The organism is Streptococcus sp. M143 (assembly GCF_000162495.1).
Lineage (GTDB): Bacteria > Bacillota > Bacilli > Lactobacillales > Streptococcaceae > Streptococcus > Streptococcus dentisani.
In genome coordinates this window covers 640511-683880 of the sequence record NZ_GG730097.1, presented here as the reverse complement: position 1 = coordinate 683880, position 43370 = coordinate 640511, and the positions used below count along the sequence as shown (strand labels likewise).

Below are 43370 nucleotides of genomic sequence, written 5' to 3'. Positions count from 1 at the left end.
GTATACCATAAATTCATTTTTAGTAGTTTGATTTGTATAATGATTTTTTAGTCTTGAATTGTCAAATTAAGTGCACATTTTCTCTTGTGAATTTAGATAAGGATATTTAATTTATAAAAGGAAATCTTATAGTATAGTTGTGATTTTTGTATTTTTCAGTTTAAGCAAAATAGTAGTGGTATGCTATATGTTTTAGTATTTTTTATTTCTTTGACCAAACCATGACCAAAATTCAATGAATATAGAGTAAAGTAGATCAGGAATCTGGTCTATTTTATTTTGTAGTTATTGAACAAAAGAGGTCTATTTTAGCTTGAAAAATATACGCATAATGTGTATAATAGTAAATGTAAGGAGGTAACAACGATATATGCCACTTACAGGTAAAGAAATGGTGAAACTAGCTCTTGAGAATGGATGGGTTGAAGTTCGTCAAAGGGGAAGTCATCATCATTTTAAGAAAGAGGGTTTTTCTTATCTTGTCACGATTCCAGTTCATGGAAATGAAGATTTAGCAAAGGGATTGGAAAGAAAGATTCTCAAAGATTTAGGATTGTAAGTTTTACTTTCCTAAGTCTTTTTCACATCGGAGGTAGTAGAATGTTAAAAACGTATCCAGCTATTTTTCATGAAGAAGGAACAGGATATTGGGTAGAATTTCCAGAATTTGGTGGTGGTACAGAAGGAAAAAATATCGAAGAAGCGATGAAAAATGCTCGTGAAATGCTTGAAAATATTTTAGCTTCTTATATCGATGAAGGGATGGTGCTGCCTACACCAAGTGATATTCTAAAGATTGAGGTTTCAGACGGTTTTGTATCAATGATTCAAGTCGATCCTGCGCCTTTTGTGAGAAGTAACAAGGCGATTAGGAAGAATGTGACCGTTCCTGAATGGCTAGTTCGTCTTGCTGATCGAGAAAAAATTAACTATTCAGAAGTGCTGACGCAAGCGTTAGAGAAGAAGTTGCAAGTTTGATTTTAAAGAATAGTCATCTGAGACAAAATAGTTTTCAGTCACAAAAAAGCTAGAGATTTCCAATTGCGGAACTCTAGCTTTTTAATTTTGCCTCCTTCTCTTATTGTATTTTAGGAGGTTATTGGCCATAAGTACCACTCCCATATCAATTTTCACTTGAAGCTTACCTCTCAGGTTATATCTCTTCTAACCCAAACAAGCTTTTATCTGCCCAAAGACAGCTTCCACATTAATCTTACGTTGAGCGAAAATCCCTTGTAAATAGGCAAATAAAAGAGTAGCTAAGAGCATTTTAGGGTGATAAGACGGGCGGTCAAAGGCATGCTAGGAGGCGTGGAAGTGACGATCCTCCAAGGCATTGACCACTTTTTCAATAGTAAAATGAGATGGTCTTGTGGTAAGAAAGAAGGGACTTCTAGTGGTAAAGTTGTTTGATTTATGTTCTAGTGAATATGCATGAGAATAGCCTTTCTAAATGCTTTATTGAGCAATTCTATTTTACCAAGACTATCGCAACCATGCAAAAAAGCAACGGTAAATCCGTTGCCTTTTTTGAAGCCACGGGATTATTGTCCCAGGTTCTTCGTCTATTCTTACCTTTTTACAATACCCATGTATGAATAGCATGGGCTACGCCAGATTCGTCATTTGTTTTAGTGATGTATTTGGCGATTTTTTTGAGTTCTGGATTTCCATTTCCCATAACAACGGGATTACCCACAACTTCCAGCATGGCGCGGTCATTTTCTTCGTCCCCGATCGCCATGGTTTCATCTTTGGTCAATCCTAGTTTTTCTGCCAGGTGTGTAATGGCTGAGCCCTTGTCAACATTCTTTTTAAGGAGTTCGAGGTAGAAAGGAGCAGATTTGTTGATAGAGTAGCGTTCGTAAAATTCTGCTGGGATTTTTTCAATTGCAGCATCGAGAATTGCTGGTTCGTCGATAAACATACACTTGACGATTTCTTTGTCAGACATTTCTTCAGGAGTACGGTAGAAGATGGGCATGCTGACGAGGGTTGATTCGTGCACCGTGTATTTTCCGATATCGCGATTGGCAGTGTAGATACCATCCTTTGTAATAGCGTGCATGTGGACACCGAGCTTGCGACTGAGGAATTCCATATCCAGATAATCCTCATAGGTCAAGGATTCGCTGATAATTTCATGACCGGTAGCAGTTTCTTGGACAAGGCCACCGTTGAAGGTTACTACATAGTCACCCTCGTCTCTCAACTGCAAGTCGTCCAGAAGTTTGGCAACACCTGCAATGGGACGACCCGTTGCAATGACGACCTTGACGCCAGCTTGTTTGGCATCTTGGATGGCGGAAAAGACTTCAGGAGTGATTTCCTTTTGACTGTTGACTAGGGTACCATCGATATCGACGGCAATTAGTTTAATACTCATAAATTTCCTCTATTCGTTCTTATTTGGGGTAAAATGATCGTTCTCAATCAAGTGTAAAAATTGCTGAGTAATGCTTGCGAAGATACTGTTTTGGTCCAACATTTCTTTAGGAAAATAGAAACGATTGTCCCCATGGCGGCTGCCAGCAAGGGATTGGACGATAGGGGACAGGCTAGAGAGTTCTGCCAGTTCACCATTTTTTTGTAGAATCTCAATCTGAGTCCGTGGATTTTCAGATTCGGGACGATAGATATCATAAGGGAGGTCAAAGTTCTTATGAATGGCTGTATAGTAGTCGGGATCAAAACCGATTTCTTCAACCAGTTGTCTCATGGTTGCGAGTTGGTCTTGATCTTCTTGAGAAAAAGTAATGGATTTAAAGACCTTGCGGTTGACAAAACGTTGCGACAAGTCGGCTAGTATTTTGTCAGGACTGCTCATCCAGAGTTGGAAGTAGGTATTCATCACGCCATCATCTAGAGCCAGATAGTCAGATAGAGTAACTTTCTTTTCAAAAAAAGGCAGGAGATGTGGAGAAGTGCGTGCAAAGAAGTCTTTGTCCTCAGGGTAGAGTTCCTTTGCACGCTTGAGAAGATTCTGTAGGAGAACTTCCATGGCCCGTGTTGCTGGGTGGAAATAAACCTGCATATACATCTGGTAACGACTGAGGACATAATCTTCGATGGCATGCATGCCATTGCGCTGAAAGGCGATGCCATTTTCGACAGGACGAATGACTCGAAGGATTCGTGTCAGGTCAAATTCCCCATAAGATGCTCCTGTAAAATAAGAGTCGCGCAAGAGATAGTCCATGCGGTCTGCATCAATCTGACTAGAAATGAGCTGTACGACCTGCTTGTTAGGGTAGGTATGATCGATGACACTGGCTACCTTCTCCGGGAAATCGGGTGCTACTTGTAGCAGAACTTGGTGAATCTCTGTCTCAGGACTTTGAATGATTTCCTGAGTAATGGCCTCATGATCTGTATCAAAGAGATGTTCAAAAGTATGCGAATAGGCACCATGCCCGAGGTCATGAAGGAGTGCAGCGGTCATGGTCAAGAGAGATTCAGCAGGATCCCATTCTTCAGGATATTTTTCTTCAAAAATCTCTGTGATACGACGAGCAATCTCATAGACTCCCAAACAGTGGGAAAAGCGACTGTGCTCCCCACCATGGAAAGTATAGCTGGAAGTTCCTAGCTGTTTGATACGACGCAAGCGTTGAAATTCTTTTGTATTGATCAAGTCATAGATGACCTGATTGTTTACATGGATATAATTGTGAACTGGGTCACGGAATACTTTTTCGTTCATATGACCATTATAGCAAAATCCTGTTCTTTTTGGTAAAATAGTAGGATAAGAGACAAGAAAGAGGATTTGATGTGAAGATTCGGATGCGCAATACGATTCAGTTTGATGAGCAGTTGGAAGTGATTGACCAACTTTATGACGTGGAAGTGCATGAAAAAGGGGATTTTAGCTATCTGCTTTTTTATAATGAGGAAAAAGAAAAAGTAGTTATTAAATTCCATGGTCAAGAACTGGTGATGACCCGTTTTTCCAATCCGAAAACCATTATGCGTTTTCTCAGGGATAGTGATAGTTTAGCCTATATTCCGACTCCAATGGGAATGCAAGAGTTTATCATTCAAACGAATCACTACAAACTGGATGGGCAAAAGATTGAGCTCGCCTATCAACTGCAAAACCAAGAGGGACAACCCTTTGCCAGCTATCAATTAGAAATTACTTGGGGATAAGGAAAAGGTTGGCGAATGCCAACCTTATTTGATATAGAGTTCTTGATTTTTTAGGACAATTTCACGCACACTTGCGAATTTCTTGAGTTTTTTAAGTTCTTCAGGACGGGTTACGAGAGTGATAACATAGCCCTCTTTACCCATGCGACCTGTACGGCCAGCGCGGTGAGTGTAGGTTTCCATATCTCTAGGGACGTCGAAATTGACAACACATTCCAAGCTATCGATATCAATTCCACGAGCCAGAAGGTCAGTTGCAAGGAGAAGAGTTAGTTGCTTGTTCTTAAACTTTTCCAAGATAACTTTTCTAAACTTGACATTGACATCACTAGCGAGGGAAACAGCCAAGATATCCCGATACTGTAGTTTTTCCTCTGCGTTTCCAAGGTCTGAGAGGCTGTTAAAGAAGACCAGACCACGAAAATCCTCTACATGAGCTAACTTTCGTAGCATATCCACTCGGTGACGTTGGTCTACCTGCATGTAGAAATGTTGAATGTTGTCCAACTTTTGGTCAGAAAGATCGATGGTGCGCGTGTTTGGTGCAATATTTTCTTGGTCAAACTTGGTCGTCGCACTCATGTAGATGAGTTGATGGTCACGAGGTGCGTAGTGAGTGATTTTCTCAACAAAGTGAATCTGAGAATCATCGAGCAACTGGTCAAATTCATCTAGGATGATGGTTTCCACATTCATCATCTTGATTTTTTTCAATTTAATCAACTCAAAGATACGGCCAGGTGTTCCAATCAGAATTTCTGGTCCTTTTTTAAGACGTTCAATCTGGCGTTTTTGACTGGAACCTGATAAGAAGAGCTGAGCAGTCAAGCCGATAGCTTCTGCCCACGTTTTACACACGTCAAAAATCTGTCCAGCCAGTTCGGTATTTGGTGCTAGAATCAAGAGCTGCTGGGATTTTTTCTTTTTCAGTCTGAGTAGACTTGGGAGTAAGTAAGCGAGGGTCTTACCAGTTCCTGTTGGGCTCACTCCTAGGAGATTTTCTCCAGCAAGAATAGGCTCAAATAGTTGAGTTTGAATGGGGGTAAATTCTTGGAAACCGAGCTGGTCGCTCAGTTCTTGCCATTCAGTCGGTAGTTTGGTTTTCATTTTTCTGCCTCAAATCTAATGCCAGCAGTCTGGCGCATAGTATATAGTAGCTCATGAATAGAGCTTGCATCATCCAGCCAAGTCTGGTAGATCGTCTGGTCTGGTTGCTGGATCATCTGAGCAAACGCAGCAACTTCCTCAGTCATCGTATGAGGAGCCTGTTGGATAGGGAGTTGAACTTGATTTCCTTGGTGGTCGCTAAAAATAGCTGAGCAGACATGTTCAATCGTGTTGAGGGTCAAGGTTCCATCTGCTGTGTAAATCTCACAAGGAAGATTGGAAGTGATGTTTTTCCCAGCTTTGATATGAACTTGAAAGTCTGGGTAGAAGAGGATACCGTCTCCATTCAGGTCAATGCTATTGTCAAGCTGTTGTGCCTGATAAGTCGCGGCTTGAGCCTTTCCAAAGAGGCGAATAGTAGCATAGAGAGGATAAATCCCCAAATCCATAAGGGCTCCACCAGCAAAACGATCTGAAAAGACATTTGGCGTCTGCCCAGCTAACAAGTCCGGCATTTTGGATGAATACTTAGCATAATTGAAATCAGCTCCCAACACTTGCTTGTCTGCCAAAAAATTTTTGATAGTGGTAAAAGCTTCCTCGTGGTAATTACGAGCTGCCTCAAAGATAAAACAATTATTTTTCTCAGCTGTCTGTCTCAAATCCAGCCATTCTTGTGGCTGCGTGACAGCTGGCTTTTCAAGAATGACGTGCTTACCAAAAGACAAGGCAGTCTTGGTTTGCACAAAATGCAAGGAGTTTGGACTGGCGATATAGACTACATCAAAGGAAGATTTAAAGAAGTCTTCTAATTGATTAAAGAGTTGGATATTCTGATAGCGAGAAGCAAAGGTTGCGGCAGTTTCTCGTTTTCTAGAATAGACTGCGACTAGCTGGTATTCTCCGCTAGCATGGGCTGCTTCTATGAAATGATGGCTGATAGCCCCTGTTCCGATGACACCTAATTTAAGCATAAATACTCCTTTTCCGACTTCAATTCCTTCCTTCATTATAACATACAAAAGAAGGACTATCCAACAGATGGTAAAAATTTTCAAATGGACTACGCTTTTCTCAAAGAAAGTGGTACAATATTTAGATAAATAGATGAAATGAGAAGGGGGAGAAAATGAGATTATTACCAATAAGAAAAATATCACGTCAGTCTAAAAGACTAGCGCTTTTTTTGACTTTTTGTGCAGGATATGTCGATGCCTATACCTTTATCGTGCGAGGGAATACCCTAGTAGCAGGCCAAACTGGGAATGTCGTCTTTCTCTCTGTAAGACTCATTCAACACAATGTGTCAGATGCCAGTGCCAAAGTAATGACCTTACTTTCCTTTATGATGGGGGTCTTTTTACTGACATTGTATAAAGAAAAACTACGAATAGTTAAAAAGCCGATTTTGTCCTTGATACCACTCGCGGTCTTATCCATAATCATTGGGTTTGTTCCCTTGTCAGTAGACAATATCTACTTAGTCCCACCTTTAGCCTTTTGTATGGGATTGGTGACAACAGCCTTTGGAGAAGTTTCGGGGATTGCCTATAATAATGCCTTTATGACAGGGAATATTAAACGAACCATGTTGGCTTTTGGGGATTATTTTCGAACCAAGCATACGCCCTTCCTACGTGAAGCCTTGATTTTCGTTAGCCTACTTACCAGCTTTGTTCTGGGAGTTGTCTTTTCAGCCTATTTGACGGTTTTCTATCATGAAAAGACGATTCTAGGTGTTCCAGTGATGATGAGCATCTTTTACCTCAGTATGCTTTTTGCTTCTTGGAAGAAAAAAGGGAAAGAAAAAGCTTAAATTTGATTGATTTTACTTGTAAGAAAAAAGAAGATATGCTATACTTGAAGAGTTGACTATGCACAGTCCTGTGCAACCGCACGAACATCGTTGCTCGTCGTATAACAAATTTAAACTTTGTCATACTTAGAGCTCATATACTAAGTGGTTCGTCCCACGATGCTAGGCGAGTCTTCACAAAATACGGGGAAACCCAAAAAATCATAGGAGGTGCATAATGAGCACATACGCAATTATCAAAACTGGCGGAAAACAAGTTAAAGTTGAAGTTGGTCAAGCAGTTTACGTTGAAAAATTGAACGTTGAAGCTGGTCAAGAAGTTACTTTTAACGAAGTTGTTCTTGTTGGTGGTGAAAACACTGTTGTCGGAACTCCACTTGTTGCTGGAGCTACTGTAGTTGGAACTGTTGAAAAACAAGGAAAACAAAAGAAAGTTGTTACTTACAAGTACAAACCTAAAAAAGGTAGCCACCGTAAACAAGGTCACCGTCAACCATATACAAAAGTTGTCATCAACGCAATCAACGCTTAATTTTAAGGAGAACACATGATACAGGCAGTCTTTGAGAGAGCCGAAGATGGCGAGCTGAGGAGTGCGGAAATTACTGGACACGCCGAGAGTGGCGAATACGGCTTAGATGTTGTGTGTGCATCGGTTTCTACGCTTGCCATTAACTTTATCAATTCCATTGAGAAATTTGCAGGCTATGAACCAATCTTAGAATTAAACGAAGATGAAGGTGGCTATCTGATGGTGGAAATACCAAAAGATCTTCCTTCACACCAGAGAGAAATGACCCAGTTATTCTTCGAATCATTTTTCTTGGGTATGGCAAACTTATCGGAGGACTCATCTGAGTTCGTCCAAACCAGAGTTATCACAGAAAACTAACACGGAGGAAAACATTATGTTAAAAATGACTCTTAACAACTTGCAACTTTTCGCCCACAAAAAGGGTGGAGGTTCTACATCAAACGGACGTGATTCACAAGCGAAACGTCTTGGAGCTAAAGCAGCTGACGGACAAACTGTAACAGGTGGATCAATCCTTTACCGTCAACGTGGTACACACATCTATCCAGGTGTAAACGTTGGACGTGGTGGAGACGATACTTTGTTCGCTAAAGTTGAAGGCGTAGTACGCTTTGAACGTAAAGGTCGCGATAAGAAACAAGTTTCTGTTTACCCAATCGCTAAATAAAAAGGTCCAGTGAACCTTTTTATACCGAGCCTTAAAATGAAAAGGCGAGGAAGCTCTAAGTAGCATTAAATAAGGCTTTCCGAGTTTTCGGAGAGCCTGTTTTTTATTTTGGTACCCATCTTTTTTTAAAGTCTAGTGTAGTTGAATTTTATGATGGCTATTCTTTTTCCTTTGTGGAAAACTTCTGAATTATGGTATAATGAACAGATAGAGAAGTTGGGGGTAGAAGATGAATATTCAACAATTACGCTATGTTGTGGCCATTGCCAATAGCGGTACTTTCCGAGAAGCTGCTGAAAAGATGTATGTCAGTCAGCCCAGTCTGTCTATTTCTGTACGCGATTTGGAAAAAGAGCTTGGTTTTAAGATTTTCCGTAGGACGAGTTCGGGAACGTTTTTGACCCGTCGTGGAATGGAATTTTATGAGAAAGCGCAAGAATTGGTCAAAGGCTTTGATGTTTTTCAAAATCAGTATGCCAATCCTGAGGAAGAAAAGGATGAATTTTCCATTGCCAGCCAGCACTATGACTTCTTGCCACCAACGATTACGGCCTTTTCAGAACGTTATCCTGATTATAAGAACTTTCGTATTTTTGAGTCTACTACAGTTCAAATCTTAGACGAAGTAGCTCAAGGACACAGTGAGATTGGGATTATCTACCTCAACAACCAAAATAAAAAGGGCATCATGCAACGGGTTGAAAAGCTTGGTTTAGAAGTTAATGAACTAATTCCTTTCCAGACTCACATTTATCTTCGTGAAGGGCATCCTTTAGCACAGAAAGAGGAATTGGTCATGGAGGACCTAGCGGATTTACCAACAGTTCGTTTCACTCAGGAAAAAGATGAGTATCTTTACTATTCAGAGAACTTTGTCGACACCAGCGCGAGCTCACAGATGTTCAATGTGACGGACCGTGCTACTTTGAATGGTATTTTGGAGCGGACGGATGCCTATGCGACAGGATCTGGATTTTTAGATAGTGACAGTGTCAATGGGATTACAGTCATTCGTCTCAAGGATGATCTAGATAACCGCATGGTATATGTCAAACGGGAAGAAGTGGAGCTTAGTCAAGCTGGGACTCTTTTTGTTGAGGTTATGCAGGAATATTTTGATCAAAAGAGGAAATCATGAAAAAAAGAGGAATAGTAGCAGTCATTGTACTGCTTTTGATTGGGCTGGATCAGTGGGTTAAAGCCTATGTTGTCCAGCAGATTCCACTGGGTGAAGTTCGTTTGTGGATACCCAATCTCGTTAGCTTGACCTATCTGCAAAATAGAGGGGCAGCCTTCTCCATGTTGCAAGATCAGCAGTGGTTATTTGCTGTCATTACACTGGTCGTCATGGTAGGAGCCATTTGGTATCTACATAAACACATGGAGGATTCTCTCTGGTTGGTTTTTGGACTGACTTTGATAATCGCGGGAGGTCTGGGCAACTTTATTGACAGAATGAGTCAAGGTTTTGTGGTGGATATGTTTCACCTAGACTTTATCAACTTTGCGATTTTCAATGTTGCTGACAGCTATTTGACAGTTGGTGTCATTGTTTTATTGATTGCAATGCTTAAAGAGGAAGTAAATGGAAATTAAAATTGAAACGGGTGGGCAACGTCTAGACAAGGCTCTGTCGGACCTGACAGAATTATCACGCAGTCTCGCGAATGAACAAATCAAGGCTGGACAAGTTTTGGTGAATGGGCAAGTAAAGAAAGCCAAATACACTGTCCAAGAGGGAGATATCGTCACCTACCATGTGCCAGAGCCAGAGGTTTTAGAGTATGTAGCTGAAGATATTCCGCTAGACATCATCTACCAAGATGAGGATGTAGCCGTTGTTAACAAACCTCAAGGCATGGTGGTTCATCCCAGCGCCGGTCATACTAGCGGAACATTGGTCAATGCCCTCATGTACCATATCAAGGATTTGTCAGGTATCAATGGTGTTCTCCGGCCGGGTATCGTTCACCGCATTGACAAGGACACGTCTGGTCTCCTTATGATTGCTAAGAATGATGAGGCCCACTTGGCACTTGCCCAAGAACTAAAGGATAAGAAGTCTCTCCGCAAATACTGGGCGATTGTTCATGGCAATCTTCCCAATGATCGTGGTGTGATTGAAGCACCGATTGGTCGTAGTGAAAAAGACCGTAAGAAACAGGCTGTGACTGCTAAAGGAAAGCCTGCAGTAACCCGTTTTCACGTCTTGGAACGCTTTGGAGATTATAGCTTAGTGGAGTTGCAACTGGAAACAGGACGTACCCACCAAATCCGTGTTCATATGGCTTATATTGGCCATCCAGTCGCTGGTGATGAGGTCTATGGTCCTCGTAAAACTCTGAAAGGACATGGACAGTTTCTTCATGCTAAAACTCTAGGCTTTACCCATCCGAGAACGGGCGAAACCATGGAGTTCACAGCAGATATTCCAGAGATTTTTAAAGAAACGCTGGAAAGATTGCGTAAAAATGAGGACAGATAAAAAGAGTTGAGATTGTTGTCTCAACCTTTTTCATTTTAAGTCTTTTCTATTTTAAAGCATTCATGTTATAATGGATAAATATGAAGAATCGGAGTGAGAATATGAAGTACAAACGAATTGTCTTTAAGGTAGGGACTTCCTCCTTGACAAATGAAGACGGGAGTTTATCAAGAAGTAAAGTAAAGGCAATTACCCAGCAATTGGCTGTGCTGCATGAGGCTGGACATGAATTGATTTTAGTGTCATCTGGGGCAGTTGCCGCTGGATTTGGAGCTTTGGGTTTTAAAAAACGTCCGACTAAGATTGCAGATAAACAAGCTTCGGCTGCAGTAGGTCAGGGACTTTTGTTGGAGGAATACACAACCAACCTCCTCATGCGCCAGATCGTTTCTGCGCAAATTTTGCTGACACAGGATGATTTTGTAGATAAACGTCGCTATAAGAATGCCCATCAGGCTTTGTCAGTTCTACTTAGCCGTGGGGCAATTCCCATCATCAATGAAAATGACAGTGTTGTCATTGATGAACTAAAGGTGGGTGACAATGACACTCTGAGTGCCCAGGTAGCGGCTATGGTCCAAGCAGACCTTTTAGTTCTCTTGACAGATGTGGACGGTCTCTATACTGGCAATCCTAATTCAGACCCAACAGCCAAGCGCTTGGAGAAAATCGAGACTATCAATCGTGAGATTATAGATATGGCTGGTGGAGCAGGTTCGTCTAATGGTACAGGTGGCATGCTGACCAAGATCAAGGCAGCTACGATCGCGACAGAGTCGGGTGTGCCAGTCTATATTTGCTCCTCCTTGAAATCAGATGCCTTGATCGAGGCAGTGAAGGAGACCAAGGATGGTTCCTACTTTGTTGCGCAAGAGAAGGGACTTCGTACTCAGAAACAATGGCTGGCCTTCTATGCTCAAAGTCAGGGAACGATTTGGGTAGATGGTGGAGCTGCAGAGGCACTTTCAAAAAACGGGAAAAGTCTCCTTTTATCAGGCGTGGTAGAAGTGGAAGGAAACTTCTCTTACCACGATATTGTAACAGTGGCTGATAAAGAAACAGGTCAATCTCTTGGAAAGGGACGTGTCCAATTTGGCGTCTCAGCTCTAGAAGATATGCTTCGTTCTCAAAAAGCTAAGGGAGTCTTGATTCACCGTGATGACTGGATTTCCATCACTCCTGAAATCCAGCTGCTCTTTACAGAATTTTAGAGGTGAACGATGGTAAGTGCACAAGAACAATTTGAACAGGTACAGGCTGTTAAGAAATCAATCAATACTGCCAGCGAAGCAGTGAAAAACCAAGCCTTGCTAGCTATGGCTGATCATTTATTGGCAGCTACTGAGGAGATTTTAGCGGCCAATGCCCTCGATATGGCAGCGGCCAAGGGAAAAATCTCAGATGTTATGCTAGACCGTCTTTATTTGGATGCGGGACGTATAGAAGCGATGGCAACTGGGATTCGTGAAGTTGTTGCTTTACCAGATCCTATCGGTGAAGTCCTAGAAACAAGTCAGCTTGAAAATGGCTTGATTATCACCAAGAAACGTGTGGCCATGGGGGTTATTGGTATTATCTACGAAAGCCGTCCGAATGTAACGTCTGATGCGGCTGCCTTGGCTCTCAAGAGTGGAAATGCGGTCGTTCTTCGTAGCGGTAAGGATGCCTATCAAACTGCCCATGCTATTGTCACAGCCTTGAAAAAGGGCTTGGAGACAACGGCCATTCACCCAGATGTTATTCAACTGGTGGAAGATACCAGCCGTGAAAGTAGCTATGCCATGATGAAGGCCAAGGGCTATCTAGATCTTCTCATTCCTCGTGGAGGTGCTGGTTTGATCAATGCCGTGGTTGAGAATGCCATTGTGCCAGTTATCGAGACAGGAACTGGAATTGTTCATGTTTATGTCGATAAGGATGCAGATGAAGACAAGGCTCTCTCTATCATCAACAATGCTAAAACTAGCCGTCCTTCTGTCTGCAATGCCATGGAGGTCTTGCTGGTTCATGAAGACAAGGCAGCAAGCTTCCTTCCTCGCTTGGAACAAGTGCTGGTTGCAGAGCGTAAGGATGCTGGACTGGAACCAATTCAATTTCGTTTGGATAGCAAAGCAAGTCAGTTTGTTTCAGGTCGAGCAGCTGAGGTCCAGGACTTTGACACCGAGTTTTTAGATTATATCCTAGCAGTTAAGGTTGTGAGCAGTTTAGAAGAAGCAGTTGCCCATATTGAAGCCCACAGTACCCATCATTCGGATGCCATTGTGACGGAAAATGCTGAAGCTGCAACTTACTTTACAGATCAAGTGGACTCAGCAGCGGTTTATGTCAATGCCTCAACGCGTTTCACTGATGGTGGGCAATTTGGTCTTGGATGTGAGATGGGGATTTCTACTCAGAAACTGCATGCGCGTGGACCTATGGGCTTGAAAGAGTTGACCAGCTACAAGTATGTGGTTACTGGTAACGGACAGATAAGGGAGTAAGAGATGAAGATTGGATTTATCGGTTTGGGGAATATGGGAGCTAGTTTGGCCAAGGCTGTTTTGCAGGCCAAGACGGGTGCTCAGATTCTCCTTGCCAATCGTAGTCAAGCAAAAGTAGATACTTTCATCACTAATTTCGGCGGTCAGGCTTCTAGCAATGAAGAAATTTTTGCAGAAGCAGATGTGATTTTTCTAGGAGTTAAGCCTGCGCAGTTTTCAGACTTACTTTCTCAATATCAGACCATTCTTGAAAAACGAGAGAGCCTTCTTTTGATTTCCATGGCGGCTGGATTGACTTTGGAAAAACTAGCGAGTCTTCTGCCAAGTCAACACCGGATTATTCGCATCATGCCCAATACTCCAGTGGCTATCGGCCAAGGAGTGATTAGTTATTCCATGTCAGCAAATTGTCGTGCTGAAGACAATAGTCTTTTTGGTCAGTTATTAGCCAAGGCTGGCTTCTTGGTTGAGCTGGGGGATGACTTAATTGATGCTGCGACAGGTCTTGCAGGTTGTGGACCAGCCTTTGTCTACCTCTTTATCGAGGCTTTGGCAGATGCAGGTGTTCAATCAGGATTGCCCCGAGAAAGGGCCTTGAAAATGGCAGCCCAAACAGTAGTCGGCGCTGGACAAATGGTCCTCGAAAGTCAGCAACATCCTGGAGTTTTGAAAGACCAAGTTTGCAGCCCAGGTGGTTCGACTATCGCTGGTGTAGCGAGTCTGGAAGAACATGCCTTTAGAGGCACAGTCATGGACGCAGTTCATCAAGCCTACAAACGAACACAAGAACTAGGTAAATAAGAGGTTGGATGACTCCCAGCCTCTTTTATGGTCGATTGAATGGAGAAGACGCAAAAAGATTGTCACAAAAACCTATTTTTTTGATAGAATAGAAGGTAGAAAAAAAGAAATGAGTTAGACATGTCAAAAGGATTTTTAGTCTCTCTTGAGGGACCAGAGGGAGCAGGAAAGACCAGTGTTTTAGAGGCTCTACTCCCAATTTTAGAGGAAAAAGGAGTAGAGGTACTGACGACCCGTGAGCCAGGTGGAGTCTTGATTGGGGAGAAGATTCGCCAAGTGATTCTAGACCCAAGTCATACTCAGATGGATCCTAAAACAGAACTCCTTCTCTATATCGCCAGTCGTAGACAGCACTTGGTGGAAAAAGTTCTTCCAGCACTTGAAGCTGGCAAGTTGGTCATTATGGACCGCTTTATCGATAGTTCTGTTGCTTATCAGGGATTTGGCCGTGGCTTGGATATTGATGCCATTGATTGGCTCAATCACTTTGCGACAGATGGCCTCAAACCTGATTTGACACTTTATTTTGACATTGAGGTGGAAGAGGGGCTGGCTCGCATTGCTGCTAATAGTGACCGCGAGGTCAATCGTTTGGACTTGGAAGGCTTGGACTTGCACAAGAAAGTCCGTCAAGGCTACCTTTCTCTTCTGGACAAAGAAGGAAATCGCATTGTCAAGATTGATGCCAGTCTTCCTTTGGAGCAAGTTGTGGATGCTACCAAGGCTGTCTTGTTTGATAGAATGGGATTGACAAGATGAAACAAGCAGAGCTTAAGGCTTGGCAGCCAGACCAGTTTGACCGTTTTGTCCGTATCCTAGAACAAGACCAGCTCAATCATGCCTATCTCTTTTCGGGTTTCTTTGGAAGCTTGGAAATGGCGCAGTTTTTGGCTAAGAGCCTCTTTTGTACGAATAAGGTAGGCGTTTTACCATGCGAGAATTGCCGAAACTGCAAGCTGATTGAACAGGAAGAATTTCCCGATGTTACCTTGATTAAGCCGGTCAATCAGGTCATCAAGACAGAACGCATTCGGGAATTGGTTGGACAGTTTTCCCAAGCAGGGATTGAAAGTCAGCAACAGGTTTTTATTATCGAGCAAGCTGAGAAAATGCATCCCAACGCAGCCAACTCTCTGCTAAAGGTCATCGAAGAACCCCAGAGTGAAGTTTACATTTTCTTCTTAACCAGCGATGAGGAAAAGATGTTGCCGACTATCCGAAGTCGGACACAGATTTTCCACTTTAAAAAGCAAGAAGAAAAGCTCATCTTGCTTTTAGAACAAATGGGGCTTGTCAAGAAAAAAGCGACTCTCTTAGCCCAGTTTTGTCAATCACGAGCTGAAGCTGAAAAATTGGCAAATCAGGCAAGTTTTTGGACCTTGGTCGATGAAAGTGAACGCCTACTGACCTGGTTATTAGCCAAGAAAAAAGAAAGTTATCTCCAAGTAACTAAATTAGCTAGCTTGGCAGATGACAAGGAAAAACAAGATCAGGTCTTGCGAATCCTCGAAGTCCTCTGTGGACAGGATCTCTTGCGAGCAAGGATTCGACAGATTTTACAAGATTTATTAGAAGCTAGAAAAATGTGGCAGGCTAATGTCAGCTTTCAAAATGCCATGGAATATCTGGTCTTGAAAGAAATGTAAACTCAATTAAGAATAAAGAAAGGAAAGGGCTGGTTTATGGACAAAAAAGAATTATTTGATGCGCTGGACGATTTTTCCCAACAGTTATTGGTGACCTTAGCCGATGTGGAAGCTATCAAGAAAAATCTCAAGAGCCTGGTAGAGGAAAATACAGCTCTTCGCTTGGAAAATAGTAAGTTGCGAGAACGCTTAGGCGAGGTGGAAGCCGATACTCCCGTTAAGGCCAAGCATGTTCGTGAAAGCGTCCGTCGAATCTATAAAGACGGTTTTCACGTATGTAATGATTTTTATGGACAACGCCGAGAGCAGGACGAGGAATGTATGTTCTGTGATGAGTTGTTATACAGGGAGTAAGCATGCAGATTCAAAAAAGTTTTAAGGGGCAAACTCCCTATGGCAAGCTGTACCTAGTAGCAACGCCGATTGGCAATCTAGATGATATGACTTTTCGTGCCATCCAGACCTTGAAAGAGGTGGACTGGATTGCGGCTGAGGATACGCGCAATACTGGTCTCTTGCTCAAGCATTTTGACATTTCCACTAAGCAGATCAGTTTTCACGAGCACAATGCCAAGGAAAAGATTCCTGACTTGATTAGTTTTCTGAAAGCAGGACAAAGTATTGCTCAGGTTTCTGACGCGGGTCTGCCTAGCATCTCGGACCCTGGTCATGATTTAGTCAAGGCAGCCATTGAGGAAGAGATTGCAGTTGTCACAGTTCCGGGTGCCTCTGCAGGGATTTCTGCCTTGATTGCCAGTGGTTTAGCGCCACAGCCACATATCTTTTACGGTTTCTTACCGAGAAAATCAGGCCATCAAAAGCAATTTTTCGACTTGAAAAAAGATTATCTAGAAACTCAGATTTTTTATGAATCGCCCCATCGTGTAGCGGATACGCTGGAAAATATGCTAGAAGTCTACGGTGACCGTTCGGTGGTCTTGGTCAGGGAATTGACCAAGATTTATGAAGAATACCAACGTGGAAAGATTTCTGAATTGCTGGAAAGCATCGCTGAAACGCCACTCAAAGGCGAATGCCTTCTCATCGTTGAAGGCGCCGGTCAGGATGTGGAAGAAAAGGACGAGGAGGACTTGTTTTCAGAAATCCAATCTCGTATCCAAGAAGGCATGAAGAAAAATCAGGCTATCAAGGAAGTTGCGAAACTCTACCAGTGGAATAAAAGCCAGCTTTACGCTGCCTACCACGACTGGGAAGAGAAACAATAAAGGGAGGCAGAGTGTAGTAATTCTGTCTATTTCTGTTTAACTTGATTAGTGGTGATAATCTTCGGAGTCTAAACCATATAATTGATTGAATAGTGAATAAATAAAAGCGATATTCATTCAGTTTACATTAAGTATTATATGATGTAATCTATGTAGAAGTATTTTTAAGTAAGCAGTATGGTATAATTATATATGAGAAAATAGTGTGGAGTTTATCAGTTGAAAAAATATAACATTGTAGATTTATTTTCAGGAGCAGGCGGTCTATCTTATGGATTCGAGATGGCTAGATTTAATGTTCTATTAGGAATTGATAATGACGAAAAAGCCTTAGAAACCTTTCAAAAAAATCATCAGAATTCAGAAATATTATGTGGAGATATTACGAATATATCTTATGAGAAAGATATAAAACCAATAATTGGAGAACAAAAAGTTGATATAATTGCTAAGCAACAGAAACTCGAAGAAAGTTTTGGTCAACTGGATTTGTTTGAAGCGAGTTGATGTTTTAAGTGTAGGGAATATGAAATTGAATTTTCAAGATAAGAGTTTTATAAAAGTATTTTTTAATAGTGGAGGCTATGTATTAGATTTTTCTAATTCTACTTTTGCCGATTTCACTTTTTATTCAGTTGGGATAGATATTCAAGAAAAATACGGTTTATCTAAAGGAAAGTCTTTAGAGGCTTTTGTAAATAATGAATCAGATGAACTTGTTTTAAAATTGGCTTTAGATTTACTAAGATATTACGAAGATCTCCCTAACTCATATTATGAGAAAACTGAAGAGAAGAACTCTCAGGCGTTAAAATTGAAAGAGAGACTTTCGAAATATGAAGTCTCACAAATATCTTACTTAAATAATACTGTTGAATATCTATCTGACTATTTTGATAGTAGCTATATTGATAAGCAAATGGCGATTATGAATGAAATGATTTCTCGCTCTCCAGCGGATGCTATCGGTAAGGCTAAAGAGTTGCTGGAATCGTGTTTTAAACATATTTTAGACCACGAGAAAATTGAGTATTCTAATGCGAATGATATTGCAACCTTGCAAAAGAAAGTCTTTAAATTTTTGAATTTGGATACTACTGAAAATATTTCAGCTAAAAATAATCAAGATGTAAAGCTGGTTCTGAGTGGTTTGAATCAAATTATCAAGGGAATTAACAATCTTCGAAATGATAAAGGCGACGGTCACGGGAAAAGTGCTAACTTTACAGAATTACCACAAAGATATGCTTCAGTTGTTGTAGGCTCTGCATTAACGGTAGTGTCATTTGTTTGGGAAACATATCAAGATAGGCAAAAATAGTAAGGAGGGAGGTTTGATGTCGAAAAATCAAGAAAAATTACACTTTGAACTTTTAAATTTTATAGTAAATGTAGGTTGGACTCATAAAATTCATGCGGTTAGAATTGACGAGTTAGAAAGCTATATTCGATGGTTTAGAATAGCAACAATAATCATTTCTGGAGTTGTCTCTTCTGGCTTAGTTGGAATACTTTGCTTTGATGAATATTGGATAAAGCTTGTTACAGCATTTTTATCATTAGTCACTACAATAATTTTTAGCATCACCAAGGAGTTTAACTTTGAGGAACGACTAGCTTTGGAGAGGAAATCTGTTGATGAACTTTGGAATCTTAGGGTCTCGGCTGAAAATCTTTTATCCGAGGTGGTTTACAATGGAAAATCTTCTAGTGAAATACAAAAATCCTTCGAAGAATTAAAATTTCGAAGAGATGTTGCTTACGGTAAACTTTCCAATCCTTCTCCTAAAAATATATCCAAGGCTTCAGAACTGATAAAATCACGAAAAGATAATGATTATGAGGATGACTATAAATACTTTATTTCAAAAGAATTGATGAAAGTTAGGGAGGAAGAATAATGTCCTTATCTAATGATTTTAAAGAGTTTTGCGAAGACGAACTGCCCATGACGGATGAGGAATGGGAAAAATGGGAGAATAGATTAAAAGAGATTACGAAACGACTTAATCGAAAATACTATTCCTTAGATGAGCTTGAAGATGAAGAAACTGACAATGGTTTGATTGTCGGTAGTGTGGGGAGAACGACGGCCGTTCGAAATGTTAGTGATTTTGATTATATTTTTTCACTACCATCAGAAGTGTATAGACGATTTGATTCTTATGAGGGCAATGGTCAATCAGCACTTCTACAGGAAATAAAAAACGAATTACTAAAAAGATACCCGAATACAAAAATAAAAGGAGACGGACAGGTCGTTGTTATTGATTTTTCGGATGGTGGAAAAATTGAGTTAGTTCCAGCTTTCGAACAATCTGATGGAAATTTTAAATATCCTGATTCTCGTAACGGAGGCTCTTGGAAAACTACTAAACCAAAGCCTGAAATTGAAAAATGCAAATCTTTAAATTCGAATTTTAATAATCATTTTTCTAACTTAACAAGACTCATACGACGATGGAAAAATCATATGGGCTTTTCATTTAAGGGGCTGTTGATAGATACTTTGATATCTGATTTTATTGATGATAAAGGTATTTCTGAAATATATTACTCTGATTATAATATTCTCTTGAAAGATATTTTTGAATACTTTTCAAATCAAGATAAAAATAGAGAGTATTGGTATGCTTTAGGTAGTAATCAAAAGATTTATAATAATGATGGAGCAAAATTTATCAATAAAGCTAAGCAGGCTCTAAAGAAAATAGAAGACGCTTCAGAAGAGAAACTTACTGAAGTTTATAGACAGCTATTTGGTAGAAAATTCGCTCAATCAACTTCTACCACAAATCGAGCTTCGAATGAAGAATTTATTGATGAATTGTTTAGTGTTGATATCCGCTATAATATTGTTTTGGAGTGTGAAATTACTCAAGATGGTTTTCGAAAAGCACTTCTTTCAGACTTTTTAAAGAGTAGATTTAAGATTAAAAACAGAAAATCTCTTGATTTTGAAATTATAAAATCAGATATTCCAGATAATCTTTTGTCTGATGTTAAATATTATTGGAAAGTTAGAAATATTGGAGCTGAGGCGATTAGAAGAAATTGTGAGCGTGGTGCTATTTTTTCAGGTAAAATAAAACATCACGAAGATTCTCAGTTTAAAGGAGACCACTATGTTGAATGTTATGCTGTTTTAGATAATACGGTTATAGCAAGAGATAGAATAACAGTCCCTATCGATCCGTTATGTGGAAAAGATTTTATAGAGTAGCATATAATTGATTTTTAACTGGAACACTCACTATCTCTTTACATCAAGAAAATGACTAAACAGGGAAGTTTGCCTTCTTCCCTTTTTTTGTTATACTAGTAGAAGAAAAATTAGAAAGATTTGTGGGTGTCAAATAGTCTAGTAGCTTGTTTTTATTTGGACTTAGTTTTCACCCAAAGAGGTATTAGTGTCGTGTCTCAATCTTACATCAATGTTATCGGAGCAGGTTTGGCAGGGTCTGAAGCAGCTTACCAAATTGCAGAACGTGGTATTCCGGTTAAACTCTATGAAATGCGTGGTGTCAAGTCAACACCTCAGCACAAAACAGACAATTTTGCGGAGTTAGTTTGTTCCAATTCCTTGCGTGGGGATGCTTTGACCAATGCTGTCGGTCTTCTCAAGGAAGAAATGCGTCGCTTGGGTTCTGTCATTTTGGAATCTGCTGAAGCTACACGTGTTCCTGCTGGTGGTGCCCTTGCGGTGGACCGCGATGGTTTCTCTCAAATGGTGACCGAAAAAGTGGCCAATCATCCCTTGATTGAAGTGGTTCGTGATGAAATTACAGAATTGCCGACCGATGTTATTACAGTTGTCGCTACTGGTCCTTTGACTAGTGATGCCCTTGCTGAAAAGATTCATGCTCTTAATGGCGGTGACGGTTTTTATTTCTACGATGCTGCAGCGCCGATTATCGATGTCAATACTATTGATATGAGCAAGGTCTATCTCAAATCTCGTTATGATAAGGGAGAGGCGGCCTACCTCAACGCTCCTATGACCAAACAAGAATTTATGGATTTCCATGAAGCCTTGGTCAATGCGGAAGAAGCACCGCTGAATTCTTTTGAAAAAGAAAAGTACTTTGAAGGTTGTATGCCTATCGAAGTCATGGCCAAACGTGGCATTAAAACCATGCTTTATGGTCCTATGAAGCCAGTCGGTTTGGAATATCCAGACGATTACACAGGACCTCGTGATGGAGAGTTCAAAACACCGTACGCTGTTGTCCAGCTTCGTCAGGACAATGCGGCTGGTAGCCTCTACAATATCGTCGGTTTCCAAACCCACCTCAAATGGGGAGAACAAAAGCGTGTCTTCCAAATGATTCCGGGTCTTGAAAATGCTGAGTTTGTTCGTTATGGGGTCATGCACCGCAATTCTTACATGGATTCACCAAATCTTCTGGAGCAGACTTACCGTTCTAAGAAACAGCCAAACCTCTTCTTTGCTGGTCAAATGACGGGTGTAGAAGGCTATGTTGAGTCAGCAGCGTCAGGCTTAGTTGCGGGAATTAACGCGGCTCGACTCTTCAAGGGTGAAAGTGAAGCTATCTTCCCAGAGACCACAGCGATTGGAAGTCTGGCTCATTACATCACTCATGCAGATAGCAAACATTTCCAACCAATGAACGTCAATTTCGGGATTATCAAGGAGTTGGAAGGCGAGCGTATCCGTGATAAAAAAGCTCGTTATGAAAAAATTGCAGAGCGTGCCCTTGAGGACTTAGAGGAGTTTTTAACGGTCTAATTTTTTTGAAAGAATTGCTCATGATACTATAAAAATCTTAGAAATTGTGATAAAATAGGTAGGATAAAAAAAGGAGAGTAAAAATGGCTAACCCCAAGTATAAACGTATTTTAATCAAGTTATCAGGTGAAGCCCTTGCCGGTGAACGTGGCGTAGGGATTGATATCCAGACAGTTCAAAAAATGGCAAAAGAGATTCAAGAAGTTCATAGTTTAGGTATCGAAATTGCCCTTGTTATTGGTGGAGGAAATCTGTGGCGTGGAGAACCTGCAGCAGAAGCAGGAATGGACCGCGTTCAGGCAGATTACACTGGAATGCTTGGGACCGTGATGAATGCTCTTGTAATGGCAGATTCATTGCAACAAGTTGGTGTCGATACGCGTGTGCAAACAGCTATCTCTATGCAACAAGTGGCAGAACCTTACGTACGTGGACGTGCCCTTCGTCATCTAGAAAAAGGCCGCATCGTTATCTTTGGCGCCGGAATTGGTTCACCTTACTTCTCAACAGATACAACAGCGGCCCTTCGTGCAGCTGAAATTGAAGCGGATGCCATCCTTATGGCTAAAAATGGTGTCGATGGTGTTTACAATGCTGATCCTAAGAAAGACAAGACAGCCGTTAAGTTTGAAGAATTGACTCACCGTGATGTTATCAATAAAGGTCTTCGTATCATGGACTCAACAGCTTCAACCCTCTCAATGGACAACGACATTGACTTGGTTGTCTTTAACATGAACCAACCAGGCAACATCAAACGTGTCGTATTTGGTGAAAATATCGGAACAACAGTTTCAAACAATATCGAAGAAAAGGAATAAGAAAATTATGGCTAACGCAATTGTAGAAAAAGCTAAAGAGAGAATGACCCAGTCTCACCAATCACTTGCTCGTGAATTTGGTGGTATCCGTGCTGGTCGTGCCAACGCAAGCTTGCTAGACCGTATCCACGTAGAATACTATGGAGTCGAAACTCCTCTTAACCAAATCGCTTCAATTACCATTCCAGAAGCACGTGTCTTGTTGGTAACACCATTTGACAAGTCTTCATTGAAAGACATCGAACGTGCCTTGAACGCTTCTGATCTGGGTATTACACCAGCTAATGACGGCTCCGTGATCCGCTTGGTTATCCCAGCTCTTACAGAAGAAACTCGTCGTGACCTTGCTAAAGAAGTGAAGAAGGTCGGCGAGAATGCTAAAGTAGCTGTCCGCAATATCCGTCGTGATGCTATGGACGAAGCCAAGAAACAAGAAAAAGCAAAAGAAATCACTGAAGACGAATTGAAGACTCTTGAAAAAGATATTCAAAAAGTAACAGACGATGCTGTGAAACACATCGACGACATGACTGCCAATAAAGAAAAAGAACTCTTGGAAGTCTAAAAATAAACAGAAAAACTCAGTTGGCATTGCTGGCTGAGTTTTATTCGAAAGAAGGAAATATGAATACAAATCTTGCAAGTTTTATCGTTGGACTTATCATCGATGAAAATGACCGTTTTTACTTTGTGCAAAAGGATGGTCAAACTTATGCCCTTGCTAAGGAAGAAGGTCAGCATACAGTAGGGGATACGGTCAAAGGTTTTGCCTACACGGATATGAAGCAAAAACTCCGCTTGACCACTCTAGAAGTGACTGCCACTCAGGACCAATTTGGTTGGGGAACCGTAACAGAAGTTCGTAAGGACTTGGGTGTCTTTGTCGATACCGGTCTACCTGACAAGGAAATCGTTGTGTCACTCGATATCCTCCCTGAGCTCAAGGAACTCTGGCCTAAGAAGGGTGATAAACTTTACATCCGCCTTGAAGTGGACAAGAAAGATCGCATCTGGGGACTCTTGGCGTATCAGGAAGACTTCCAACGTTTGGCTCGTCCTGCCTACAACAACATGCAGAACCAAAACTGGCCAGCCATTGTTTACCGTCTCAAGCTGTCAGGAACCTTTGTTTACCTACCAGAAAATAACATGCTTGGTTTCATTCACCCAAGTGAACGCTACGCAGAGCCACGTTTGGGGCAAGTTCTAGATGCGCGTGTCATCGGTTTCCGTGAAGTGGATCGTACCTTGAACCTATCCCTCAAACCACGTTCCTTTGAAATGTTGGAAAATGATGCTCAGATGATTTTGACCTACTTGGAAAGCAATGGCGGTTTCATGACCTTAAACGATAAGTCATCTCCTGAGGACATCAAGGCAACCTTTGGCATCTCAAAAGGCCAGTTCAAGAAAGCGCTCGGTGGCTTGATGAAGGCTGGTAAAATCAAGCAAGATCAGTTTGGGACAGAGTTGATTTAGGTCTTATAGACATGATAAAGAAACTTGAAGAAATGGGTTTAGAGGAACTCTGGCAACTTTTTCCTATTTTTCTAGTAGAGCACAAATCAGAGTGGAAAGACTGGTATGAATCGGAAAAAGCAAATCTGAAAAAAATATTGGGTGCAAATGTTATTAAAAGAATAGAACATATCGGTAGCACTGCTATCCCTAATATTTGGGCTAAGAATATCGTTGATATTTTATTAGAAGTAGGTAGAATAGAGGATTTAGCAAGAGTTAGGGATTTATTGGTGAAGAATGGTTGGCTAGTGATGTCGGAAAGTCCTAACAGGATTTCGCTAAATAAAGGATATACAGAGCAGGGATTTGCTGAGAAAGTTTTTCATTTACATTTGCGAATGGCGGGAGATCATGACGAGATTTATTTTAGAGATTATCTCTGCCAGCATCCAGATATTGCCCAAGCGTATCAGGAATTAAAACTAAGTTTGTGGAAAAAATTTGAACACAATCGAGACGCCTATACAGATGCGAAAACAGATTTTATAAACCACTACGTTTCAGAGGCTAAGTCCAGTAATTTTCAAGAATCAGAAAAGTGTCATTAAAAAACTCTTGATAGGAGAAAGAATTGAGAAAATCATTTTACACTTGGCTCATGACTGAGCGCAATCCTAAAAGTAACAGTCCCAAAGCTATCTTGGCAGACCTCGCTTTTGAAGAGTCAGCCTTCCCAAAACACACGGATGATTTTGATGAGGTAAGTCGCTTTTTGGAGGAGCATGCCAGTTTCTCTTTTAACCTAGGAGACTTTGATGCCATCTGGCAAGAATACTTAGAACACTAGAGACAATGAGATGAGGCTAGTATTTTATTGTTCTCTTTGCTATAATAAAAAGAAATAAACGGATTAGAGAGGTTCTTTATTTGAAGGAACATTCAATAGACATTCAACTAAGTCATCCAGATGACCTGTTTCATCTTTTTGGTTCCAATGAACGCCATCTTCGTTTGATGGAAGAAGAACTCGATGTGGTGATTCATGCTCGTACAGAGATTGTCCAGGTTTTGGGAGAAGAGGCTACCTGTGAGGAAGCCCGTCAGGTTATCCAAGCCTTGATGGTTTTGGTGAATCGTGGGATGACGATTGGTACACCAGATGTGGTGACGGCTATTAGCATGGTCAAAAACGATGAAATCGACAAGTTTGTCGCCCTTTATGAAGAAGAAATCATCAAGGATAATACTGGGAAACCTATCCGTGTCAAAACCTTGGGCCAAAAGCTTTATGTGGACAGTGTCAAACAGCATGATGTGACCTTTGGAATCGGACCTGCAGGGACTGGGAAGACCTTTCTTGCAGTGACCTTGGCAGTGACAGCCCTCAAACGTGGTCAGGTCAAGCGAATTATCCTAACTCGTCCAGCAGTGGAAGCTGGTGAGAGTCTTGGATTTCTTCCGGGTGATCTCAAGGAAAAGGTGGATCCTTACCTTCGACCAGTTTATGATGCCTTGTATCAGATTCTTGGAAAAGACCAGACCATCCGTCTCATGGAGCGTGAAATCATTGAGATTGCGCCCCTCGCCTACATGCGTGGACGGACCTTGGATGATGCCTTTGTCATTCTTGATGAGGCGCAAAATACGACTATCATGCAGATGAAGATGTTCTTGACGCGTTTAGGTTTTAATTCTAAGATGATTGTCAATGGAGATATCAGTCAGATTGACCTTCCACGTAACGTCAAGTCAGGTTTGATTGATGCCCAAGAAAAGCTTAAGAACATTCACCAAATTGACTTTGTTCATTTTTCAGCCAAGGATGTGGTTCGCCATCCAGTTGTCGCTCAAATTATCCGAGCCTATGAACCAGCTCCAGTTAAAAATGAAGAGAAGAACGAAGAAACAGAATAGCAAAAAGAGCAGTTCAGATGAAGCTGCTCTTTATCGTATCTGTGTTAATTAGTTAATGTCTTTAGACAAGTTCATCAATCGAAGTGTAATCCTTATCTAGCCCTTGGGCAACTGGAAGACTAGTCAAGTAACCTTGGTAAGTTGTCACTCCTTCACGTAAGCCTTGATCTTCAGTGACTGCTTTTTGGAATCCCTTGTCAGCTAAAGCTTCGATATAAGGAAGGGTGACATTAGTTAGGGCGATGGTTGAAGTACGAGCTACCGCGCCAGGGATGTTGGCAACAGCATAGTGGAGCACCCCATGTTTTTCATAGACGGGCTCATCGTGCGTTGTCACACGATCAGCTGTTGCGATAACACCACCTTGGTCAACGGCAACGTCAACGATGACAGATCCCGGACGCATTTGTTTGACCATCTCGTCTGTCACCAGTTTTGGAGCCTTAGCACCAGGGATGAGAACTGCACCAATCACCACATCAGCATCTCTCACACTTGCTTCGATGTTGAAAGAATTTGACATAAGAGTTTGGATTTGGTTTCCAAAGACTTCTTCTAGTACAGAGAGACGTTTAGCACTGATATCTAAAATAGTCACTTGAGCACCGAGTCCCAAGGCGATGCGGGCAGCATGTGTACCAACGACACCGCCACCGATGATGGTTACTTTTCCTTTTGGAACACCCGGTACACCACCAAGTAGGACACCAGAGCCGCCAGCTTGTTTGGTAAGGAAGTGAGCACCGATTTGAACTGCCATACGACCGGCAACCTCACTCATTGGAACGAGGAGTGGTAGGTGACCTAGGGAGTCACGGACAGTCTCATAGGCAATTCCTGTTGTTTTTGCTGCTAGCATGGTATCTGCTAATTCTGGAGCAGCGGCCATGTGCAAGTAGGTAAAGAGGAGAAGATCATCGCGCAAGTAAGCATATTCAGAAGCTAATGGCTCTTTTACTTTCACGACTAACTCTGCTGCCCAGGCTTCGCCAGCAGTAGCGACAATCTCAGCTCCTTGCTTTTGATAGTCAGCATCAGTAAAGCCTGAACCAAGACCAGCATTTGTTTCGATGAGGACGCGGTGACCACGGCTAACTAAGCTATAAACACCAGCAGGTGTGAGGGCAACACGGTTTTCATTGTTCTTAATTTCTTTTGGAATTCCGATTAACATAGAGATAACCTACCTTTCAATTGACGGTATTGTTTTAGTTGTCACATTCCAGTTCATAAATGAAAAATGTGATGGTTTTATTGTATATGAAACCGCTTCAAAAATCAAGAAAAACTTGTCATCCAAATTTATTTATGCTAGACTAGTGAGAATCAAGCTCTAATGGAGGGAAAAGTATGGAATCAATATTTGTGAAATTTGCCCAGTATCCAATAGTGGAGACAGAGCGTTTATTGCTCCGACCTGTAACCTTGGATGATGCGGAAGCTATGTTTGAGTATGCCTCAGACAGAGAAAATACACGCTACACTTTTCCAACAAATCAATGCTTAGAAGAAACCAAGAATAACATCGCCCAGTTCTACTTGGCTAGTCCCTTGGGACGTTGGGGAATAGAACTAAAAAGCAATGGCAAGTTTATCGGTACCATTGACTTGCACAAGATTGACCCCATTCTCAAAAAAGCAGCTATTGGTTACATTATCAACCAAAAGTATTGGAATCAAGGATTGACGACAGAAGCCAATCGTGCCGTGATTGAGCTGGCTTTTGAGAAGATTGGAATGAATAAGTTGACCGCTCTTCACGACAAGGACAATCCCGCATCTGGAAGAGTCATGGAGAAATCAGGTATGCGTTTTTCACATGAAGAACCCTATGCTAGAATGGATAATAAAGAACCAGGGAGAATTGTTACAAGAGTTCATTATGCTTTGACCAAGGAAGAGTATTTTGCCAATAAATAAGCAGTTGAAAAGAAATTTTTGACTGTTTTTTCTTTCTCTTACGAATAAGTTAAGAGAGGAGAAAAAATGGAAGTCATTATCGAGAAAATCAAAGAATATAAAATCATTGTCATCTGTGCTGGCTTGGGTTTGGCCCTCGGCGGATTTTTCCTACTAAAACCAACTTCACAAACACCCGTCACAGAAACGAATTTGCAGACTGAAGTTGCAGCTGTTTCAAAGGATTCATCGTCTGAAAAAGAAATGAAGAAGGAAGAAAAGGAAGAATCTCCTGAACAAGACCTGATCACAGTAGATGTCAAAGGCGCTGTCAAATCACCAGGGATTTATGATTTGCCAGTTGGCAGTAGGGTTCATGATGCTGTTCAGAAAGCTGGTGGCTTGACAGAGGAGGCAGATAGCAAATCGCTCAATCTTGCTCAGAAAGTCAGTGACGAGGCTCTGGTCTATGTTCCAACTAAGGGAGAAGAAGCAGTTAGTCAGCAGGCTGCCTCTGGAACGACTCCTTCGACAAGTAAAGAAAAGAAGGTCAACCTCAATAAAGCTAGTCTGGAAGAACTTAAACAGGTCAAAGGCTTGGGAGGAAAACGAGCCCAGGATATTATCGATCATCGTGAGGCAAATGGCAAATTCAAGTCGGTAGATGAATTAAAGAAAGTCTCTGGCATTGGCGCAAAGACCATAGAAAAGTTAAAAGACTATGTTACAGTGGACTAAGAATTTCCCTATCCCCCTAATCTATCTGAGCTTTCTGTTACTCTGGCTTTACTATGCCATTTTTGGAGCGTCCTATCTCGCACTGCTAGGTTTTGTTTTTTTGCTCGTCTGCCTCTTTTTCCAATTTCCATGGAAATCGGCTGGTAGAGTTCTAGCGATTTGTGGAGTTTTTGGATTTTGGTTTCTGTTTCAAACTTGGCAACAGACACAAGCTAGTCAGAACCTAGTGGATTCTGTTGAAAGGGTACGGATTTTACCAGATACCATCAAAGTCAATGGAGACAGTCTGTCCTTTCGGGGAAAGGCTGAAGGTCGCACTTTCCAAGTTTATTATAAACTCCAGTCCGAGGAGGAGAAAGAGCAATTTCAAGCCTTGACAGACCTTCATGACTTGGAATTAGAAGGGAAGCTTTCAGAGCCAGAAGGTCAGAGGAATTTTGGTGGATTTAACTACCAAGCCTATCTAAAGACCCAGGGGATTTACCAGACACTGACTATCAAGAGTATCCAGTCACTTAAAAAAGTTAGCAGTTGGGATATAGGAGAAAATTTGTCCAGTTTACGTCGAAAGGCTGTGGTTTGGATTAAGACGCACTTTCCAGATCCTATGCGTAATTATATGACGGGCCTTCTGTTAGGACATTTGGACACGGACTTTGAGGAGATGAATGAACTTTATTCTAGTCTAGGAATTATCCATCTCTTTGCCTTGTCAGGTATGCAAGTGGGCTTCTTTATGGATGCCTTTAAGAAACTTTTATTGCGTCTGGGTTTAACTCAAGAAAAGTGGAAATGGCTGACCTATCCCTTTTCCCTTATCTATGCAGGTCTGACAGGATTTTCAGCTTCGGTCATTCGCAGTCTCTTGCAAAAGCTACTGGCCCAACATGGTGTTAAGGGCTTGGATAACTTTGCTTTGACGGTGCTTGTTCTCTTTATCATCATGCCTAACTTTTTCCTAACGGCAGGAGGTGTCTTGTCCTGTGCTTATGCCTTTATCTTGACCATGACTAGCAAAGAAGGCGAGAGGCTCAAGGCTGTTGCCAGAGAAAGTCTGGTCATTTCCTTGGGAATATTGCCCATTCTATCCTTCTATTTTGCAGAATTTCAACCTTGGTCTATCCTTTTGACCTTTGTCTTTTCCTTTCTGTTTGATGTGGTCTTCTTGCCGCTTTTGTCCATCTTATTCTTTCTATCCTTTGTTTACCCAGTCACTCAGTTTAACTTTGTCTTTGAGTGGTTGGAGGACATCATTCGCTTGGTATCGCAGCTGGCAAGCAGGCCTCTGGTCTTTGGTCAACCCAATGCATGGCTTTTGATTCTTCTCTTAGTTTCATTAGCCTTGGTATATGATATGAGAAAAAACATCAAAAGAGTAGCAGGATTCAGTCTCTTTATTGTGGGGCTCTTTTTCTTGACCAAGTATCCACTGGAAAATGAAATCACCATGCTGGATGTTGGGCAAGGGGAAAGTATTTTCCTACGGGATGTAACAGGTAAAACCATTCTCATAGATGTGGGTGGTAAGGCAGAGTCTACTAAGAAAATCGAGGCTTGGCAAGAAAAGGCGACGACCAGCAATGCCCAGAGAACCTTGATTCCCTATCTTAAAAGTCGCGGAGTAGACAAGATTGACCAGCTGATTTTGACCAACACAGATAAAGAACATGTTGGAGATTTGCTGCAGGTGACCAAGGCTTTCCATGTTGGGGAGATTTTAGTATCAAAAGGAAGTCTGACACAGAAGGAATTTGTAGCAGAACTAGAAGCAAGCCAAACCAAGGTGCGCAGTGTGACAGCAGGGGAGAACTTGCCAATTTTTGGAAGTCAGTTAGAAGTCCTATCTCCAAGGCAGATTGGAGATGGGAAGCGTGATGATTCTCTGGTTCTTTCTGGAAAACTCTTGGATAAGCACTTCCTCTTCACTGGAAATTTGGAGGAAAAAGGAGAGAAGGAATTGCTGAAGAACTATCCAGACTTGAAAGTAAATGTTTTGAAAGTCGGCCAACATGGTTCTAAAACATCATCAAATCCAGCTTTCCTAGAAAAACTCAACCCAGAAATTACTCTCATTTCAGTGGGCAAGAACAATCGTGCCAAACTCCCCCATCAGGAAACCTTGACTCGACTGGAAACTATCAATAGCAAAGTTTATCGAACTGACCAGAACGGAGCTGTTCGCTTTAAAGGATGGAATAGTTGGCGAATTGAAAGCGTTCGTTAGGAAGAGATAATGTTATATATTAGTAAAATAAACCAAAAATCTGTTGCATAATAATGAGAAAAACGATATAATGAAAGTGTTTTCAATAGTAATGATACAAATGCAATGATAACCATGAAAAATCAGCAAAAGTTGTTTTATTAGCTAGTTTGTTCTCTATTGGTCTTTTTCAGTCCAGTATATCTGCTGTGACAGTCACTAAGAGTTATCGGTATGATTGGAATACTGTTTGGGAATATAGTACCAACTATCACGACCATCAATATGCTAGGATCCCGTCACGGTCTCGTTATTATAGCTATTCTGAGTATAAAGTTGGTGGAAGCTGGAACTACGCTCGCTATGAGGTCATTAACTACTAGACAGGAAACTAACAATCGTTAAAGAGTGAGAAAAAGGAGGGCTGGATATGTTAAATCTTACTCATGTTACCTTAAAAACGCGACAAGTCATCTTGCAAGATGCGGATTTCACCTTTAAAAAAGGTAGGATTTATGGCCTTCTTGCTATCAATGGCTCGGGAAAGACGACCCTGTTCCGAGCTGTGAGCAAGCTGCTTCCCCTTAGTAGTGGACATATCGCAGCCTCTCCTTCTTTGTTTTATTATGAGAGCGTTGAATGGCTGGATGGAAACTTAAGTGGGATGGACTACCTTCGTCTCATAAAAAACATCTGGAAGTCCGACCTAAACTTGAGGGATGAAATCACCTACTGGGAAATGTCTGACTATATCAGCCTTCCCATCCGCAAGTATTCCTTAGGGATGAAGCAACGCTTGGTGATTGCCATGTACTTCCTCAGTCAAGCGAAATGCTGGCTCATGGATGAGGTAACCAATGGTTTAGACGAGTATTATCGACAGAAGTTTTTTGATAGATTGGCACAAATCAATAGACAAGAGCAGTTGGTTCTTTTAAGTTCCCACTACAAAGAGGAGTTAGTGGAGATTTGCGATAGTATGGTAACCATTCGTCAGGGGCAGATAGAAGAGGTTCCGTTATGAAAGATATTAGCCTATTTTTGTTAAAGAAAGTTTTCAAAAGTCGTTTAAACTGGATTATCTTACTTTTATTTGCATCTGTACTCGGTGTTACCTTTTATTTAAATAGTCAGACTGCAAACTCATACAGCTTGGAGAGCGAGTTGGAAACCCGTCTTGTAAACCATGAGAGAATCATCAATGGGAATGAAGAGAAGCTCTCCCAAATGTCTGACACCAGCTCGGAGGAATACCAGTTTGCTAAAGAAAATTTAGACTTGCAAAAAAATCTTTTGACGCAAAAGAAAGAAATTCTGACTTTATTAAAAGAAGGACGCTGGAAAGAAGCCTACTATTTGCAGTGGCAAAGTGAAGAAAAAAATTATGAAGTTTTATCTAACCAACCGACTGCTAGTTCTGACTTAAAAATGGCGGTTGACCGCCAACGAAAGATTTACCAAGCCCTGTATCCCTTGAATATAAAAGCACATACTTTGGAGTTTCCTACCCACGGGATTGATCAGATTGTCTGGATTTTAGAGGTTATCATCCCAAGTTTGTTTGTGATTGCTATTATTTTCATGCTAACACAACTGTTTGCAGAAAGATATCAAAATAATCTCGATACAGCTCAGTTGTATCCTTTTCCAAAAGTGACATTTGCCATGTCCTCTCTTGGAGTTGGGATGAGCTATGTAACCGTGCTGTTTATCGGAATCTGTGGCTTTTCTTTTCTAGTAGGAAGTCTGATAAGTGGTTTTGGACAGTTAGATTATCCCTATCCGTTCTATAGCTTAACGAATCAAGAGGTAACTATTGGAAAAATACAAGATGTGTTATTTCCTAGCTTGCTCTTAGCTTTCTTAGCCTTTATCGTCATTGTGGAAGTCGTCTACTTGATTGCTTACTTTTTCAAGCAAAAAATGCCTGTCCTCTTTCTTTCCCTCATTGGGATTGTTGGCTTGTTGTTTGGTATCCAAACGATCCAACCTCTTCAGAGTATTGCCCATCTGATTCCCTTTACTTACTTGCGTTCAGTGGAGATTTTATCTGGAAGATTACCTAAGCAGATTGATAATGTAGATCTAAATTGGAGTATGGGGATGGTCTTACTTCCTTGCCTGATTATCCTTTTGTTAGTGGGTATTCTATTTATCGAAAGATGGGGAAGTTCACGTAAAAAGGAAGATTTTAATAGGTCTTAGCATTCCTATACGGAAAGTGAGGAAAAACTAACAGAGGGAGGGAACCAACTAGGTTCTCTCTTTTTGATGCGGACATCAAGAAGAAAACAGAAAGTTTTTTAAAAAAATAACTTTTTATCTTGACAAGGGATAGAAAACTTGGTATCATATAAAAGTTGAGAAAAGCAGAAGTGAGAGCTTCTCGCCTTGTGACATTAAGTTGCCTGGCCCTACGGATGAAAAGTTTCTAAGAAACGCTATCATAACGTGCGGGCTTGTATCATTACGAGCCCGCTCTTGTTTTTCTCTAATAATAAAAAAGAGGTGAAAACCATAGCAAAGCAAGACTTATTCATCAATGATGAAATTCGTGTACGTGAAGTTCGCTTGATCGGTCTTGAGGGAGAACAGCTAGGTATCAAGCCACTCAGCGAAGCGCAAGCATTGGCTGATAGTGCAAATGTTGACTTGGTATTGATTCAACCCCAAGCAAAACCACCTGTTGCTAAAATTATGGACTACGGTAAGTTCAAATTTGAGTATCAGAAAAAGCAAAAAGAACAACGTAAAAAACAAAGTGTTGTTACTGTGAAAGAAGTTCGTCTGAGTCCAACTATTGACAAGGGAGACTTTGACACAAAACTTCGCAATGCACGTAAATTCCTTGAAAAAGGAAATAAAGTTAAGGTATCTATCCGCTTTAAGGGTCGTATGATTACCCATAAAGAGATTGGTGCAAAAGTTTTAGCCGAGTTTGCTGAAGCAACACAAGATATTGCAATCATCGAACAACGAGCTAAGATGGATGGACGCCAAATGTTCATGCAGTTGGCGCCAGCAACTGACAAAAAATAATTGTCAGAAAGTTAAATAAAGGAGAAAAAATCATGCCAAAACAAAAAACACACCGCGCATCAGCTAAACGTTTCAAACGTACAGGTTCTGGTGGACTTAAACGTTTCCGTGCTTACACTTCTCACCGTTTCCACGGAAAAACTAAGAAACAACGTCGTCATCTTCGTAAAGCATCTATGGTGCATTCAGGAGATTTCAAACGTATCAAAGCAATGCTTACTCGCTTGAAATAATAGCCTAACAGTAAGTAAACAATTCTAGGAAATATTTGGAGGAAATAAAACATGGCACGTGTTAAAGGTGGCGTTGTATCACGCAAACGTCGTAAACGTATTCTTAAACTAGCAAAAGGTTACTATGGAGCTAAACACATCTTGTTCCGTACTGCAAAAGAACAAGTAATGAACTCTTACTACTATGCATACCGTGACCGTCGTCAAAAGAAACGTGACTTCCGTAAATTGTGGATCACTCGTATCAATGCGGCAGCTCGTATGAACGGACTTTCATACTCACAATTGATGCATGGTTTGAAATTGGCTGAAATCGAAGTTAACCGTAAAATGCTTGCTGACTTGGCTGTTAACGATGCAGCAGCTTTCACAGCTCTTGCAGATGCAGCTAAAGCAAAACTTGGTAAATAATAATTGATAAGACTGGAACAGGATTGTCCCAGTCTTTTTAGAAATAAAGGAGAAAGCTATGGCTTCAAAAATGCTACACACTTGCTTGCGAGTAGAAAACCTTGAAAAATCAATCGCCTTTTATCAAGACGCTTTTGGTTTTAAAGAATTGCGTCGCAAGGACTTCCCAGATTATGCTTTCACAATTGTCTATCTAGGACTTGAGGGTGATGACTACGAGTTAGAGTTGACCTATAACTATGATCACGGCCCTTACGTGGTAGGAGATGGTTTTGCCCATATCGCTCTCAGCACACCTGACCTTGAGGCACTTCATCAAGAACATAGCGCTAAAGGCTATGAGGTTACAGAGCCAAAAGGTCTACCAGGAACCCCACCAAACTATTACTTTGTCAAGGATCCTGACGGCTACAAGGTCGAAGTCATTCGTGAAAAATAATCCAGTGAAGTCAAGTAGAATGTTCGTTTTTTACTTGACTTTTTTTCATCTAAAGAGTATACTAATACAAATTTAACCTTTAAGGGGAGTCCAGAGAGACTCACAAGGTGTCAGATAAAAGGAATAGAGGGACTCTCTGTGGGGACTTTTTAAGTGTGCGCATGAGTTCTGTTCTATCCTAACTGAGGCCTTGCAATTGCAAGGTCTTTTCTTTATCTGGTCCCCTTAAATTTAAGGAGGAAAAGTCATGAATCCCACATGTAAGAAGCGTTTGGGTGCCATTCGTTTGGAAACCATGAAGGTGGTCGCACAAGAGGAAATTGCGCCAGCAATCTTTGAGTTAGTCCTAGAAGGGGAGATGGTTGAAGCCATGCGAGCCGGCCAATTTCTTCATCTGCGTGTACCTGATGATGCCCATCTCTTACGCCGCCCTATTTCAATTTCGTCTATTGACAAAGCAAACAAGCAGTGTCACCTCATTTATCGGATTGAGGGAGCTGGGACTGCTATTTTCTCAACCTTAAGTCAGGGAGACACTCTTGATGTGATGGGTCCTCAGGGGAATGGTTTTGACTTGTCTGATCTGGACGACCAGAGCCAAGTTCTCCTCGTTGGTGGGGGAATTGGTGTTCCACCCTTGCTTGAGGTAGCCAAGGAATTGCATGCGCGAGGGGTGAAAGTAGTAACAGTTCTCGGTTTTGCTAACAAGGATGCTGTTATTCTCGAAAAGGAATTGGCCCAATATGGTCGGGTCTTTGTAACGACAGATGATGGTTCTTATGGTATCAAGGGAAATGTCGCAGTCGTCATCAATGAATTAGAAAATCAGTTTGACGCCGTCTACTCATGTGGAGCTCCAGGAATGATGAAGTACATCAATCAAAGATTTTATGAGCACCCAAGAGCCTATCTATCTCTTGAATCTCGTATGGCTTGTGGGATGGGGGCCTGCTATGCCTGTGTTCTAAAAGTGCCAGAAAGTGAGACGGTCAGCCAACGCGTCTGTGAAGATGGCCCTGTTTTCCGTACAGGAACAGTTGTATTATAAGGAGAAAGTCATGACTACAAATCGTTTACAAGTCTCTCTACCGGGCTTGGACTTGAAAAATCCTATCATACCAGCATCAGGCTGTTTTGGTTTTGGACAAGAGTATGCCAAGTACTATGATTTAGACCTTTTAGGTTCTATTATGATCAAGGCAACAACCCTTGAACCCCGTTTTGGTAATCTAACTCCCAGGGTGGCAGAGACGCCTGCTGGTATGCTCAATGCAATCGGTTTGCAAAATCCGGGTTTAGAAGCTGTTTTGGCTGAAAAGTTACCTTGGTTGGAAAGAGAGTATTCTACGCTTCCCATCATTGCCAATGTAGCAGGCTTTTCAAAACAAGAGTATGCAGCCGTTTCTCGAGGAATTTCCAAAGCAGCTAATGTAAAAGCGATCGAGCTCAATATCTCTTGTCCTAATGTGGATCATGGCAATCATGGACTTTTGATTGGGCAAGATCCTGATCTAGCTTACGAAGTGGTAAAAGCGGCTGTGGAAGCCTCTGATGTACCAGTCTATGTCAAGTTAACCCCTAGTGTGACGGATATCGTCACCGTCGCAAAGGCAGCAGAGGATGCGGGAGCAAGTGGCTTGACTATGATTAATACTCTAGTCGGTATGCGTTTTGACCTCAAAACCAGAAAGCCAATCTTAGCCAATGGAACGGGTGGAATGTCTGGTCCAGCAGTCTTTCCAGTCGCTCTCAAACTGATCCGCCAAGTCGCCCAAACAACAGACCTTCCCATCATTGGAATGGGGGGAGTGGATTCGGCTGAAGCAGCGCTTGAAATGTATCTGGCTGGTGCCTCTGCCATCGGAGTTGGAACAGCAAACTTTACTAACCCTTATGCCTGCCCTGATATCATCGAAAATCTGCCAAAAGTCATGGACAAGTATGGCATTAGCAGTTTAGAAGAACTTCGTCGAGAAGTCAAAGCCAGTCTGAGATAAGATAGACCTTCCTTATCGTCAACAAGACATAGAATCTTCATCAATTTGTAATATTTCCGTCTGTTAACTATGTTACAATAGGGTTTATAAAATAGTAATAGTGTAGATTGATTTTTACTGAGGAGAATAAAATGAAGAAGATACTACTTGCAAGTACTGTCGTTCTTTCTATGGCAGGATTTGCAAAGACATCAGTATATGCTGAAGAATCTCAGGTTACGAAAAAAACTCAGACCACGGATGTAGTCGAGAAAAAAGAAGAAGCTACTTCGAAAAAGGAAGTTCCCCAAGTGGAGCCCAAGAAAGAGCCGGTTGTAAAAGAGGAAAATTCTTCTAAAGATGACTCATCCAAAAAGGAAAAAAGAGGACCTTATCAAGGAAGGTTGGAAAAAAGAGCGAGGAAACTGGCGTTTTTATGAAAATAACCAGTCTGTCGTAAACTGGAAAAAAATTGGTGGTGTCTGGTATTACTTTGATAAAGAAGGTGTCATGCTTAGTCGCACCATCTATAATGACTATCTCTTCCAAGGTAGTGGTGCCATGGCAGAAAACGATTGGGTGAAAATATCTGACAAGTGGTACTATGCCACAGCTTCAGGAAAAATTTCTCGCAACAAATGGGAGAAAATCAAAGGGACATGGTACTATTTCAATAGCGATGGTGTGATGGCAAGTAGCCAGTGGAAAAGTGACTACTATCTAAAAGATAGTGGCGCTATGGCAGAAAATGATTGGGTAAAAATATCTGACAAGTGGTACTATGCAACAGCTTCAGGCAAGATTTCTCGCGACAAATGGGAAAAGATTGAAGGTGTCTGGTATTACTTTGATAAAGAAGGTGTCATGCTTAGTCGCACCATCTATAATGACTATCTCTTCCAAGGTAGTGGTGCCATGGCAGAAAACGATTGGGTGAAAATATCCGACAAGTGGTACTATGCTACAGCTTCAGGAAAGATTTCTCGCGACAAATGGGAGAAAATCAAAGGGACATGGTACTATTTCAATAGTGATGGTGTGATGGCAAGTAGCCAGTGGAAAAGTGACTACTATCTGAAAGATAGTGGCGCTATGGCGGAAAAAGAGTGGATTTTTGATAAATCCTACAATAGCTGGTTTTACTTGAAGTCAGATGGGGCCTACGCTTCACGTGAATGGATTGGTTCATACTACCTTAAATCTGGTGGCTATATGGCCAAAAATGAATGGATTTTTGACAAAGATTACGATGCTTGGTACTATCTAAAAGATGATGGTCGATATGTAACAGGTACTTTTAAGATCAAAGGTAAAGAGTATTCCTTCCAGAATAATGGGAAGTGGATCTCAGAGGCAAAATATTACAAAGTGAAGCCAATTACTGCTTATGTTTATAGTGCTTCTGGTGAAAGATTGAGTTATGTATCACAGGGAACCATAGTCTCGCTTGGAGATGCCCAATCTAAAAAAGATAGTCAAATACCAGTCAATATTTCTGGTTTATCCGGTTTCATGAATAAAAGTGATTTAGTAGCTATTGATAAAGATAGTGAATTTGTCCCTCATTATACAAGTGATGGCAAGTATTTTTACCATGAGTTATCACCTTATGTGAGTCTTCGTGTTGCGCCACATAGCTCAGCTATGACCATTGGTAAGAAATATTATTCAACTGATGGAATTCATTTTGATGGCTTTACCATTGAAAATCCCTTCCTCTTTAGAAATTTGACTAAACCAAGTAATTACAGCGCAGCCGAATTGGATAAAGTTTATTCTTTGATGAATATTAGGGATAGTCGTCTCGCTGGTAAGGGTGCTATTTTTAAGGAAGCTGAGGAACGATATGGTGTGAATGCTCTTTACTTAATGGCTCATAGTGCACTTGAGAGTGCTTGGGGACGGAGCCAGATTGCCAAGGATAAGAATAACTTCTTTGGAATTGCGGCTTATGATTCGAGCCCATATACCTCGGCCAAAAAATTTGATGATGTGGATAAGGGGATTCTCGGTGCGGCTAAGTGGATTCGCGAGAACTATATTGACCGCGGAAGAGACCACCTTGGGAACAAAGCTTCTGGTATGAATGTACGCTATGCTTCTGACCCATACTGGGGAGAGAAAATTGCCAGTATCATGATGACTATCAATAGCAAACTTGGTGGGAAAGACTAGGGAAGAACAAAATCGGGAACCATGATAGATTGGTTGTCGATTTTTTGTTATAATAAAAATAAGTAGACAACAAAGGAGACAGTCATGACATTTGAAGAAATCCTGCCTGGATTAAAGGCTAAGAAAAAATATGTACGAACTGGTTGGGGAGGGGCAGAAAACTATGTCCAACTTTTTGACACCATCGAGCAAAATGGTGTAGCTCTTGAGGTGACGCCCTATTTCCTAATCAACGTGTCTGGAGAAGGGGAAGGTTTTTCCATGTGGAGCCCGACACCTTGTGATGTTTTGGCAACGGATTGGGTAGAAGTGCATGACTAGACGTGTATTGATTACGGGAGTGAGTTCAGGTATCGGACTTGCTCAAGCTCGACTCTTTTTAGAGAAGGGTTACCAAGTTTATGGAGTTGACCAAGGTGAAAATCCACTCTTACAGGGTGATTTCTACTTTTTACAGAGAGATTTGACCTTGGACTTGGAGCCTATTTTTGACTGGTGTCCTCATGTTGATATTTTGTGTAATACTGCAGGAGTATTAGATGATTACAAACCACTTTTGGATCAAACAGCGCAGGAAATTCAAGAGATTTTTGAAATCAACTATGTGACTCCTGTTGAGTTGACTCGCTATTATTTGATGCAAATGCTGGAAAATAAAAAAGGAATTATCATTAATATGTGCTCCGTTGCTTCAAGTCTAGCTGGAGGAGGTGGTCATGCCTATACCTCGTCTAAGCACGCCTTGGCTGGCTTTACCAAGCAGTTGGCTCTGGACTATGCTGAAGCTGGGATTCAGGTCTTTGGGATCGCTCCAGGAGCTGTTAAGACAGCTATGACCGCTTCCGACTTTGAACCAGGTGGATTGGCTGACTGGGTGGCTAGTGAAACGCCAATCAAGCGCTGGATTGAGCCAGAGGAAGTAGCAGAGATTAGCTTTTTCTTAGCAAGTGGGAAAGCGAGCGCCATGCAAGGACAAATCCTGACGATTGATGGTGGCTGGTCTTTGAAGTAGGAGAAGTTGGATGGAAATCAAAAAACACTTTGGAGTCTATGGCATTTGCTTTGAAAATGGGAAGTTACTCTGTATTGAAAAAACGAGAGGCCCTTATCAACATCGTTATGATCTACCGGGTGGTAGTCAGGAAGTAGGTGAAGGACTGACAGAAACTTTGATTAGAGAAGTTTTGGAAGAGACAGGATATAAGCTTAAGGGTTATGCTAATCCTAGGATTTATGATGTGCTGGTTCAAGAAGATGGACAAGACTTTGCAGTACACCATATCATGGTCTTTTATGATATAGTACTCGATTTTGAACACTCTCAAAATTCAATTTCTCAGGAGGTTCTTGATGGAAGTAACGATTCAGCAAATGTACTTTGGTTGAATTTGGAAGAAATTACTACAGAAAATGCATCTCCATTAGTTTTGAAGGTTAAGTCTGAATTATTAGGATTTCCAGAATTAGATATGACAAGCTATAGAAATTGGAAGGTGAAGTAGGGGGATAATGGAACTATTTAAAACATGGAAGAAAATATGGTTCTCTATGGTCTTAAATCTCAAATCGGAACTGTCTACCGAAACAGTGATAGGACAACAAGCTTTTATGATGTTGGGAATTTTCTATACCTAGCAGGGGAGTTGGATTCCAGATTTTGGGAAGATTTTGTTAGAAAATATGGTTTAGATTATAAGATTATTATTTCAGAAAATACTAATTGGCAAGATTTTCTGCATCGGAAAGTGGGGCTAAATTCTTTTACTCGCTATTCTTTTAAAGATAAGGCAAATTTTCAAGTTGAATTTCTAAATGTTCTAGTTACTCATTTAGAGGAAGGTTACAATATTGTGCCCATTGATAATCATATTTATAACTGCTTTTCTGAGGAAGAATGGTCACAAGATTTACAGGGGGATTTTGAGTCCTATCAGGATTTTGTTTTAAAAGGTGGATTTGGCTTTGTGATTCTTAAAAATAATGAACTGATTGCTGGGATTTCCTCAGGCTTAGTTTACCGTGGAGCAGTTGAAGTGGAAGTTGCAACTAGACCAAACGAACAAGGAAATGGATTTGCTAAAAAGCTTGGTGCTGCAATGATTCTAGAGAGTTTAAATAGAGATATGTTTCCACTTTGGGATGCTCATAACAAGGCTTCCAAAAAAGTAGCAGAATTTTTAGGATATGAGTTAGTTGAACCTTATGAAGCTTTTGAACTAGAGGAAAGTTTCATATAATGATATCTGATATTGTATCTTTTAAGACGAGGTGAATGGCTATGCAAAACCAACTAGCTCTTAGTGGCGAACAAATTGTTGAAAAAGTTTACCCACAACTATTTCATCATGTTGGCATGATTCGTGGAGAATATTTGTTGAGAGAGCTTAATCAAAACATCCTATTAGCAAGTTGCCAGCAATTTGTAAAAGATTATCTAGATACCATTTGCTCCTTGTACTCAGATGAAGAGGTATGGTATCGTTTTTCAGAATTAACGAATACAGAAGCTAATTGTCTAAAGGGGACTAAAGAGTATTTTGATGAAAATCATCCCTTGTTTGGATATAGAGGGATAAGGCGTTTGCTGGCGTGTCCGAATGAATTTCAGGCTGAGGCACATGTCGTTACAGAAGTTTATCAAACAAATCCCAATCTGTCTGTTATTTTTCCTTTTGTCAATGATGCCGACCAATTAAAACAAGCTATTAGAGTATTGCGTGAGCATGGTTTTACTGGAAAAGTCGGCACAATGATTGAATTGCCGTCAGCTTATTTTGACTTGGACAGGATACTGGAAACTGGTATTTCAAAGATTGTAGTTGGAATGAATGATTTGACTTCTTTTGTTTTTGCGACTGTGAGAAACAGTCAATGGCATGATATGGAAAGTCCAATAATGTTAGATATGCTAAGACAGATGCAGGATAAAGCAATGATAAAAAAGATTGACTTTGCTGTAGCAGGCTATCTGAATGATTCTTTCATACAAAAAATAAATCAGATGGGTATCAAGTGTATTATCCACTACAGTTCTATTCCAGAGATTTTTAATTTAGAGATTGTCCTTCCAGACCACCTCAAACGTGTAAAAGAAGTAAGTAAAAAATTACAAAGGAGTGACCTATGACACCGCAAGAAATGTGGAATGCCTACAAGCAAATCAACCCCTCTATCGGAGATGAGATAGATGCCTGGGCTTTTGGAGTGGAAGCCGATCTCTTGGCAGATTTGGTTTTAAGAGGCGAAAAGACGGCAACTGCCTCAGCCTACGACCTCTACGCTCTAGAGGACGAACCTCTTCCGCAAGAAGGAACCTTCGATGTTATTTTAGACAGTCAAGATCAGGCTGTCTGCATTGTCGAAATTACCAAGGTTTCCGTTCAGCCTTTTCATCAAGTTTCTGCTGACCATGCCTTCAAGGAAGGCGAGGGAGACAAATCCCTAGCCTATTGGCGTCAGGTTCATGAGGACTTTTTCACCGAGTGGATGAGGGAGGCTGGACTGACTTTTACACCTGACAGCAAGGTTGTTTTAGAAGAATTTCGCAAAGTCTACCCACTCTAGACTGTAGAAGGAAGAAAGTTTTGGAAATCACCGTCCAATCCTTTTTTCTTAAGCAAAACATGATATAATAAGTTTGTTTGAAGAAGAGTAAAACTCTTAAACTTAGAATAGGAGAAAACTATGCAAGCAGTTGAACATTTTATTACCCAATTTGTTCCTGAACACTATGATTTATTTTTAGACTTGAGTCGTGAGACCAAGACATTTTCTGGGAAGGTGACCATCACTGGTCAAGCACAGAGTGACCGTATTTCCCTTCACCAAAAAGACTTGGAAATCGCTTCTGTAGAAGCTGGAGGTCAAGCTCGTCCGTTTACAGTTGACCATGACAATGAAGCCCTTCATATCGAATTGGCTGAGGCTGGTCAAGTTGAATTGATTATTGCTTTTTCAGGAAAAATTACAGACAACATGACAGGGATTTACCCTTCTTACTACACAGTGGATGGAGTCAAGAAGGAAGTTTTGTCAACTCAGTTCGAGAGCCATTTTGCGCGTGAAGCCTTCCCATGTGTGGACGAGCCTGAAGCCAAAGCAACTTTTGATCTTTCTCTACGTTTTGACCAAGCAGCAGGTGAGTTGGCCTTGTCAAACATGCCAGAAATTGATGTTGAAAACCGTAAGGAAACAGGCATCTGGAAGTTTGAGACAACACCTCGCATGTCTTCTTACTTGTTGGCCTTTGTAGCAGGTGATTTGCAAGGTGTGACCGCCAAAACTAAAAATGGTACCCTCGTAGGAGTATACTCAACCAAAGCTCACCCACTATCTAACCTTGATTTCTCACTAGACATCGCTGTTCGCTCAATTGAGTTCTACGAAGATTACT

At 41.1% G+C, this 43370-nt stretch carries 52 protein-coding genes, 4 pseudogenes and 2 other annotated features (1 of these 58 cut by a window edge); of the genes and pseudogenes, 49 read left to right on the top strand and 7 right to left on the bottom strand.

All coding sequences use genetic code 11. The features are described 5' to 3' along the window. Positions 1-370 precede the first annotated feature (370 nt). Entirely contained in the window at positions 371-559 is a 189-nt protein-coding gene (locus HMPREF0850_RS09990; protein WP_001131502.1) for a type II toxin-antitoxin system HicA family toxin, read from the top strand. Between the two features lie 41 nt (positions 560-600). Further along, complete coding sequence (locus HMPREF0850_RS09985) at positions 601-978, top strand: type II toxin-antitoxin system HicB family antitoxin (protein ID WP_000921488.1); 378 nt, start codon at positions 601-603, stop codon at positions 976-978. Between the two features lie 81 nt (positions 979-1059). Here HMPREF0850_RS09985 and HMPREF0850_RS13295 read toward each other — a convergent pair. Further along, positions 1060-1418: pseudogene (locus tag HMPREF0850_RS13295) on the bottom strand (transposase). Between HMPREF0850_RS13295 and HMPREF0850_RS13180 the strand changes: the two are divergent. After that, positions 1397-1598, top strand: a pseudogene (locus HMPREF0850_RS13180) (hypothetical protein). The pseudogenes HMPREF0850_RS13295 and HMPREF0850_RS13180 overlap by 22 nt on opposite strands. Here the strand turns inward: HMPREF0850_RS13180 and yidA are convergent. Then, a complete protein-coding gene (yidA, locus tag HMPREF0850_RS09975) occupies positions 1580-2386 on the bottom strand; it encodes a sugar-phosphatase (protein ID WP_000023534.1) in 807 nt (268 codons plus the stop codon). The pseudogene HMPREF0850_RS13180 and the gene yidA overlap by 19 nt on opposite strands. Positions 2387-2395: 9 nt before the next feature. Continuing rightward, positions 2396-3703, bottom strand: coding sequence for an HD domain-containing protein (locus tag HMPREF0850_RS09970; protein ID WP_001003518.1), 1308 nt, complete (start codon positions 3701-3703; stop codon positions 2396-2398). A gap of 71 nt (positions 3704-3774) precedes the next feature. Here HMPREF0850_RS09970 and HMPREF0850_RS09965 point away from each other — a divergent pair, with 71 nt between their 5' ends. Further along, the gene (locus tag HMPREF0850_RS09965) at positions 3775-4152 is read left to right on the top strand and encodes a DUF1934 domain-containing protein (protein ID WP_009014035.1); all 378 of its coding nucleotides are present in this window, start codon (positions 3775-3777) and stop codon (positions 4150-4152) included. Positions 4153-4176: 24 nt separating this feature from the next. Here the strand turns inward: HMPREF0850_RS09965 and HMPREF0850_RS09960 are convergent, their stop codons facing one another. Then, positions 4177-5259 carry a DEAD/DEAH box helicase gene (locus HMPREF0850_RS09960; RefSeq protein ID WP_000850565.1) on the bottom strand — a complete coding sequence of 361 codons (1083 nt, stop codon included), beginning with the start codon at positions 5257-5259 and terminating at the stop codon, positions 4177-4179. Continuing rightward, complete coding sequence (locus HMPREF0850_RS09955) at positions 5256-6233, bottom strand: Gfo/Idh/MocA family protein (RefSeq protein ID WP_000915875.1); 978 nt, start codon at positions 6231-6233, stop codon at positions 5256-5258. Before HMPREF0850_RS09955 ends, HMPREF0850_RS09960 begins: the two co-directional genes overlap by 4 nt. A gap of 155 nt (positions 6234-6388) precedes the next feature. Here HMPREF0850_RS09955 and HMPREF0850_RS09950 point away from each other — a divergent pair, with 155 nt between their 5' ends. From HMPREF0850_RS09950 to rpmA, 4 genes are all read left to right on the top strand, one after another. Further along, the gene (locus HMPREF0850_RS09950) at positions 6389-7075 is read left to right on the top strand and encodes a YoaK family protein (RefSeq protein WP_001238361.1); all 687 of its coding nucleotides are present in this window, start codon (positions 6389-6391) and stop codon (positions 7073-7075) included. Positions 7076-7139: 64 nt separating this feature from the next. Beyond that, positions 7140-7259 (top strand) — a sequence feature (ribosomal protein L21 leader region). Positions 7260-7292: 33 nt separating this feature from the next. Next, positions 7293-7607, top strand: a complete 315-nt coding sequence (rplU, locus tag HMPREF0850_RS09945) for a 50S ribosomal protein L21 (RefSeq protein WP_000109141.1) — start codon at positions 7293-7295, stop codon at positions 7605-7607. 15 nt (positions 7608-7622) lie between these two features. Then, complete coding sequence (locus HMPREF0850_RS09940) at positions 7623-7967, top strand: ribosomal-processing cysteine protease Prp (RefSeq protein ID WP_000613698.1); 345 nt, start codon at positions 7623-7625, stop codon at positions 7965-7967. A gap of 16 nt (positions 7968-7983) precedes the next feature. Next, a complete protein-coding gene (rpmA, locus tag HMPREF0850_RS09935; protein WP_000916509.1) occupies positions 7984-8277 on the top strand; it encodes a 50S ribosomal protein L27 in 294 nt (97 codons plus the stop codon). Between the two features lie 135 nt (positions 8278-8412). On the opposite strand, the pseudogene HMPREF0850_RS13290 reads toward rpmA, so the two are convergent. After that, a pseudogene (locus HMPREF0850_RS13290) lies at positions 8413-8514 on the bottom strand (AraC family transcriptional regulator); the annotation flags it as partial. Between HMPREF0850_RS13290 and HMPREF0850_RS09930 the strand changes: the two are divergent. The 21 genes from HMPREF0850_RS09930 (at position 8507) to HMPREF0850_RS09830 (ending at position 25864) form a co-directional block, all read left to right on the top strand. Next, positions 8507-9415 carry a LysR family transcriptional regulator gene (locus tag HMPREF0850_RS09930; RefSeq protein ID WP_001025719.1) on the top strand — a complete coding sequence of 303 codons (909 nt, stop codon included), beginning with the start codon at positions 8507-8509 and terminating at the stop codon, positions 9413-9415. The pseudogene HMPREF0850_RS13290 and the gene HMPREF0850_RS09930 overlap by 8 nt on opposite strands. Continuing rightward, complete coding sequence (lspA, locus tag HMPREF0850_RS09925) at positions 9412-9873, top strand: signal peptidase II (RefSeq protein WP_000745693.1); 462 nt, start codon at positions 9412-9414, stop codon at positions 9871-9873. Before HMPREF0850_RS09930 ends, lspA begins: the two co-directional genes overlap by 4 nt. Next, the gene (locus HMPREF0850_RS09920) at positions 9863-10762 is read left to right on the top strand and encodes an RluA family pseudouridine synthase (protein WP_000403229.1); all 900 of its coding nucleotides are present in this window, start codon (positions 9863-9865) and stop codon (positions 10760-10762) included. Before lspA ends, HMPREF0850_RS09920 begins: the two co-directional genes overlap by 11 nt. A gap of 101 nt (positions 10763-10863) precedes the next feature. Next, positions 10864-11973 (top strand): glutamate 5-kinase, encoded by a 1110-nt coding sequence (gene proB, locus HMPREF0850_RS09915; RefSeq protein WP_000875734.1) that lies wholly within the window; start codon positions 10864-10866, stop codon positions 11971-11973. A 9-nt stretch (positions 11974-11982) separates the two neighbouring features. After that, positions 11983-13245 (top strand): glutamate-5-semialdehyde dehydrogenase, encoded by a 1263-nt coding sequence (locus HMPREF0850_RS09910; RefSeq protein WP_000252996.1) that lies wholly within the window; start codon positions 11983-11985, stop codon positions 13243-13245. Positions 13246-13248: 3 nt separating this feature from the next. After that, complete coding sequence (proC, locus tag HMPREF0850_RS09905; protein ID WP_000689675.1) at positions 13249-14046, top strand: pyrroline-5-carboxylate reductase; 798 nt, start codon at positions 13249-13251, stop codon at positions 14044-14046. Positions 14047-14166: 120 nt separating this feature from the next. Continuing rightward, complete coding sequence (gene tmk / locus HMPREF0850_RS09900; protein WP_000033376.1) at positions 14167-14805, top strand: dTMP kinase; 639 nt, start codon at positions 14167-14169, stop codon at positions 14803-14805. Further along, positions 14802-15692: a DNA polymerase III subunit delta' gene (locus HMPREF0850_RS09895; RefSeq protein ID WP_000806215.1), complete on the top strand. Its 891-nt coding sequence runs from the start codon at positions 14802-14804 to the stop codon at positions 15690-15692. The genes tmk and HMPREF0850_RS09895 overlap by 4 nt, the downstream gene beginning before the upstream one ends. Before the next feature lie 36 nt (positions 15693-15728). After that, a complete protein-coding gene (gene yabA / locus HMPREF0850_RS09890) occupies positions 15729-16046 on the top strand; it encodes a DNA replication initiation control protein YabA (protein ID WP_000358229.1) in 318 nt (105 codons plus the stop codon). Between the two features lie 2 nt (positions 16047-16048). Then, a complete protein-coding gene (gene rsmI / locus HMPREF0850_RS09885; RefSeq protein WP_001166906.1) occupies positions 16049-16918 on the top strand; it encodes a 16S rRNA (cytidine(1402)-2'-O)-methyltransferase in 870 nt (289 codons plus the stop codon). Between the two features lie 219 nt (positions 16919-17137). Next, a complete protein-coding gene (locus HMPREF0850_RS09880) occupies positions 17138-17425 on the top strand; it encodes a DNA cytosine methyltransferase (RefSeq protein ID WP_009014032.1) in 288 nt (95 codons plus the stop codon). Positions 17426-17444: 19 nt separating this feature from the next. Continuing rightward, the gene (locus tag HMPREF0850_RS09875; protein WP_000772961.1) at positions 17445-18239 is read left to right on the top strand and encodes an abortive infection family protein; all 795 of its coding nucleotides are present in this window, start codon (positions 17445-17447) and stop codon (positions 18237-18239) included. A 16-nt stretch (positions 18240-18255) separates the two neighbouring features. Further along, a complete protein-coding gene (locus HMPREF0850_RS09870; RefSeq protein WP_000042157.1) occupies positions 18256-18819 on the top strand; it encodes an SLATT domain-containing protein in 564 nt (187 codons plus the stop codon). Further along, complete coding sequence (locus tag HMPREF0850_RS09865) at positions 18819-20141, top strand: SMODS domain-containing nucleotidyltransferase (RefSeq protein ID WP_000059138.1); 1323 nt, start codon at positions 18819-18821, stop codon at positions 20139-20141. Before HMPREF0850_RS09870 ends, HMPREF0850_RS09865 begins: the two co-directional genes overlap by 1 nt. A gap of 192 nt (positions 20142-20333) precedes the next feature. Continuing rightward, positions 20334-21668, top strand: a complete 1335-nt coding sequence (gene trmFO / locus HMPREF0850_RS09860; protein ID WP_000083716.1) for a methylenetetrahydrofolate--tRNA-(uracil(54)-C(5))-methyltransferase (FADH(2)-oxidizing) TrmFO — start codon at positions 20334-20336, stop codon at positions 21666-21668. Positions 21669-21751: 83 nt separating this feature from the next. Next, positions 21752-22489 (top strand): UMP kinase, encoded by a 738-nt coding sequence (gene pyrH / locus HMPREF0850_RS09855; protein WP_000002992.1) that lies wholly within the window; start codon positions 21752-21754, stop codon positions 22487-22489. 7 nt (positions 22490-22496) lie between these two features. Further along, complete coding sequence (gene frr / locus HMPREF0850_RS09850) at positions 22497-23054, top strand: ribosome recycling factor (protein WP_001262236.1); 558 nt, start codon at positions 22497-22499, stop codon at positions 23052-23054. 59 nt (positions 23055-23113) lie between these two features. Further along, a complete protein-coding gene (gene cvfB / locus HMPREF0850_RS09845; RefSeq protein WP_001095457.1) occupies positions 23114-23968 on the top strand; it encodes an RNA-binding virulence regulatory protein CvfB in 855 nt (284 codons plus the stop codon). An 11-nt stretch (positions 23969-23979) separates the two neighbouring features. Next, positions 23980-24558: a GrpB family protein gene (locus tag HMPREF0850_RS09840; RefSeq protein ID WP_009014028.1), complete on the top strand. Its 579-nt coding sequence runs from the start codon at positions 23980-23982 to the stop codon at positions 24556-24558. Between the two features lie 23 nt (positions 24559-24581). Continuing rightward, positions 24582-24797, top strand: a complete 216-nt coding sequence (locus HMPREF0850_RS09835; RefSeq protein ID WP_001232084.1) for a YozE family protein — start codon at positions 24582-24584, stop codon at positions 24795-24797. A gap of 80 nt (positions 24798-24877) precedes the next feature. After that, a complete protein-coding gene (locus HMPREF0850_RS09830) occupies positions 24878-25864 on the top strand; it encodes a PhoH family protein (RefSeq protein WP_000658176.1) in 987 nt (328 codons plus the stop codon). Between the two features lie 61 nt (positions 25865-25925). Here HMPREF0850_RS09830 and ald read toward each other — a convergent pair whose 3' ends face one another. Next, positions 25926-27038: an alanine dehydrogenase gene (gene ald, locus HMPREF0850_RS09825; protein ID WP_000904722.1), complete on the bottom strand. Its 1113-nt coding sequence runs from the start codon at positions 27036-27038 to the stop codon at positions 25926-25928. Positions 27039-27214: 176 nt separating this feature from the next. Here ald and HMPREF0850_RS09820 point away from each other — a divergent pair, with 176 nt between their 5' ends. The 20 genes and pseudogenes from HMPREF0850_RS09820 to HMPREF0850_RS09720 form a co-directional block, all read left to right on the top strand. Continuing rightward, entirely contained in the window at positions 27215-27784 is a 570-nt protein-coding gene (locus tag HMPREF0850_RS09820; protein ID WP_000443738.1) for a GNAT family N-acetyltransferase, read from the top strand. 66 nt (positions 27785-27850) lie between these two features. After that, positions 27851-28501 carry a helix-hairpin-helix domain-containing protein gene (locus HMPREF0850_RS09815; RefSeq protein ID WP_000452008.1) on the top strand — a complete coding sequence of 217 codons (651 nt, stop codon included), beginning with the start codon at positions 27851-27853 and terminating at the stop codon, positions 28499-28501. Further along, positions 28485-30725 carry a DNA internalization-related competence protein ComEC/Rec2 gene (locus HMPREF0850_RS09810; protein ID WP_000942452.1) on the top strand — a complete coding sequence of 747 codons (2241 nt, stop codon included), beginning with the start codon at positions 28485-28487 and terminating at the stop codon, positions 30723-30725. The genes HMPREF0850_RS09815 and HMPREF0850_RS09810 overlap by 17 nt, the downstream gene beginning before the upstream one ends. Positions 30726-31134: 409 nt before the next feature. Beyond that, positions 31135-31728, top strand: coding sequence for an ATP-binding cassette domain-containing protein (locus tag HMPREF0850_RS09800; RefSeq protein ID WP_000933546.1), 594 nt, complete (start codon positions 31135-31137; stop codon positions 31726-31728). Next, a complete protein-coding gene (locus HMPREF0850_RS09795) occupies positions 31725-32909 on the top strand; it encodes a hypothetical protein (RefSeq protein ID WP_000652064.1) in 1185 nt (394 codons plus the stop codon). The genes HMPREF0850_RS09800 and HMPREF0850_RS09795 overlap by 4 nt, the downstream gene beginning before the upstream one ends. Before the next feature lie 156 nt (positions 32910-33065). Next, positions 33066-33197, top strand: a sequence feature (ribosomal protein L20 leader region). Positions 33198-33212: 15 nt separating this feature from the next. Continuing rightward, on the top strand, positions 33213-33743 hold the full coding sequence (infC, locus tag HMPREF0850_RS09790) for a translation initiation factor IF-3 (RefSeq protein ID WP_000848184.1): 531 nt from the start codon (positions 33213-33215) through the stop codon (positions 33741-33743). A 32-nt stretch (positions 33744-33775) separates the two neighbouring features. Continuing rightward, complete coding sequence (gene rpmI, locus HMPREF0850_RS09785; RefSeq protein ID WP_001125942.1) at positions 33776-33976, top strand: 50S ribosomal protein L35; 201 nt, start codon at positions 33776-33778, stop codon at positions 33974-33976. Between the two features lie 51 nt (positions 33977-34027). Beyond that, the gene (gene rplT, locus HMPREF0850_RS09780; protein ID WP_000124834.1) at positions 34028-34387 is read left to right on the top strand and encodes a 50S ribosomal protein L20; all 360 of its coding nucleotides are present in this window, start codon (positions 34028-34030) and stop codon (positions 34385-34387) included. Between the two features lie 58 nt (positions 34388-34445). Beyond that, positions 34446-34826 carry a lactoylglutathione lyase gene (gene gloA, locus HMPREF0850_RS09775; protein ID WP_000157143.1) on the top strand — a complete coding sequence of 127 codons (381 nt, stop codon included), beginning with the start codon at positions 34446-34448 and terminating at the stop codon, positions 34824-34826. A gap of 247 nt (positions 34827-35073) precedes the next feature. Then, positions 35074-35874 (top strand): dihydroorotate dehydrogenase electron transfer subunit, encoded by an 801-nt coding sequence (locus tag HMPREF0850_RS09770; RefSeq protein WP_001070073.1) that lies wholly within the window; start codon positions 35074-35076, stop codon positions 35872-35874. Beyond that, positions 35837-36823 (top strand): dihydroorotate dehydrogenase, encoded by a 987-nt coding sequence (locus tag HMPREF0850_RS09765; protein ID WP_198001847.1) that lies wholly within the window; start codon positions 35837-35839, stop codon positions 36821-36823. Before HMPREF0850_RS09770 ends, HMPREF0850_RS09765 begins: the two co-directional genes overlap by 38 nt. A 131-nt stretch (positions 36824-36954) precedes the next feature. Continuing rightward, the gene (locus HMPREF0850_RS13285; protein ID WP_009014024.1) at positions 36955-37242 is read left to right on the top strand and encodes a hypothetical protein; all 288 of its coding nucleotides are present in this window, start codon (positions 36955-36957) and stop codon (positions 37240-37242) included. After that, positions 37163-38977, top strand: coding sequence for a glucosaminidase domain-containing protein (locus HMPREF0850_RS13230; RefSeq protein WP_009014023.1), 1815 nt, complete (start codon positions 37163-37165; stop codon positions 38975-38977). The genes HMPREF0850_RS13285 and HMPREF0850_RS13230 overlap by 80 nt, the downstream gene beginning before the upstream one ends. An 84-nt stretch (positions 38978-39061) precedes the next feature. Then, positions 39062-39298 (top strand): DUF2829 domain-containing protein, encoded by a 237-nt coding sequence (locus HMPREF0850_RS09750; RefSeq protein WP_000141913.1) that lies wholly within the window; start codon positions 39062-39064, stop codon positions 39296-39298. Next, a complete protein-coding gene (locus tag HMPREF0850_RS09745; RefSeq protein WP_000198456.1) occupies positions 39291-39989 on the top strand; it encodes a 3-oxoacyl-ACP reductase in 699 nt (232 codons plus the stop codon). Before HMPREF0850_RS09750 ends, HMPREF0850_RS09745 begins: the two co-directional genes overlap by 8 nt. Positions 39990-39999: 10 nt before the next feature. Continuing rightward, positions 40000-40479 (top strand): NUDIX hydrolase, encoded by a 480-nt coding sequence (locus HMPREF0850_RS09740; RefSeq protein ID WP_000403357.1) that lies wholly within the window; start codon positions 40000-40002, stop codon positions 40477-40479. 7 nt (positions 40480-40486) lie between these two features. Next, positions 40487-41214, top strand: a pseudogene (locus HMPREF0850_RS09735) (GNAT family N-acetyltransferase). Between the two features lie 41 nt (positions 41215-41255). Continuing rightward, on the top strand, positions 41256-42104 hold the full coding sequence (locus tag HMPREF0850_RS09730) for a putative PEP-binding protein (protein ID WP_009014021.1): 849 nt from the start codon (positions 41256-41258) through the stop codon (positions 42102-42104). Further along, complete coding sequence (locus tag HMPREF0850_RS09725) at positions 42101-42541, top strand: ASCH domain-containing protein (protein ID WP_000188814.1); 441 nt, start codon at positions 42101-42103, stop codon at positions 42539-42541. Before HMPREF0850_RS09730 ends, HMPREF0850_RS09725 begins: the two co-directional genes overlap by 4 nt. 120 nt (positions 42542-42661) lie before the next feature. Continuing rightward, on the top strand, positions 42662-43370 hold the start of the coding sequence (locus HMPREF0850_RS09720; RefSeq protein ID WP_001149138.1) for a M1 family metallopeptidase. The gene runs 1838 nt beyond the window's last position; only the first 709 of its 2547 coding nucleotides appear in the window; it begins with the start codon at positions 42662-42664; the stop codon falls past the right edge of the window.

What these genes read in the sequence shown, in the direction of transcription:
- HMPREF0850_RS09990 (WP_001131502.1), top strand. Translation starts at nt 371, where the DNA reads ATGCCACTTACAGGTAAAGAAATGGTGAAACTAGCTCTTGAGAATGGA.
- HMPREF0850_RS09985 (WP_000921488.1), top strand. Translation starts at nt 601, where the DNA reads ATGTTAAAAACGTATCCAGCTATTTTTCATGAAGAAGGAACAGGATAT.
- yidA (WP_000023534.1), bottom strand. Translation starts at nt 2,386, where the DNA reads ATGAGTATTAAACTAATTGCCGTCGATATCGATGGTACCCTAGTCAAC.
- HMPREF0850_RS09970 (WP_001003518.1), bottom strand. Translation starts at nt 3,703, where the DNA reads ATGAACGAAAAAGTATTCCGTGACCCAGTTCACAATTATATCCATGTA.
- HMPREF0850_RS09960 (WP_000850565.1), bottom strand. Translation starts at nt 5,259, where the DNA reads ATGAAAACCAAACTACCGACTGAATGGCAAGAACTGAGCGACCAGCTC.
- HMPREF0850_RS09955 (WP_000915875.1), bottom strand. Translation starts at nt 6,233, where the DNA reads ATGCTTAAATTAGGTGTCATCGGAACAGGGGCTATCAGCCATCATTTC.
- HMPREF0850_RS09950 (WP_001238361.1), top strand. Translation starts at nt 6,389, where the DNA reads ATGAGATTATTACCAATAAGAAAAATATCACGTCAGTCTAAAAGACTA.
- rplU (WP_000109141.1), top strand. Translation starts at nt 7,293, where the DNA reads ATGAGCACATACGCAATTATCAAAACTGGCGGAAAACAAGTTAAAGTT.
- HMPREF0850_RS09940 (WP_000613698.1), top strand. Translation starts at nt 7,623, where the DNA reads ATGATACAGGCAGTCTTTGAGAGAGCCGAAGATGGCGAGCTGAGGAGT.
- rpmA (WP_000916509.1), top strand. Translation starts at nt 7,984, where the DNA reads ATGTTAAAAATGACTCTTAACAACTTGCAACTTTTCGCCCACAAAAAG.
- HMPREF0850_RS09930 (WP_001025719.1), top strand. Translation starts at nt 8,507, where the DNA reads ATGAATATTCAACAATTACGCTATGTTGTGGCCATTGCCAATAGCGGT.
- lspA (WP_000745693.1), top strand. Translation starts at nt 9,412, where the DNA reads ATGAAAAAAAGAGGAATAGTAGCAGTCATTGTACTGCTTTTGATTGGG.
- HMPREF0850_RS09920 (WP_000403229.1), top strand. Translation starts at nt 9,863, where the DNA reads ATGGAAATTAAAATTGAAACGGGTGGGCAACGTCTAGACAAGGCTCTG.
- proB (WP_000875734.1), top strand. Translation starts at nt 10,864, where the DNA reads ATGAAGTACAAACGAATTGTCTTTAAGGTAGGGACTTCCTCCTTGACA.
- HMPREF0850_RS09910 (WP_000252996.1), top strand. Translation starts at nt 11,983, where the DNA reads ATGGTAAGTGCACAAGAACAATTTGAACAGGTACAGGCTGTTAAGAAA.
- proC (WP_000689675.1), top strand. Translation starts at nt 13,249, where the DNA reads ATGAAGATTGGATTTATCGGTTTGGGGAATATGGGAGCTAGTTTGGCC.
- tmk (WP_000033376.1), top strand. Translation starts at nt 14,167, where the DNA reads ATGTCAAAAGGATTTTTAGTCTCTCTTGAGGGACCAGAGGGAGCAGGA.
- HMPREF0850_RS09895 (WP_000806215.1), top strand. Translation starts at nt 14,802, where the DNA reads ATGAAACAAGCAGAGCTTAAGGCTTGGCAGCCAGACCAGTTTGACCGT.
- yabA (WP_000358229.1), top strand. Translation starts at nt 15,729, where the DNA reads ATGGACAAAAAAGAATTATTTGATGCGCTGGACGATTTTTCCCAACAG.
- rsmI (WP_001166906.1), top strand. Translation starts at nt 16,049, where the DNA reads ATGCAGATTCAAAAAAGTTTTAAGGGGCAAACTCCCTATGGCAAGCTG.
- HMPREF0850_RS09875 (WP_000772961.1), top strand. Translation starts at nt 17,445, where the DNA reads ATGAAATTGAATTTTCAAGATAAGAGTTTTATAAAAGTATTTTTTAAT.
- HMPREF0850_RS09870 (WP_000042157.1), top strand. Translation starts at nt 18,256, where the DNA reads ATGTCGAAAAATCAAGAAAAATTACACTTTGAACTTTTAAATTTTATA.
- HMPREF0850_RS09865 (WP_000059138.1), top strand. Translation starts at nt 18,819, where the DNA reads ATGTCCTTATCTAATGATTTTAAAGAGTTTTGCGAAGACGAACTGCCC.
- pyrH (WP_000002992.1), top strand. Translation starts at nt 21,752, where the DNA reads ATGGCTAACCCCAAGTATAAACGTATTTTAATCAAGTTATCAGGTGAA.
- frr (WP_001262236.1), top strand. Translation starts at nt 22,497, where the DNA reads ATGGCTAACGCAATTGTAGAAAAAGCTAAAGAGAGAATGACCCAGTCT.
- cvfB (WP_001095457.1), top strand. Translation starts at nt 23,114, where the DNA reads ATGAATACAAATCTTGCAAGTTTTATCGTTGGACTTATCATCGATGAA.
- HMPREF0850_RS09840 (WP_009014028.1), top strand. Translation starts at nt 23,980, where the DNA reads ATGATAAAGAAACTTGAAGAAATGGGTTTAGAGGAACTCTGGCAACTT.
- ald (WP_000904722.1), bottom strand. Translation starts at nt 27,038, where the DNA reads ATGTTAATCGGAATTCCAAAAGAAATTAAGAACAATGAAAACCGTGTT.
- HMPREF0850_RS09820 (WP_000443738.1), top strand. Translation starts at nt 27,215, where the DNA reads ATGGAATCAATATTTGTGAAATTTGCCCAGTATCCAATAGTGGAGACA.
- HMPREF0850_RS09815 (WP_000452008.1), top strand. Translation starts at nt 27,851, where the DNA reads ATGGAAGTCATTATCGAGAAAATCAAAGAATATAAAATCATTGTCATC.
- HMPREF0850_RS09810 (WP_000942452.1), top strand. Translation starts at nt 28,485, where the DNA reads ATGTTACAGTGGACTAAGAATTTCCCTATCCCCCTAATCTATCTGAGC.
- HMPREF0850_RS09800 (WP_000933546.1), top strand. Translation starts at nt 31,135, where the DNA reads ATGTTAAATCTTACTCATGTTACCTTAAAAACGCGACAAGTCATCTTG.
- HMPREF0850_RS09795 (WP_000652064.1), top strand. Translation starts at nt 31,725, where the DNA reads ATGAAAGATATTAGCCTATTTTTGTTAAAGAAAGTTTTCAAAAGTCGT.
- rpmI (WP_001125942.1), top strand. Translation starts at nt 33,776, where the DNA reads ATGCCAAAACAAAAAACACACCGCGCATCAGCTAAACGTTTCAAACGT.
- rplT (WP_000124834.1), top strand. Translation starts at nt 34,028, where the DNA reads ATGGCACGTGTTAAAGGTGGCGTTGTATCACGCAAACGTCGTAAACGT.
- gloA (WP_000157143.1), top strand. Translation starts at nt 34,446, where the DNA reads ATGGCTTCAAAAATGCTACACACTTGCTTGCGAGTAGAAAACCTTGAA.
- HMPREF0850_RS09770 (WP_001070073.1), top strand. Translation starts at nt 35,074, where the DNA reads ATGAATCCCACATGTAAGAAGCGTTTGGGTGCCATTCGTTTGGAAACC.
- HMPREF0850_RS09765 (WP_198001847.1), top strand. Translation starts at nt 35,837, where the DNA reads ATGGCCCTGTTTTCCGTACAGGAACAGTTGTATTATAAGGAGAAAGTC.
- HMPREF0850_RS13285 (WP_009014024.1), top strand. Translation starts at nt 36,955, where the DNA reads ATGAAGAAGATACTACTTGCAAGTACTGTCGTTCTTTCTATGGCAGGA.
- HMPREF0850_RS13230 (WP_009014023.1), top strand. Translation starts at nt 37,163, where the DNA reads ATGACTCATCCAAAAAGGAAAAAAGAGGACCTTATCAAGGAAGGTTGG.
- HMPREF0850_RS09750 (WP_000141913.1), top strand. Translation starts at nt 39,062, where the DNA reads ATGACATTTGAAGAAATCCTGCCTGGATTAAAGGCTAAGAAAAAATAT.
- HMPREF0850_RS09745 (WP_000198456.1), top strand. Translation starts at nt 39,291, where the DNA reads ATGACTAGACGTGTATTGATTACGGGAGTGAGTTCAGGTATCGGACTT.
- HMPREF0850_RS09740 (WP_000403357.1), top strand. Translation starts at nt 40,000, where the DNA reads ATGGAAATCAAAAAACACTTTGGAGTCTATGGCATTTGCTTTGAAAAT.
- HMPREF0850_RS09730 (WP_009014021.1), top strand. Translation starts at nt 41,256, where the DNA reads ATGCAAAACCAACTAGCTCTTAGTGGCGAACAAATTGTTGAAAAAGTT.
- HMPREF0850_RS09725 (WP_000188814.1), top strand. Translation starts at nt 42,101, where the DNA reads ATGACACCGCAAGAAATGTGGAATGCCTACAAGCAAATCAACCCCTCT.